This is a genomic window from Arthrobacter sp. UYP6 (genome assembly GCF_040547315.1).
Classification (GTDB): Bacteria; Actinomycetota; Actinomycetes; order Actinomycetales; family Micrococcaceae; genus Arthrobacter_B.
The window spans coordinates 1-57,039 of sequence record NZ_JBEPPM010000004.1 but is presented as its reverse complement, the minus strand read 5'-3'; the positions used below and the strand labels follow the sequence as shown (position 1 = coordinate 57,039).

The 57,039-nt window shown below is 64.7% G+C and carries 54 protein-coding genes and 1 riboswitch (1 of these 55 only partly in view); of the genes, 37 read left to right on the top strand and 17 right to left on the bottom strand.

Annotated features, from left to right (window positions below; genetic code table 11):
• The 6 genes from hrpB to ABIB35_RS04545 all read left to right on the top strand — a co-directional run.
• A protein-coding gene (gene hrpB / locus ABIB35_RS04570) for an ATP-dependent helicase HrpB (protein ID WP_354179555.1) crosses the window boundary here: on the top strand, window positions 1–1,981 show its 3' portion. It extends 728 nt beyond the left edge of the window; only the last 1,981 of its 2,709 coding nucleotides appear in the window; its start codon lies beyond the left edge, outside the window; its stop codon occupies window positions 1,979–1,981.
• Window positions 1,982–2,114: 133 nt separating this feature from the next.
• Window positions 2,115–3,209 (top strand): FUSC family protein, encoded by a 1,095-nt coding sequence (locus tag ABIB35_RS04565; protein WP_354179553.1) that lies wholly within the window; start codon window positions 2,115–2,117, stop codon window positions 3,207–3,209.
• Window positions 3,210–3,219: 10 nt separating this feature from the next.
• Window positions 3,220–3,888, top strand: coding sequence for a response regulator transcription factor (locus ABIB35_RS04560; protein WP_354179294.1), 669 nt, complete (start codon window positions 3,220–3,222; stop codon window positions 3,886–3,888).
• 57 nt (window positions 3,889–3,945) lie between these two features.
• Window positions 3,946–4,221, top strand: coding sequence for a hypothetical protein (locus ABIB35_RS04555; protein WP_354179293.1), 276 nt, complete (start codon window positions 3,946–3,948; stop codon window positions 4,219–4,221).
• Between the two features lie 14 nt (window positions 4,222–4,235).
• A complete protein-coding gene (locus ABIB35_RS04550) occupies window positions 4,236–4,547 on the top strand; it encodes a hypothetical protein (protein ID WP_354179569.1) in 312 nt (103 codons plus the stop codon).
• Window positions 4,486–4,782, top strand: a complete 297-nt coding sequence (locus tag ABIB35_RS04545; RefSeq protein WP_354179551.1) for a histidine kinase dimerization/phospho-acceptor domain-containing protein — start codon at window positions 4,486–4,488, stop codon at window positions 4,780–4,782. The genes ABIB35_RS04550 and ABIB35_RS04545 overlap by 62 nt, the downstream gene beginning before the upstream one ends.
• 174 nt (window positions 4,783–4,956) lie before the next feature.
• On the opposite strand, the gene ABIB35_RS04540 is transcribed toward ABIB35_RS04545, so the two are convergent.
• The 4 genes from ABIB35_RS04540 to ABIB35_RS04525 all read right to left on the bottom strand — a co-directional run bounded on the left by ABIB35_RS04540 (window position 4,957) and on the right by ABIB35_RS04525 (window position 9,058).
• On the bottom strand, window positions 4,957–5,889 hold the full coding sequence (locus tag ABIB35_RS04540) for a LysM peptidoglycan-binding domain-containing protein (protein ID WP_354179292.1): 933 nt from the start codon (window positions 5,887–5,889) through the stop codon (window positions 4,957–4,959).
• 3 nt (window positions 5,890–5,892) lie between these two features.
• Window positions 5,893–6,038: riboswitch (cyclic di-AMP (ydaO/yuaA leader) on the bottom strand.
• Between the two features lie 256 nt (window positions 6,039–6,294).
• Complete coding sequence (locus tag ABIB35_RS04535) at window positions 6,295–6,906, bottom strand: LbetaH domain-containing protein (RefSeq protein ID WP_354179291.1); 612 nt, start codon at window positions 6,904–6,906, stop codon at window positions 6,295–6,297.
• Window positions 6,907–7,130: 224 nt separating this feature from the next.
• Complete coding sequence (locus tag ABIB35_RS04530) at window positions 7,131–7,775, bottom strand: response regulator (protein WP_354179290.1); 645 nt, start codon at window positions 7,773–7,775, stop codon at window positions 7,131–7,133.
• Entirely contained in the window at window positions 7,763–9,058 is a 1,296-nt protein-coding gene (locus tag ABIB35_RS04525; protein ID WP_354179289.1) for a sensor histidine kinase, read from the bottom strand. The genes ABIB35_RS04530 and ABIB35_RS04525 overlap by 13 nt, the downstream gene beginning before the upstream one ends.
• A gap of 163 nt (window positions 9,059–9,221) precedes the next feature.
• On the opposite strand from ABIB35_RS04525, the gene ABIB35_RS04520 reads away from it, so the two are divergent.
• From ABIB35_RS04520 to ABIB35_RS04490, 7 genes are all read left to right on the top strand, one after another.
• Window positions 9,222–9,977, top strand: coding sequence for an ABC transporter ATP-binding protein (locus tag ABIB35_RS04520; RefSeq protein WP_354179288.1), 756 nt, complete (start codon window positions 9,222–9,224; stop codon window positions 9,975–9,977).
• A 2-nt stretch (window positions 9,978–9,979) separates the two neighbouring features.
• A complete protein-coding gene (locus ABIB35_RS04515) occupies window positions 9,980–12,487 on the top strand; it encodes an FtsX-like permease family protein (RefSeq protein WP_354179287.1) in 2,508 nt (835 codons plus the stop codon).
• Between the two features lie 371 nt (window positions 12,488–12,858).
• Complete coding sequence (locus ABIB35_RS04510; protein WP_502915729.1) at window positions 12,859–14,367, top strand: MDR family MFS transporter; 1,509 nt, start codon at window positions 12,859–12,861, stop codon at window positions 14,365–14,367.
• 273 nt (window positions 14,368–14,640) lie between these two features.
• Window positions 14,641–14,973 (top strand): histone-like nucleoid-structuring protein Lsr2, encoded by a 333-nt coding sequence (locus ABIB35_RS04505; protein ID WP_354179286.1) that lies wholly within the window; start codon window positions 14,641–14,643, stop codon window positions 14,971–14,973.
• Window positions 14,974–15,318: 345 nt separating this feature from the next.
• Complete coding sequence (locus ABIB35_RS04500) at window positions 15,319–16,557, top strand: cobalamin-independent methionine synthase II family protein (RefSeq protein ID WP_354179284.1); 1,239 nt, start codon at window positions 15,319–15,321, stop codon at window positions 16,555–16,557.
• A gap of 163 nt (window positions 16,558–16,720) precedes the next feature.
• A complete protein-coding gene (locus ABIB35_RS04495; protein WP_354179283.1) occupies window positions 16,721–18,025 on the top strand; it encodes an acyl-CoA dehydrogenase family protein in 1,305 nt (434 codons plus the stop codon).
• Between the two features lie 215 nt (window positions 18,026–18,240).
• Window positions 18,241–18,693 (top strand): hypothetical protein, encoded by a 453-nt coding sequence (locus ABIB35_RS04490; RefSeq protein ID WP_354179282.1) that lies wholly within the window; start codon window positions 18,241–18,243, stop codon window positions 18,691–18,693.
• Between the two features lie 95 nt (window positions 18,694–18,788).
• Here ABIB35_RS04490 and ABIB35_RS04485 read toward each other — a convergent pair whose 3' ends face one another.
• The 3 genes from ABIB35_RS04485 to ABIB35_RS04475 form a co-directional block, all read right to left on the bottom strand.
• Window positions 18,789–19,265 carry a hypothetical protein gene (locus ABIB35_RS04485; protein WP_354179281.1) on the bottom strand — a complete coding sequence of 159 codons (477 nt, stop codon included), beginning with the start codon at window positions 19,263–19,265 and terminating at the stop codon, window positions 18,789–18,791.
• A 223-nt stretch (window positions 19,266–19,488) separates the two neighbouring features.
• Complete coding sequence (locus ABIB35_RS04480) at window positions 19,489–20,121, bottom strand: DUF3887 domain-containing protein (RefSeq protein ID WP_354179280.1); 633 nt, start codon at window positions 20,119–20,121, stop codon at window positions 19,489–19,491.
• A 68-nt stretch (window positions 20,122–20,189) separates the two neighbouring features.
• Complete coding sequence (locus ABIB35_RS04475; protein WP_354179279.1) at window positions 20,190–20,762, bottom strand: TetR/AcrR family transcriptional regulator; 573 nt, start codon at window positions 20,760–20,762, stop codon at window positions 20,190–20,192.
• Between the two features lie 378 nt (window positions 20,763–21,140).
• On the opposite strand from ABIB35_RS04475, the gene ABIB35_RS04470 reads away from it, so the two are divergent.
• Complete coding sequence (locus ABIB35_RS04470) at window positions 21,141–21,641, top strand: carbohydrate ABC transporter permease (RefSeq protein ID WP_354179277.1); 501 nt, start codon at window positions 21,141–21,143, stop codon at window positions 21,639–21,641.
• A gap of 8 nt (window positions 21,642–21,649) precedes the next feature.
• Here ABIB35_RS04470 and ABIB35_RS04465 read toward each other — a convergent pair whose 3' ends face one another.
• The gene (locus tag ABIB35_RS04465; protein WP_354179276.1) at window positions 21,650–22,471 is read right to left on the bottom strand and encodes an SMP-30/gluconolactonase/LRE family protein; all 822 of its coding nucleotides are present in this window, start codon (window positions 22,469–22,471) and stop codon (window positions 21,650–21,652) included.
• Between the two features lie 178 nt (window positions 22,472–22,649).
• Between ABIB35_RS04465 and ABIB35_RS04460 the strand changes: the two genes are divergently transcribed.
• From ABIB35_RS04460 to ABIB35_RS04445, 4 genes are all read left to right on the top strand, one after another.
• On the top strand, window positions 22,650–24,242 hold the full coding sequence (locus ABIB35_RS04460; protein ID WP_354179275.1) for an ABC-F family ATP-binding cassette domain-containing protein: 1,593 nt from the start codon (window positions 22,650–22,652) through the stop codon (window positions 24,240–24,242).
• Between the two features lie 115 nt (window positions 24,243–24,357).
• A complete protein-coding gene (locus ABIB35_RS04455; protein WP_354179274.1) occupies window positions 24,358–25,263 on the top strand; it encodes a potassium transporter TrkG in 906 nt (301 codons plus the stop codon).
• Complete coding sequence (locus ABIB35_RS04450) at window positions 25,224–25,715, top strand: potassium transporter TrkG (protein WP_354179273.1); 492 nt, start codon at window positions 25,224–25,226, stop codon at window positions 25,713–25,715. The genes ABIB35_RS04455 and ABIB35_RS04450 overlap by 40 nt, the downstream gene beginning before the upstream one ends.
• Window positions 25,708–26,412 carry a potassium channel family protein gene (locus tag ABIB35_RS04445; protein ID WP_354179272.1) on the top strand — a complete coding sequence of 235 codons (705 nt, stop codon included), beginning with the start codon at window positions 25,708–25,710 and terminating at the stop codon, window positions 26,410–26,412. The genes ABIB35_RS04450 and ABIB35_RS04445 overlap by 8 nt, the downstream gene beginning before the upstream one ends.
• 21 nt (window positions 26,413–26,433) lie before the next feature.
• On the opposite strand, the gene ABIB35_RS04440 is transcribed toward ABIB35_RS04445, so the two are convergent.
• Window positions 26,434–27,123 (bottom strand): class I SAM-dependent methyltransferase, encoded by a 690-nt coding sequence (locus ABIB35_RS04440; protein ID WP_354179271.1) that lies wholly within the window; start codon window positions 27,121–27,123, stop codon window positions 26,434–26,436.
• A 119-nt stretch (window positions 27,124–27,242) separates the two neighbouring features.
• On the opposite strand from ABIB35_RS04440, the gene ABIB35_RS04435 reads away from it, so the two are divergent.
• From ABIB35_RS04435 to ABIB35_RS04385, 11 genes are all read left to right on the top strand, one after another.
• A complete protein-coding gene (locus ABIB35_RS04435; protein WP_354179270.1) occupies window positions 27,243–27,656 on the top strand; it encodes a helix-turn-helix domain-containing protein in 414 nt (137 codons plus the stop codon).
• Window positions 27,650–27,856 (top strand): cupin domain-containing protein, encoded by a 207-nt coding sequence (locus tag ABIB35_RS04430; RefSeq protein ID WP_354179268.1) that lies wholly within the window; start codon window positions 27,650–27,652, stop codon window positions 27,854–27,856. The genes ABIB35_RS04435 and ABIB35_RS04430 overlap by 7 nt, the downstream gene beginning before the upstream one ends.
• A 106-nt stretch (window positions 27,857–27,962) precedes the next feature.
• Entirely contained in the window at window positions 27,963–28,637 is a 675-nt protein-coding gene (locus tag ABIB35_RS04425; protein ID WP_354179267.1) for a DUF4956 domain-containing protein, read from the top strand.
• Entirely contained in the window at window positions 28,634–29,440 is an 807-nt protein-coding gene (locus ABIB35_RS04420; protein WP_354179266.1) for a polyphosphate polymerase domain-containing protein, read from the top strand. Before ABIB35_RS04425 ends, ABIB35_RS04420 begins: the two co-directional genes overlap by 4 nt.
• 43 nt (window positions 29,441–29,483) lie before the next feature.
• Complete coding sequence (locus tag ABIB35_RS04415) at window positions 29,484–31,052, top strand: CotH kinase family protein (RefSeq protein WP_354179265.1); 1,569 nt, start codon at window positions 29,484–29,486, stop codon at window positions 31,050–31,052.
• Between the two features lie 119 nt (window positions 31,053–31,171).
• Window positions 31,172–31,960 (top strand): electron transfer flavoprotein subunit beta/FixA family protein, encoded by a 789-nt coding sequence (locus tag ABIB35_RS04410; RefSeq protein WP_354179263.1) that lies wholly within the window; start codon window positions 31,172–31,174, stop codon window positions 31,958–31,960.
• Window positions 31,957–32,952, top strand: coding sequence for an electron transfer flavoprotein subunit alpha/FixB family protein (locus ABIB35_RS04405; RefSeq protein ID WP_354179262.1), 996 nt, complete (start codon window positions 31,957–31,959; stop codon window positions 32,950–32,952). Before ABIB35_RS04410 ends, ABIB35_RS04405 begins: the two co-directional genes overlap by 4 nt.
• A 560-nt stretch (window positions 32,953–33,512) precedes the next feature.
• Complete coding sequence (locus tag ABIB35_RS04400) at window positions 33,513–34,433, top strand: cytochrome b/b6 domain-containing protein (RefSeq protein WP_354179261.1); 921 nt, start codon at window positions 33,513–33,515, stop codon at window positions 34,431–34,433.
• Between the two features lie 94 nt (window positions 34,434–34,527).
• Window positions 34,528–34,707, top strand: a complete 180-nt coding sequence (locus tag ABIB35_RS04395) for a hypothetical protein (RefSeq protein WP_354179260.1) — start codon at window positions 34,528–34,530, stop codon at window positions 34,705–34,707.
• Window positions 34,708–35,049: 342 nt separating this feature from the next.
• A complete protein-coding gene (locus tag ABIB35_RS04390) occupies window positions 35,050–36,687 on the top strand; it encodes a ribonuclease J (protein WP_354179259.1) in 1,638 nt (545 codons plus the stop codon).
• Window positions 36,688–36,872: 185 nt separating this feature from the next.
• On the top strand, window positions 36,873–38,252 hold the full coding sequence (locus ABIB35_RS04385) for an alpha-amylase family protein (protein WP_354179257.1): 1,380 nt from the start codon (window positions 36,873–36,875) through the stop codon (window positions 38,250–38,252).
• Between the two features lie 78 nt (window positions 38,253–38,330).
• Here ABIB35_RS04385 and ABIB35_RS04380 read toward each other — a convergent pair whose 3' ends face one another.
• The 3 genes from ABIB35_RS04380 to ABIB35_RS04370 form a co-directional block, all read right to left on the bottom strand.
• Window positions 38,331–39,626 (bottom strand): hypothetical protein, encoded by a 1,296-nt coding sequence (locus ABIB35_RS04380; RefSeq protein ID WP_354179256.1) that lies wholly within the window; start codon window positions 39,624–39,626, stop codon window positions 38,331–38,333.
• Between the two features lie 233 nt (window positions 39,627–39,859).
• Complete coding sequence (locus ABIB35_RS04375) at window positions 39,860–40,375, bottom strand: DinB family protein (RefSeq protein ID WP_354179255.1); 516 nt, start codon at window positions 40,373–40,375, stop codon at window positions 39,860–39,862.
• A 26-nt stretch (window positions 40,376–40,401) separates the two neighbouring features.
• The gene (locus ABIB35_RS04370) at window positions 40,402–41,373 is read right to left on the bottom strand and encodes a lantibiotic dehydratase C-terminal domain-containing protein (RefSeq protein ID WP_354179549.1); all 972 of its coding nucleotides are present in this window, start codon (window positions 41,371–41,373) and stop codon (window positions 40,402–40,404) included.
• A gap of 295 nt (window positions 41,374–41,668) precedes the next feature.
• Between ABIB35_RS04370 and ABIB35_RS04365 the strand changes: the two genes are divergently transcribed.
• The 7 genes from ABIB35_RS04365 to ABIB35_RS04335 are packed head-to-tail and all read left to right on the top strand — an operon-like array spanning window position 41,669 to window position 49,738.
• Entirely contained in the window at window positions 41,669–41,815 is a 147-nt protein-coding gene (locus tag ABIB35_RS04365; RefSeq protein WP_354179253.1) for a hypothetical protein, read from the top strand.
• Entirely contained in the window at window positions 41,812–41,901 is a 90-nt protein-coding gene (gene kdpF / locus ABIB35_RS04360) for a K(+)-transporting ATPase subunit F (RefSeq protein WP_354179251.1), read from the top strand. The genes ABIB35_RS04365 and kdpF overlap by 4 nt, the downstream gene beginning before the upstream one ends.
• On the top strand, window positions 41,901–43,562 hold the full coding sequence (kdpA, locus tag ABIB35_RS04355) for a potassium-transporting ATPase subunit KdpA (RefSeq protein ID WP_354179249.1): 1,662 nt from the start codon (window positions 41,901–41,903) through the stop codon (window positions 43,560–43,562). The genes kdpF and kdpA overlap by 1 nt, the downstream gene beginning before the upstream one ends.
• Before the next feature lie 2 nt (window positions 43,563–43,564).
• On the top strand, window positions 43,565–45,805 hold the full coding sequence (gene kdpB / locus ABIB35_RS04350; protein WP_502915728.1) for a potassium-transporting ATPase subunit KdpB: 2,241 nt from the start codon (window positions 43,565–43,567) through the stop codon (window positions 45,803–45,805).
• 58 nt (window positions 45,806–45,863) lie between these two features.
• Window positions 45,864–46,472: a potassium-transporting ATPase subunit KdpC gene (kdpC, locus tag ABIB35_RS04345; RefSeq protein ID WP_354179246.1), complete on the top strand. Its 609-nt coding sequence runs from the start codon at window positions 45,864–45,866 to the stop codon at window positions 46,470–46,472.
• Window positions 46,473–46,475: 3 nt separating this feature from the next.
• A complete protein-coding gene (locus tag ABIB35_RS04340; RefSeq protein WP_354179244.1) occupies window positions 46,476–49,052 on the top strand; it encodes a DUF4118 domain-containing protein in 2,577 nt (858 codons plus the stop codon).
• Window positions 49,049–49,738, top strand: coding sequence for a response regulator transcription factor (locus ABIB35_RS04335; RefSeq protein WP_354179242.1), 690 nt, complete (start codon window positions 49,049–49,051; stop codon window positions 49,736–49,738). The genes ABIB35_RS04340 and ABIB35_RS04335 overlap by 4 nt, the downstream gene beginning before the upstream one ends.
• Here the strand turns inward: ABIB35_RS04335 and ABIB35_RS04330 are convergent.
• On the bottom strand, window positions 49,735–51,342 hold the full coding sequence (locus ABIB35_RS04330) for a bifunctional aspartate transaminase/aspartate 4-decarboxylase (RefSeq protein WP_354179240.1): 1,608 nt from the start codon (window positions 51,340–51,342) through the stop codon (window positions 49,735–49,737). The two genes, ABIB35_RS04335 and ABIB35_RS04330, sit on opposite strands and share 4 nt — an antisense overlap.
• A gap of 31 nt (window positions 51,343–51,373) precedes the next feature.
• On the bottom strand, window positions 51,374–53,743 hold the full coding sequence (locus ABIB35_RS04325) for an alkaline phosphatase (RefSeq protein WP_354179238.1): 2,370 nt from the start codon (window positions 53,741–53,743) through the stop codon (window positions 51,374–51,376).
• A gap of 251 nt (window positions 53,744–53,994) precedes the next feature.
• Between ABIB35_RS04325 and ABIB35_RS04320 the strand changes: the two genes are divergently transcribed.
• Entirely contained in the window at window positions 53,995–54,573 is a 579-nt protein-coding gene (locus ABIB35_RS04320; RefSeq protein ID WP_354179237.1) for a sugar O-acetyltransferase, read from the top strand.
• A 59-nt stretch (window positions 54,574–54,632) separates the two neighbouring features.
• Here ABIB35_RS04320 and ABIB35_RS04315 read toward each other — a convergent pair whose 3' ends face one another.
• The 3 genes from ABIB35_RS04315 to ABIB35_RS04305 all read right to left on the bottom strand — a co-directional run bounded on the left by ABIB35_RS04315 (window position 54,633) and on the right by ABIB35_RS04305 (window position 56,690).
• Window positions 54,633–54,905, bottom strand: a complete 273-nt coding sequence (locus ABIB35_RS04315; protein WP_354179235.1) for a hypothetical protein — start codon at window positions 54,903–54,905, stop codon at window positions 54,633–54,635.
• 314 nt (window positions 54,906–55,219) lie between these two features.
• Entirely contained in the window at window positions 55,220–55,954 is a 735-nt protein-coding gene (locus ABIB35_RS04310; protein ID WP_354179233.1) for a DUF72 domain-containing protein, read from the bottom strand.
• 115 nt (window positions 55,955–56,069) lie between these two features.
• Window positions 56,070–56,690: an L-threonylcarbamoyladenylate synthase gene (locus ABIB35_RS04305; RefSeq protein ID WP_354179231.1), complete on the bottom strand. Its 621-nt coding sequence runs from the start codon at window positions 56,688–56,690 to the stop codon at window positions 56,070–56,072.
• Window positions 56,691–57,039: the final 349 nt, after the last annotated feature.

The following is a 57,039-nucleotide window of genomic DNA, read 5'->3' as shown; positions in this document are numbered from 1 at the left end:
CGGCGTAACCCGCAGCTTCCTCGACCATGTTGCCGACACCGCCGCAGCAGCTCACGCAGAACTGCTGGCCGAAAATCCGCAGGCCGACGCCCTGGTCTTTGTCCCCGGCGCCTGGGAAGTCTCCAGCGTTGCATCCCGTATTCGCGGCCGCGCCGGGGCCGGAACCGAGGTGCTGGAGTTGCACGGGCAGATCGATCCGCGGGAACAGGACCGCGCTGTTTCCGGTCGCGCCCCCGGGGACAAGCCCCGCATCATCGTCTCCACGAGCCTGGCCGAATCCTCCTTGACCGTCCCGGGGGTCCGGCTGGTCATTGACTCCGGATTGGCGCGGGAACCGCGCCGGGATGCGGCACGCGGAATGTCCGGCCTGGTGACCGTCTCCTGCTCCCGGGCCTCCGCCGAACAGCGGGCCGGACGTGCCGCCAGGCAGGGGCCCGGACGCGTGGTCCGCTGCTACGACGAGCGGACGTTTGGAGCAGCTCCTGCGCACCAGACGCCGGAGATCTCGGTGGCGGACCTGACCGCCGCAGCATTGGTCCTGGCCTGCTGGGGCTCCCCGGGAGGTGAGGGGCTGGCGCTGCCCGATGCACCTCCGCAAGCAGCCATGGAAGATGCCCAGGCCGTGCTGCGGGATCTCGGTGCCGTGGATACCTCCGGGGCCGTGACCTCCACGGGCAAGACCTTGGCCCGGATCCCCGCCGATCCCCGCCTGGCCCGGGCGCTGCTGGACGGATCACGTGTTGTTGGAGCCCGTACCGCGGCAGAAGCCGTAGCACTGGTGGCGGGCGATCACCGCGCTCCCGGTGCCGACCTCATCCGGCTCCTGGCTGCCCTGAGGTCGGGACGGGATCCCGGGGAGCGGCGCTGGATCGAGGACGTGCGGCGCATGCAGGGCATCGCCCGCCGTGAAGGACCGGCAGGCCGTGAAGGACCGGCAGGCCGTGAAGGACCGGCCCGCCGTAAAGATCCAGCTGACGTTACTGGCGCTGATGCCGTCGGATTCGTGGTCGGACTGGCCTTTCCGGACCGCATTGCCCGCCGCGTATCCGGAGAGGGACCCGAACGTTATCTGCTCTCCTCCGGAACCCGTGCCGGGTTGCCATCGGGAAGCCCTCTGACCGGACATGAATGGCTAGCGGTCGCCGAAGTGACCCGCGCTCAGGGCCGTGACACCGCCGGCACCGGAGCCGTGATCCGCTCGGCGGCGCCGCTGAGCCAAGACACGGCGGAAGCGGCAGCACATCATCTGCTCATCGACACGGTTGAGGCGCGTTTTGTGTCCGGCCGTGTCACCGCCAGACGTGAGCGCCGTCTGGGCGCCATTGTGCTTTCCACCACACCGGTCCGGCCGTCGGCGGCGGATGGTCGGGCGGCGGTGGCCCGGGCCCTGATGCAGGAAGGACTCGGCATCATTGGCTTCTCTCCGGCCGCGGAGGCCCTGCGCCGCCGCATGGCCTTGATCCGCCGGGAGCTGGGGGAGCCGTGGCCGGATGTTTCCGAGCCGGCACTGCTGGCCCGGCTGGACGACTGGCTGGCACCTGAGCTTTCGTCCCTTGCAGCGGGTGCCTCGGTGAACAGCGTGGACCTCACCGAGCCGCTGCGCCGCCTGCTGCCCTGGCCGGAGGCCTCACGCCTGGCGGAACTCGCACCGGAACGCCTCACCGTTCCCAGCGGCTCCAACGTCCGGATCGCGTATCCGGAACCCGGCGACGACGGCGGCAGGCCGGTGGTGGCGGTCAAACTGCAGGAGTGTTTCGGCTGGGCGGAAACCCCGCGGGTAATCCAGGGCAGGGTCCCCGTGCTGTTCCATCTACTCTCGCCGGCCCGCCAGCCACTGGCTGTGACGGATGACCTGGCGTCCTTCTGGGCCGGACCCTACCTGCAGGTGAGGGCCCAGATGCGGGGCCGATACCCCAAACACCCCTGGCCTGAAGATCCCTGGTCGGCCAAGGCAACAGCCAAGACAAAGGCCCGGATGTAGCGGCTGCGGGCACGCGATATCCGCTGGGATACGGATCACGTGGGTGGCTGCGCTGGGATAGCAACGCGCGCTCATAGGCTGGTAGGGCGGCGATCCGTCTCTTTGGCCGCAGTGAAAGGCCGGCTAGACCGTGATGCTCCACCTCCGTGATTTTCTGTCGGTTCCGGCCGGCCGCGGCCACCGCTTTCCCGCCGTCCGGGTTGCCGCCGGCCTGCTGATTCCGCTGCTGGTCCTGATTCTGATTGGCCACACCGATCTGACCATGTGCGCCGTCTTCGGCTCCCTGACCGGAGTCTTTGGCCGCAGCGAACCGCACTGGCGCCGGCTCCGGCATCAAAGCCAGTCCGGTGCGCTGATGTGCCTGACCGTGGTTGCCGGAGTTTCCCTCTCCCTGACCGGTGGCGGCCCCTGGGAAGTCGTTGCGGCCGCCACAGTGATCGCCGGAGCCATATCCGTTGCCGCCGACTACCTGCGCGTGCGTCCCGCCGGACCGTTCACCTATATTTTCGCCTTCACAGCAACCGCCGCCGCCCCTTTCTCCGGCACCGTGGGCGAAGCCGCCCTAGTTGCAGCCGGCAGCGCACTGACTGCGGTCCTCCTCGGGATTGCCGGCCGGGCACATGCGCGGCGACACACCCCGGTGCTTCCCCGAACACCGGTGCCGGCGCCGAACTGGAGCGCCATCCTGCAGCACTCGGGCAGATACATCACCGCCGTGGCCGCGGCAGGATCCCTGGCCGTGCTGGTGGGACCCGGACACAGCTACTGGGCCATGCTGGCAGCTTGCGCTCCGATTGCCGCCGCCGATGCAGCCCGGGCACCACTGCGGGCAATCCATTTCATCCTGGGAACCTATGCGGGAGTACTGCTCTCAGGGCTGCTGCTGCAGCCGGAGTGGTCTGCGGTGCAGCTGGCCGTTCTGCTCACCGCGCTGCAGTTCGCCGGCGAGGTGTACGTGATCCGGCACTACGCGCTGGCCATGGTCTTCCTGACACCGGTGGCACTGCTGATGACCGACTTTGCGTCCCACCAGCCGGTGTGGGACCTGACTGTGGATCGGGCGGTGGAAACCACCATCGGTGCGGTGGTCGCCGTCGTCGTTGTGTTGCTCACCACGCAGCGGAAGCCGGCCGGGCCGCCTGTCCCAACCGCCGGCGCCGCGGCTATTAACGCCCGTCGAAGCCCAAACCGGCGCAAACGCCGGACCCTCCGGCAGCCCGGCGAATAGACTTTCTTCCATGACGGACCGACCCCGGATCCTCGTCGTGGAAGATGACCGCCGGCTGGCCCGGATGCTGGCGGACCTCCTGAAGTCGGAGGGATATCTGGTGACGCTGGCCTTTGACGGGCAGCGCGCACTGCACGAGGGTCTGACCCATCCCTTCGACGTGCTGCTGCTGGACCGCGGGCTGCCTGCCATCGAGGGCCTGGATGTGCTGGCCCGGCTCCGCAGCCGCGGGGTGCTGACACCGGCCCTGATCCTCTCCGCACTGGGCAATCCTGCGGACCGGGTGGAGGGGCTGAACCGCGGCGCTGAAGATTACCTGGCAAAGCCCTTTGACGTTGACGAGCTGCTGGCGCGGCTGCGGGCGCTGCAGCGCCGGAACATCACCCGGGTGCCGGTGCTGCCCGTGCCCGGCGGCACCCTGGACACCACTGGGCGAACCGTCACCACCGACAGTGGGGAAGTGGTGGTGCTCTCGGACCGGGAGGGTGCACTGCTGGAACACCTCGCGCGGCGGCCCGGCCAGGTTTTTCCCCGGGCGGACCTGCTGGACGCGGTCTTTCCCGAAGCGGACGACGACGGCGTGGTGGACACGTATGTGCATTACCTCCGGCGAAAACTGGATAGGGAAGCGGTGCTCACTGTGCGCGGCGTCGGCTACCGGCTGGGGGTGCGGACATGAGGGTGCGGATATGACGGTATGGTCATGACGTTACGGCGCATGAGGATGCGGCGGCCGATGACGCGCATGACCCGCAGTCCGGAGGAAACCGAGCTGCGGCGGGCGGCGCTGCGCCTGGCCGTACAGTTCACGGCGCTGACCGTGGTGCTGCTGGGTCTGGCCGGCATCCTTGTCTACGGATTGGTCTCCACCCAAAACCGTGAGGCGGCCGATCAGACCATGGCCGCGGAGGTGCAGATCGATTCTCCGCGGGAAGCACCCCTGGATGTTTTTCTGGCCGTGTATGACGACGGCCGGCTGGCGGTGTCGCGCAACATGCATTCCACTGGATGAGGAGGCCGCTCACAATGGTGGCCGCCAGCGGCGAATCACTCCGGACTACCGTGACGGCGGGCGACCGGCCCTACGGGGACCGGACCTACGAAGTGCTGACCGTTCGGCGCGGCGGTGACGTGGTGCAGGCAGCCGTTGACACGCATGAGGCGACCGAGCAGCTGCGCCGGCTCAGCCTCGCCTTGGTTGTCTCGGTCCTGGTCTCGGTCCTGGCGGCCGGACTGGTGGCGGGCGCGTTTTCCGCCATCGGCCGCACGGGCTGCCATGCGGCCGATGGCCGGGGCGCTGGCCCTGCAGCGACGGTTCGTGGCCGACGCCAGCCATGAACTGAGGACACCGCTGACGCTCCTAAGCGCCTGCGCACAGCTGCTCCGGCGTCGGCTGGCGTCGTCGTTGTCGTCAGCGTCACCGGTGTCGCCGGCGGATGCGGCAGAGGTGCCGCCCGAATCTTCGCCAGACAGGCACGCCGATGCGGAGGCGCTCCAAGCCGCGGTCGGGGCAGCGACGCCCAGGACACTCAGGAAGCTCCTGCAGCCTGACCTCGGGCCGGGCTGGCATTGAACCGAACGGCTGCATACCAGCCGATATCCAGAACTGTCCCAGCAACAATAAGGCAACAATAAGGCAACAAAAAGGGAACGTCCGGACCAGATGGCCGGACGTTCCCTTTTTGTGTATCCCTCTCGAAGAGCGGGTCCGTTCGCTTCCCGCGCACCGAGGTGAACTACGGCGTGGTTAGGCTACGCGGTAGTACACGGCGCCGGAACCGACGTTAGCGCTCTGCTGAACAGTCTGGTTGCCGTTCCACCCGCTGTGGATGGCCTGGCCGTCACCGACGTAGATGGCGATGTGGGCAAAGCCCATGCCGCCGTCAGCGTAGAAGGCGATGTCGCCGGGCTGGGGGTCAGAAACCGGAGTTCCGTATGCAGCAAGCTGCGCCGGTGACAGGTCGCCAACGGAGTGGCCGGCTGCCCGGAGGGCAACCTCAACCAGGACGGTGCAGTCCTGGGCGGCACCCATCTGGGCATAGGCGGAGCTCAGCATGATGGCGTTCGTGCCGGTCACAGCTGCACCGGTGGGAGCAGCCGGTGTCACAGCGGACGCCTGGGTGGTGATGCTGCTGAAGTCGGCCACAGCGGCGGTCTCTACGGCCGGAGCGGCATAGACAGCTTCGGCCGGAGCAGCGTAGTCGGCTTCGGCGGGAGCAGCATAGGCAGCTTCAGCAACTGCAGCCACGGCGCCGCCGGCGTACGTGATGACATCACCGGGGTAGATGATGGATTCCAGTGACAGGCCGTTCAGCGCCAGGACGTCGTCCAAGGTGACGCCGTACGTTGCAGCAATTTTGCTCAGCGTATCGCCGGACTGGACAACGTGGGTTGAGCCGGTGGCGGCAGCGGCGGGTGCCGCAGCCTCCACGGGAGCAGCTACAGGAGCCTCCACAGGAGCAGCTACAGCGGCAGGAGCGCTGTAGGACTCGGTTGAGTCGTTGGCGATGACGCCCGCCGAAGCGGGACCGGCCATGCTCAGCACCAGACCGGAGCCTGCTGCCATGACGGCAGCGGCGCTGCCGATGGTGCGTGCTTTACCGCTGGTTGCGGTCGCGATGGAGGCCAGCAGTCCGGCGTTGTTGGCACGGTGGCGTCCACGAGTGTTGTTAAAAGACAATGAGTTACCTCTCCCGATACCTGCGAGGTGAGCTGTCGGATGCGGATGGGAGTCATCCGGTCCGCCGAAGAAACCTCGGCTGACTTAACCCCAAGGATTCAAAGGAACCCGTAGATGGTTCCCCCGCCTCTGCCGAAGTGTTTATATCTGTGGACCTTGACCAGCGGCAGAGTTAGGTAACAAGCCAAGGGAGCCGCTTCAGATAACGGCATGGGTTCTACTGTAGGAGAAGATTACGGGGAGATAACTATTTAGTAACGGAACTCGCAGGAGGGTGTGAGTGGCGCCTCTTTGTGCTACAAGTGGCCGGTGGCACACTGTGGACGTTCCACCCCGGAACGGCAGGCCCGCGACGGGGGCAGAGGTGGCCTGGGCTCACCACCGCGCACTCCGCGTCCCTCCCGGCTACGCCGGCAAGTCAGCCTGTCGTTGGGCGGATGCGGAAGTGAAGTTCCCGAATCCCAGCATCAGATCACCGGGGGCAAGCCTTAGTCCGCGGACAAGACCGGAGCCCTTAAGCACGGACCCGCGCTGCTCCGGCGGGAACGATTCGTGGTCCCCGCCGTCAGCAAGCACCACGGATTCTGCCTGCACGGCTCCAAGGATCTGGGAGCCGGAACCGAGGACCGAACGTCCGGAGACAACTGCGCCGTGGGCCAGCCGGGCGCGGTCGCCCACCGCCACGGCATCCGCCCGGCCGGCGGTGAGCTGGACTCCGCCGGGTCCCAGCGTGATTTCGGATCCGAGGAGGAGCATTCCGCCGTGCTCGGCGGACAGGAACGCGCCGGGATAAAAGACATTCCGGTGCCCGATGACGCATGAACTCTGCTCATCCACTGAAATAACGGTGCCGGGATAAAACACATTTCCCTCGCCCAGCTGAACTCTGCGGGAAATTAGTGTGGAGGAAGGATCGAGGATCTGCTGGGTGGCACAGAGCTGAAGAATTTCCGCGACGGTGAGGTAACCGAATTCTTGGCGAACGCTGTCGGGGTCATTTCGCTGGAGCTCTGGCATATTCTTCTCTTCCTCCGTCATCTTGCCGGACCGGGCACGCAACCACCGGAACCGGGAGCCCTCCTAGCCTACCCGTCCATTGCGCTCCGCAGCGGCGGGCTGAATACGGGAATTAGCGCTACATGAGCGCCGGTAGGTTTGTCCAGAGTGCCGGTCCGAGTCCAGATGCAGGTGATCTGAAGAAACAAAGGCATCTCCCTCATCCCGGGAAGCCTCCCGGCAGGTTAGGAGCGCAGATATGCCAAGGTAGCCAGCACCCGGCGGTGGCCGCTGTCCGACGGAGAGAGGCCGAGTTTCGCGAAAATGTTGCCGATATGTTTGCTGACTGCGGTTTCGGAAACGGAAATAGCCTGTGCAATGGCGGTGTTTCCAAGACCCTCCGCCACTAGTCCCAGCACCTCGAATTCACGCGGGGTCAGCGACCTCACCGGGTCCCGGGTGCTGCGGCGGCTGAACAACTGGGCAATGACCTCCGGATCCATCACGGTGCCACCGGCCAGCACCCGTCTGAGGCCGTCCACAAAATCACCGACCTTTCCCACGCGTTCCTTCAGCAGGTAGCCCACACCCTGCGCGCCTGAGGCCAACAGACGGCTGGCGTACCGGTCCTCCACATAGGCGGAGAGGACAAGGACCGGAAAATCCGGTACCCGTGAACGAAGTTCCAGCGCCGCGCGCAGTCCCTCATTGGTGTACGACGGCGGCATCCGCACATCAAGGACCGCGCCGTCCGCGCTCCCGGGTTCAAACGCAGCGAGCAGGTCCTCGGCATTATCGGCGGACCCGACCACCTCAAACCCCTCGCCCTGGAGCAGCAGTTCCAGGCCCGCACGCAGCAGGGCGTCGTCTTCGGCGATCAGAAGGCGCATGGCAGTTCCACCCTTAATTCGGTTGGTCCGCCCTGCGGACTGGTGAGGATTAGTTTGCCTCCAAAGGCCGAGGCCCGGCGTGCAATTCCGGCGAGACCGGTCCCGGCAGCGAGTCCGGTGCCCGTGCCGGTCCCGCCGCCGTGAGGCGGTACAGCGGCACCGCCGCGTCCGTCGTCGTTCACCCGGACCACCAACACATCTTCGCGCGGGACGGCTTCGGTCCGGAGGATCACTTCAATCCGCGACGCATCCGAGTGCTTCGCGGCGTTGGTCAGGGCCTCGGCCAGGATGAAGTAAGCGGCCGCTTCCACAGCCGCCGGAGCCCGGAGCAGACCGTGCACGTCCAGGGAACACGGAATAGGGGACCGGCTGGTCAGCGCGGACGCGGCGCCGCCCAGACCCAATTCATCAAGAATGGGCGGATAAATGTCATGCACGGCCTCGCGCAGCCCGGCCAGGGCTTCCGTGGCGGCATCCTGGGCGCGGCCGATGAACGGCACCGCTGCCGCCGGATCGGTTTCCGCAGCACGCTGGGCCAGCCCGAGCATCATGACCACGCCCACCAGCCGGTTCTGGGCGCCGTCGTGCAGTTCCCGTTCGATCCGGCGCAGTTCCGCGGCGTGCGCGGTGAGGGCGCTGGCCCGGGCAGCGGAAAGATCCTGGATCCGGCGGGAGAGCTCGTCGTAGCGGCGGGGCGAGAGAATCGCCAGCGTTCCGCCGCTGAGCCGCCGCGCCATCCACGGCGGCAACAGCCAGGCAGCAAGTGCGTAGGCCAGCCCCAGCAACACGGTGACTGCCGCGGCGGGCCAGCTGGTCACCGGAAAGGCCAGCTCCAGCGGCGTCGCCTGCGGAAACAGCATCCACCACGGCGCAGCGAGTACATAGAGCACGGCGGCCAGGGGCAGCGCCACGGCGAGGCATCCGGCCAGCAGGGCAAAAGCGCCGTGGAACAACAGCCAGGACACATCGCGCTTTGTTTCCGGGGCACTCACCAGCGCTGCCAGCTCGCCGAAGCTCTGCCGGCCATCCAGCCGGCGGCGGTCAAAGGGTACGACGGCGGAGCTATAGGCGCCGGCGCGGGCCTGCGCCCGGGACGCCAGCAGATTCAGGGCCGCCAACAGGCGCGGAACCGGATACAGTCCAACACCCAGCGGCAGGAAGGGAAGCAGTACGACGCCGGCTATGAGGAGTCCCAGCGACGCCGGCCAGGACAAACCCTCGCGCAGCAGGAAGCGGACATCCCGCAGGCGGGTCTCCAGGCTGGCACGGGCGGGAAGTATCACCTGCCCGATTATGCCCTGCCGCACACACGGTGTCGGTATAGCCAGCTATACCCCGGATTGGGTTGCTGGCCGTATCGGTTCGGGGATTGCTGCTCCGTAGCGTCGAAGACAGCGAAAGTGCGGCGGCAACCGGCCGCCGCGGCCCGACACAAAGGACGTCTCCATGTACACCGACGGCACTGAACTCCCCGGACCGGCTGCCCTGCAGCTGGAGGGAGTGTCCAAGAGCTACCGCTCCGGCACCGGAAGCGTACCGGCCCTGCGCGGGGTGTCCCTTGCCGTGCCGGCAGGGACCTTTACGGCCGTGATGGGGCCATCCGGTTCCGGCAAGAGCACCCTGCTGCAGTGCGCCGCCGGGCTTGACACCCCGGACAGCGGACGGGTGCTGCTGGGATCCACCGATATCTCGGCCCTGCGCAGGAGGGCCCTGACCGTGTTCCGCCGGGACCACGTGGGGTTTGTGTTCCAGTCCTACAACCTGCTGCCCCAGCTTTCCGTTGCCCGCAACGTCACGCTGCCGCTGCTGCTGGGCGGCCGCAGCGTGGACCGGGAATGGCTTGACTATGTCCTGGAAGCCGTGGGGCTGAGCGGCCTGAATGAACGGAAGCCACAGGAACTCTCCGGCGGGCAGCAGCAGCGGGCCGCAATCGCCCGTGCCCTGATCACCCGCCCCGATGCTGTCTTCGCCGATGAGCCCACCGGAGCCCTGGACTCGGCCACCGCCCGGCAGGTCCTTGATCTGCTGCGGCACACGGTGACCGATCTGGGACAGACGGTGGTGATGGTGACCCACGATCCGGTGGCCGCCTGCTCCGCGGACAACGTCATCTTCCTCGCTGACGGGCATCTGGACGGCAGTATGGCCAACGCCAGCGTCCGGGACGTCACCGAGCGCGTGGCCTACCTGGGGGAGCGGTAACGATGTTTGCACTGGCTACAGCATCTATCCGGCACAACCGAGGCGGTTTCGCCGGCGTCTTTTTTGCCGTCTTCCTGTGCGCCGCGCTGATCTCGGCCATGGGAATCCTCATCGAATCGGGGCTGCGCGGAGGTACGGCCCCGCAGCACCTCGCCGGCGCCGACGTAGTTGTGGCGGCTCCGCAGTCGATGCCCGTACCGGAGGACATTGCGGCGCCTTTTGCCGAACGCGTCCTTCTTCCCGCCGGCAAGGTGAACGACGTGGCCGCCGTGCCGGGTGTGGAGCGGGCGGTCGGGAATCTCAGCATTCCCCTGGTCGGCGGGGAGGGGGAGAGCATCGAGGCGGCCGCGTGGGAATCAGCGGCGCTGGCACCCTATGCGCTGACCTCCGGCCGGGCACCGCAGGGAACGCAGGAGATTGTTCTGGACGACTCCTTCGGGGCCGCTGAGGGTTCCCGCATTGTGCTGTTCCATGGGGGAGAACCCGCTGAGTACACGGTGGCCGGCACCGTCACAGCGCAGGGGAGTGCCGCACGCGGTGATACCGATACCAGCACCGGCTCCGCGGTACCGGCTGCTTTCCTTAGTTCCTCCGGCGCTGCAGCCCTGTGGCCGCACGCGGGAATGCTCACCTCTGTGGGGGTAATAGCGGAACCCGGTGCCGATCCCGGAAAGCTGGCGGCTGCCATCGAGACTGAAGTGGCCGGCGTCGTGGGCTATACCGGAGACCGCCGCGGCGACGTGGAGACGCCGGGCGGCGCCGCCGGCCGCACGATGCTGTTGGTACTGAGTGCCTCCCTGGCCGGGACGGCCGTGATGACAGCGGTCTTTGTGACGGCGGGAACCCTGTCCCTGTCGATCATGTCGCGGCGGCGTGAGTTCGCCCTCCTGCGCGCCGTCGGAGCCGGCGCCGGCCAAACCCTCGCACTGATTGTGCGCGAGGTGGTGCTGGTAGCGGGGGCTGCCGCGGTCCTGGGGTCGCTGCCCGGGTTCTGGCTTGCCCAGCTCCTGGCGCGCCAGTTCACAGCCGGCGGGATCATCCCCGCGGACTTTGCCCTGGCCTACAGCCCGCTCCCGGCGCTCGCGGCTGTGCTGCTGAGCTCTGCGGCCGCAGCCGGAGCTTCTCTGGTTGCCGCCCGCGGAGCCGTGCGGGCAACACCTACAACGGCACTGCGGGAAGCTGTCACGGAAAACCCTGCCCTTGGCCGGCGTCGGGCTGTCACGGGCCTGGTCCTGCTGGGCAGCGGACTGCTTGCCGCGCTCACACCGCTGGCCGTGCCCGGCCTGGCTGGCCTGACGGCGGCTGCGGGAAGCGTGCTGCTGCTGGTCATCGGTGCCGCAGTGCTCGGGCCGTGGATCGTGACGGGCGTCCTCAACGGAGTGCGGCCGCTGCTGCGCCGCAGCCCGTCTGCGTCCCTGGTCCTGGCGGAAGCCAATGCGGCTGCCTTTCCCCGCCGGCTCGCGGCCGGAATAGTTCCGCTGGCTTTGGCTATGGCCCTGGGGTCGGTGCAGCTGTTTATCGCGCCGACAGTGGAGACCGAGGCGGCGCAACAGTCCCGGGACTCAGTGGTGGCCGACTATCTGGTTTCGGCACCGGGTTCCGGTATCTCCGCTGATCTTGCCGACCGGGTTGCGCAGGTGCCCGGTGTGCAGGCGGCAACCCCGGTGGCCCGTTCCGCCGTTCTGGTCCAGGCCGCCTTCCTGGGCGTGGAGGAGACCGTAGAGGCCTACACTATTTCCGGGCTGGGCGGACAGGACCCGGAGAAGTCGCTGGATCTTGGGCTCAGCGAGGGTTCGCTGGGGCGGCTGGCCGAGCCCGGAACCGTGGCGCTCAGCGACGATCTGGCCCGGGCCTCCGGCACTGCAGTGGGCGCAGACTTCGCCTTCCACTACGGCGACGGAACCGAGGCGACCGCCGTCGTCGTCGCAACCTACGAGCGTGGGCTGGGCTTTGGTGACCTTGCCGTGGACAACGAAACCCTGCGGCAACACACCACCGCCGGGCTGAACGACTACATACTGGTCACCGCGGTTCCCGGGGCGGACGCAGTTCAGCTGCGGGCCGCCGTCGGCGCCCTGGGGCTAACGATGCTGGACCGTGACGAACTGGGTGCGGCCGGGGCTGACGAGCGCAGCGCCGAGTCCTGGATCTCAGTGGTTGGGCTGCTGGTCCTGCTGGGCTACGTTGGCCTGTCCGTGGTCAACGCCCTGGTGATGGCCACCGCGCGGCGGCGGCCGGAGTTTATGCTGCTGCGCGCTCTCGGCGCCTCGGACCGGCAGCTGCGGCGGATGACCGGTATGGAAGCGGTGGTGGTGGTGCTGGCCGCCGTGGTGCTGGGAAGCGTGCTAGCACTGCCGCCGCTGATGGGCATTGCCTTCAACGTTTCCGGGCAGCCGCTTCCCACGATTGTTCCGGCAGTCTTCCTGGCACTTGCCGGAACAACGGCGGTAATTGGCCTGGGTTCCATCGCGGTGGCCACGCGTGCCGCGCTGCGGCCGGTCCGTGGCTAGGGTCGGGATGTGACGCGGTACGGTGCCGCCGTCGTCGAGGGTGTCCCTCCGGCCCGCCGAGTGTAGGGACGATACCGCTCCGGCCCGCCGAGTGTAGGGACGATACCGCTCCGGCTGCGTGAAAGCGGCACGATTGCGACTTTCGATGGTCCGGAACGCCACGACCCCTACACTCGACGGCGCTCGAGGGCGCTCGACGGCGGCCTATCCACACGAGTGTGAAGCCGGCACCTCGGGTGCTTTAAAAGAGGGCAGCCCAGCGTATCCGATTGCGGCTCCCGCTCCGGGGCCGCATAGGATTGCATCCCGGGCCAGGACCGTAGTGACGGCCCGATGTGAACGTCCACAACCCTGAACAGGATTCCTCCCTTTTGAGTATTGACTCGTCTTCCGTCGCCACTTCCGCGCCGTCGTCGTCCGGAACCTCGAACCGCCGCAAGGCAGCCGCGCCTGACTCCCTGGACCCGCGCACCAAGACTGTGATCGGCCTGCTGCTCGTCTCGTCCTTTGTGGTGATCCTGAACGAGACCATCATGAGCGTGGCCCTGCCGCGCCTGATGGCGGATCTGAACATTACCGCCGCAACTGCGCAGTGGCTGACCACCGGATTCATGCTGACCATGGCAGTGGTCATTCCCGCCACCGGATTCCTGCTGCAGCGTTTTTCCATGCGCGGCCTGTTCGTCACCGCCATGTCGCTGTTCAGCGCGGGCACGCTGCTGGCGGCGCTGGCCCCGGGGTTCGGCACGCTGCTGGGCGGCCGCATCATCCAGGCCGGCGGCACGGCGATCATGCTGCCGCTGCTGATGACCACCGTTCTGAACGCCGTGCCTGCACACCGCCGCGGCCGCATGATGGGCACCATCTCGATTGTCATCGCCGTGGCTCCCGCTATTGGGCCGACCGTCTCGGGGATTATCCTCAACGCCCTGGACTGGCGCTGGATGTTCTGGCTCGTCCTGCCGATCGCATTGCTCTCACTGGCGGTGGGCGCCTGGAAGGTCCAAAACCTCACCGAGCCCAAACGCGTGCCTTTTGACGTGCTTTCGATCGTACTGTCCACCTTCGCCTTCGGCGGCCTGATCTTCGGCCTGAGCAGCATCGGCGATGCCGCCCGGGGTGAGGCCCTGATGCCTCTGTGGATTCCCCTGACCGCCGGGGCCCTGGCCATGGCCGGGTTTATCCTGCGCCAGCTGGTGCTCCAACGCTCAGACCGGGCCCTGATGGACCTGCGCACCTTCGCGAGCAAGCCCTTTGTCATCGCCGTCGTCATGGTCCTGGTCAGCATGATGGCGCTGTTTGGCTGTTTGATTGTCCTTCCGCTCTACCTGCAGAACGTCCTGGGCCTCAGCACACTGGATACCGGGCTGATGCTCCTCCCCGGCGGCGCCGTGATGGCGATCCTTTCCCCCATTGTGGGAGGACTCTTCGATCGGTTCGGACCCCGCCCCCTGGTCATTCCGGGAGCACTGGTGCTCAGTGCCGCACTGTGGGGCATGACAACGCTGGACGAGGCCAGCCCGGTCCCCGTCGTCATTGTGCTGCACTGCCTGCTGAACACCGGTCTGGGATTCATTTTCACGCCGCTCTTCACCTCAGCCCTTGGCTCGCTGCACAAATCCCTCTATTCCCACGGCAGCGCGATTATTAATACGCTCCAGCAGCTGGCCGGTGCTGCAGGCACGGCTGTATTCATCACCCTGATGACCGCCGGCACCACAGCAGCAGTCGCCGGAGGGGCTGCGGGTATCCCGGCTGCCGCCGCCGGAGTGCACACGGCATTCTTCTGGGGAGCTGTGATCTCACTGGTGGCCGTGGCGGCGTCGTTCTTCGTGCGACGGCCCACTAATGAAATGCCCGACGGCGTGGCCGTCCACTAAGTTCCGCGTGGGGAAACCAGAGGAGCCGGCGGCGCGGCCCGGAGGTATTGCCGTCTTTGGGATGGCCTGACTTTGGGAGAAGACTATTTTGAGTGCATTCGCGCTGGTATGCAGGGCCGCTGCAGTTTCATCTGCTCCGCGGCGTGTGACAGTCACCGGATTAACTGGTGTCCGCTAAAGCGGAATGTGGTGCGTAGTCTATTCGATGGCCGCTGCCCGGCTAAACTGATTGGCAGGGGTGGTTCAGAATAATCAGAAAAGGGACAAGATCACGTGGCCCAGAGAAGACAAGTTCTGTTGATTGATGACCTTACGGGCGATGACGCACAGGAAACTGTGAAGATCGCCTTGGACGGTGCACAATACGAAATTGACCTGACGTCGGAGCATGCCGCTGAACTTCGTGAGAAGCTCGGGCCGTATATCTCCGCTGGACGCCGCCTGCGCGGCGGATCAACCGGACGCGGCGCACGGCGCGAAGCCGCGCCCCGCAGTGATGACAGCCGAAAGATCCGTGAATGGGCCATTGCAAACGGCTATAAGCCAAGTGCTCGCGGACGTATCAGCCAGGAAATTCGAGAGGCGTACAGCGCAGCTGCGCACTGATCGGTTGCGGTGCATTTCTCCTGATGCGTCGTCCCGCCGCCCTTACGGGGCGGGACGACGCATCAGGAGACCTGTACCGAGCAACAATCCGCCATATTTCGGTGCATCAGCGTCATATAACGGACCACTGGGATTTCGTCGTCAGGCCGGGCAAGCTGGGGAGTGCCCCTCCGCACGGCACCCGGCGCACAGCCGGGGAGGGGGCGCACCCGCGATGCCAGTGGATCAGAGTTTTATCCACACCATCCAGAGCAGCTGAGAGACCTGCCTCCGTGACGCTGCAGCTTCCCCCGGGCTATTCCCCCGGAAAGGTGCTAATGGCAGGAACGATGGAAGGAATACGCCATGACGCACGATCACATTCCCACGAGCCACGCCGGTTCGCTGCCCCGGACCCCGGAGCTCATTGCTGCCAATGCCGCACGCACCTATGCCGACGACGGTTTCACCCTGGAGCGTTCGCCGGAGTTTGAAACATTGTTGACTGATGCCGTTGTTGACCTCGTCCAGCGCCAGAAAGACCTGGGGATTACGATCCCCGGCGACGGAGAATACGGCAAGGCCATGTCCAATGCCGTGGACTACGGTGCCTGGTGGACGTACAGCTTCCAACGCACAGCCGGGCTGGAACTTACCGAATTCAATCCCATCACGGCCGGCGCAGTCCGCAGCGAGCCCGGGAACATTCGACTAACGTCCTTTGCCGACAGGAGGGACTGGACCCGATTCTCCGCCGCCTACTCCGATCCGGAAAGTGGAATTCAGCTCGGCAGGAATGCCACCGCTTTTCCGACAGCCACCGGGCCCATCAGCTACACCGGCCAGCAGGCACTGACGGCTGATATCTCCAACCTCAAGGCGGGTCTGGAAGCAGCAGGTCTTTCCACCGGGTTCATTACCGCACTGTCGCCGGGCTCCGCCAGCCGGATTGGCAATGAGCACTACAAGAGCGAGGAAGAATTCATCTACGCGTGGGCGGATGTCCTTCGCGAGGAATACACGGCAATTATTGCCGCCGGGCTGACCGTTCAGATTGATGATCCCTCGATCGCTGAAAACTGGGACCAGATCAATCCGGAGCCCAGCGTGGAGGATTATCTGCGCTTTACCCGGATTCGTGTTGAAGCGCTGAATTACGCGCTGCGCGGCTTGCCCGAGGAACAGATCCGCTTTCACGTCTGTTGGGGATCATGGCACGGTCCGCACACCAATGACATCGGGTTTGGCGAGATTGTGGACCTGGTGCTGGGCATCAACGCCGGCTCCTACGCCTTTGAGGCAGCCAACGTACGGCACGAACATGAGTGGACCATCTGGCGTGACACGCATTTACCCGAAGGCAAGGTCCTGGTTCCGGGCGTGGTATCCCATGCCACCAATGTGGTGGAACATCCGGAGCTGGTGGCGCAGCGGATTGAACGTTTTGCCGGGCTCGTTGGTCGGGAAAACGTCATTGCCGGAACCGATTGCGGCCTGGGCGGGCGTCTTCATCCCGACATTGCCGTTGCCAAGCTCGAATCGTTGGGCAGGGGCGCGCAGATCGCGGGTAACCGGCTGTTTGCCGGAGCGTCCTCGGTTCGGTAGGGGTCGATGGGACGGGCGGCCCCCGGACCACAATTTCCGGTGCGGCCCGTGCCCTCCGTCCTTCCGGACACCCACTTACCGCATACCCTTGACGGTTTGCTGAAGCGCACCCATACTCGGTTACTAAACGATCAGTTACCGCCCACGATGCGCTGGAGCCGACATGAGGACCGCAAAGAGCACCGAGACCATGGCGACCACCGAAGAAGCCGGGGGTCCAGAGACTGAAGAGCAGGGTGTCTTTCCGGAGAGCTCCGCTTTCAGCTTTGACCCTACGGCCGTGCTGGATGTGGACAGTGATCTGTACCTGCTGGACAACCTCCTGGATGAACAGGCCAAGGATGTCCAGCGCCGGGTGCGGGCCTTTGTGGACAACGACCTGCTGCCCGTCATCAACGAGTATTGGGAGCGCGCCGAGGTTCCGTATGAGCTGATTCCCAAGCTTGCGGCCCTGAATATTGCCGGCGGAACCATCAAGGGTTACGGCTGCCCCGGCATGACGCGGCTGGCAGCCTCCACCGCTGCTGCGGAGCTGGCGCGCGGTGACGGGTCGATTAACACGTTCTTTGGCGTGCACTCCGGTTTGGCCATGGGCAGCATCGACATGCTCGGCAGCGAAGAGCAGAAGCAGCGCTGGCTCCCGCCCATGGCCCGGTTTGAGAAGATCGGGGCGTTTGCTCTGACCGAACCCCGGCACGGTTCGGACTCGGTCTCGTTGGAAACGTCCGCTCGGCGGGAGGGGGACGTATATGTCCTCAACGGCAGCAAACGCTGGATCGGCAACGCCAGTTTCGCCGACGTCGTCATCATTTATGCCCGGGATGAAGCCGACGGTGCGGTGAAGGGGTTTGTGATGGAAAAGGACGGCGAGGGGAACCACCCGGCCGGTTACCACGCCGAAGTCATCACCGGGAAAATTGGCAAGCGGGCTGTCCTGCAGCCGAACATTGTCATCAAGGACCTGCGGATTGCGGCGGAGAACCGCCTGGCAAACTGCAACTCCTTCAAGGATGTCAACAAGGTGCTGGCGGCCACGCGCGGGGGAGTGGCATGGGAGGCGCTGGGACATGCCGTTGCTTCCTACGAGATCGCGGTGGCCTACGCCAAGACGCGCGTTCAGTTCGGCAGGGAAATAGGCCGCTTCCAATTGGTACAGAACAAGCTGGCCAACATGCTTGCGCAGCTGACCGCCATCAAGCTGACCTGTTTCCGGCTCAACGAGCTTGCCGATCAAGGCGAGATGACCAGCCCCATGGCGTCGATGGCCAAGATGTTCGCCGCCCGCCAGGGTCGCTGGATCTGCTCCGAAGCGCGGGACATTATGGGCGGCAACGGACTCCTTCTGGAGAACCATGTGGCCCGGCATCTGACGGACATGGAGGTGGTGTTCACCTACGAGGGCACGGATTCCATGCAGTCTCTGATCCTGGGCCGGCACATTACGGGGTTCTCGGCGTTCGCCCAGTAGACGGGGTGCCTGTCAGCTAAGGCAGCGCATGTATATCAATTGCCATCCAACTATATCCGGATTCTTGGATATACGGCCTCATCCGCAGCACAGACAGCATGAGTACGCATCGCGTTGCACCGACACCCATAAAAAACTTCCACCTACGGTAGGCCGCTGCATAGGATGGCACAAAGTGGCAGGGGTGCTGCCGCTGCGCTCAACGAGGGGGACGCGTGGCTGATTGGAGTGACGTGCTGGCATCGGTTGCCGCCGCACTCGGCGGGGATAAGGCGGAAGGTAAACGCCTGCTGTCGGCTTGCTGGGAGAACACAGCGGACGTAGACCATGCCCAGCGATGTGTGCTGGCGCATTACCTGGCGGATGTCCAGGACGGCATCGATGACGAAATCACCTGGGATGAAAGAGCCCTGACGGAGCACGGTTTTCTTTGTGAGACCGACCTGGCGCCGGTCGGTATTCCTTCGGTGCAGGGGCTGCTTCCCTCGCTGCACCTGAACCTGGGTGACGGCTACCTGCGCCGGGGCCGGATTGGCCTGGCGCAAAAGCACCGGCATGCTGGCCAGGTTCACAGCTCCCACCTAACCCACGACGGTTACGGTGCCATGATTCGGAGCGGGCTGAAAAACCTGGGGGACCGTATCACAGCGGTAGGGACAAGGGAGTGATCGGGACACGGGGCGTCGCCAATTGGTAGCTGACCCCCGGAGCGCTTTTCCAGACCGTGTGGAACGTCTTGGAGCGCAGGCATCCGCGTGCCGCCTTAGCGGATGGGGCGGCTCCCCGCGAAAAAGAAAACGCCTGCAGCTACTCCGCCGCAGAGCGCGGCGGGCCACGGGATAAGGCCTGCGGCACCGAGCAGCAGCAAAGCCGCTCCCGCTGCACCAAGAACAAGGGCTACCCAGCTTGGAGCTCGCCACAGGGACGGGAGCTTCATATCACCGCTGACCATTCCGGCCACGGTCCCCAAGATCACCGCGGCAACTGCGGCCACAGCTAAGCCCGGCACACCGGGGTCCGGGGCTAGCCAGGGATCGGCGATCCCCAGAGAAGGGGCCAGCATGAGGGGCAGCGAAAAGCTGAGAATCAGGGTAAGGGCTACGATTACCCCCACTGTGGACCGCCGACCGCGATCCTTGGAGGTGCTGCTCATCCGAGCAAGAGCCAGACAGGCGAGGGTGGCCGCTGCGGGCCCAAGGGTGGATAGTACGGCGATCCACAGCGGGGCAACAGTTGCCACTGCGCCTTGGGACCATTGAATGGCGACGTCGGACGGAAGCCTGAAGGAGTACCCCGCTGCCAAAACGAGACTTGAGACAATAACTGCAGACACAGGGACGGCTACCGGCCGTCGGAACCGAAAATCAGCGGTTCTTGGTGTGGTGGTCTGAGTGCGCGGACCCATCATGGCCACCGTCCCCGGTTGATTGGTCAGTTCAAAGTTTCACGGTGGTGATGTCCTGTCAAGGTTTACTTTCGTCCCCGATGTCCGCGTTGAGAATGTATAAACCTGCAATCTTGCTGTCCCCGGCGAAGGACACCCTGCCAATCATGGTTCCCGCTTCAAAGTGCAGAGGCACGTCCACGACGGTCAGCTCTCCAATCCTCCGAGCTGCTGGATGTCCGCTGTACCCGAACGAGCCCACCGTAGCCAGGATGTTCGCCCACACATCGCCCAGTTGTTCGTGGGTCAGAGCCTGCTGCATCGCCTCGTTGAAGTCCGAGTAAATGTCGCCGCCCCTGCCCGCGCGCAGCAAGTCAAAAACACGCGTCGCCCGTGCACACTCGACCTCAAAAGCGCTCGTCGCCAGCGGGCTGCCGGTCCGGGGATCGACGGCGTGGCCAAACCGCTGGTACGCGGCCTGCCGTGAAATCCCCAGCGTGGTCCCCACTTCCTGCCAGGTGGCTCCCCGGTGCCGGGCATCCTCGACAAGCGCGGACAGCAGCGCTTCAGCACCACTTCGCAAAGCAGCTGCAGTGCGAACCTTGAGCAGGGTCGACTCGTGATCTTTGCCGTCGTTCAGCCCGGCTGCCAGTGCCTGGGTACGGACAAGCAGGGCGCTGATCAGGGAGGCAGCACTTTGGTCCTCAGCCATGCCTCCAAGTCTCCCTTTACAGCCCGAAGGCGTCAAGGAAACATTTACAGGAGCAGGGACCGGAGGAGTCAGCCGGCCGCGCCTAGCAGCCGCAGCGCCATGAGGCTGTGATGCTCGCCGATGTCCGCGGCGCTTAGCCGCCCGCCGGGCCGGTACCACCGGGCGACGTCGATGCACAGGGAAAGGAGGGTGACCACCGCCATGCTGGCATCCGGAACGTCGAAGACCCCCTGCTGCAGGCCATCGTCAACGATGCGGCGGAATTCGTCTTCCACCTGGCCGCGCAAGCGGAGCACATCAGACCGGTGCTCTTCGCTCAGGGCCGGAAGTTCAAAGTTCACCACATGTGAGCTGGTGTAATTGGCCGCCTGCCACTCCACCAGGTTCCGCACCAGGGTAGCCATCCGGCCTAACGGGCCGCCGTCGCCTGCGGCGCTTTCCCGGACCAGCTCAAGGGTCCTCTCATGACCCACCTTGGAAATGCAGTAGAGCAGATCTTCCTTGGATTTGTGGTGCACGTACACAGCTCCGGGAGTGACTCCGGCGCCGGTGGCAATATCTCGGGTGGTGGTGCCGTGAAATCCCTTGGCGGCAAAGGCAGCCGTGGCGGATGAAAGCAGCCGTTGTGCGGTGTCAGTCATGCCCTTGGTCTCCGTTTTCTCAGTCTCAGCGATCTCCGCTCCCCGGCCCGGTCGCCCGCGCCGGGGCGCTAACTGAGCGATCAGCAACCAGCGTAGCAGTGGCAGCCCTGCAGGGTGCCGACCCTCGGATTTACCGGTTGCCGGCGTTCTGGAACGGATACACCTTGTGGTTCCGGCCCGGAGGACTAAAGTTCTCCGATATTACGCAGGAAGGATGCACCGAACCCCGCGTGAACAGCCTCATTGTCTCCGGCGCAGCAACCATCCTGAGCCTGGTGATAGCGATCTTTCCCGCCTACGCCATTTCCCGCCTACGCCATTTCGCGGTACCGCTTCCGGGGCCGGACGGTCTTCTCCACCACGGTGCTGTCCACTCAAATGTTTCCCGGAGTGCTGTTCCTGCTGCCGCTGTTCCTGATTTTCGTAAACATCAACTCTGCCCTGGGCATCCAGCTGGTGGGTACGCGGCTGGGGCTGGTCATCACGTACCTAACCTTCTCCCTGCCCTTTGCCATTTGGATGCTGGCCGGCTACTTTGACGGCATTCCGCGTGACTTGGATGAGGCAGCGAAGGTGGACGGGTGCGGGCCAATGGGTGCCCTGCTGCGGGTTGTCCTTCCGGCCGCCCGTCCCGGACTGATTGCGGTGGCCATCTATGCCTTTATGACAGCCTGGGGGGAGGTGCTGTTTGCCTCGGTCATGACCACTGACGCGAACCGGACCCTTGCGGTGGGGCTCCAGCTGTATTCAACCCAGACCAACGTTTACTGGAACCAGATCATGGCAGCATCCCTGGTGGTCAGCATTCCGGTGGTGGTGGGGTTCCTCCTGCTGCAGCGCAGCTTCGTGGCCGGCCTGACTGCCGGAGCCGTCAAGTAGGGGAGCAGCTACTTCACGCGAAGCCCCATGATGTTGCCAGTGTTGCCAGCGGCCGGGTCCATGACCTGGGGCCACTGCGCCGTCATCATGAACAGGAGGCCGCCGTCGTCGCCCCCTGCCGCGCAGGAGAAGCAGCCCTGTTCCAACTGAACCGTGTCCAGCACCGTTCCGCCCTGCTCAACGCGGACACAGCGTTCACCGGGCACCTCTGCGAACCAGATCCCGCCGGTACCGTCCCAGCAAATGCCGTCCGGGGCGCCTCCAGCCAGGTCCGCCCACAGGGTCCCCGGGCCCAGGCTGCCGTCCGCCCGGATATCAAAGGACGTGAGGCGCCCGGCGTTGGATTCCGCCACCACCAGCGTGCGGCCGTCCGCGGAGACCAGCATGCCGTTGGGGAAGGCCAGCCCATCGGCAACTGAAGCGGCGGAGCCATCAGGGCGAATGACGGCAATGACTCCGCTCTCCTGTGCCTGCCCACCGTAGTCGTAGCCGATGCCGTTGACGTAGATGTTGCCGGCCGGGTGCACGGCCAGCTCGTTCCACGGATATTCGGAAATCCCGCGCAGGTCCGCCAGGGGAACCAGACCGGCTTGGGGGACCTCCAGCAGGACGGAGGCATCGCTGCCGGAGACCACCGCCAGACGTCCGTCCGGCAGCCAATCGAAGCTGATGGGGGAGGACGGCACCGCAGTGACCCGGCGGACGTTCCCTGCAGCATCCAGGGCTGAGATGGTTCCGGCCAGCCAATCGGCGAACCACAACTCGTGGCCGTGCCAGCGGGCCGATTCGCCCATTCCCAGCTCTGATACCAGGGTTTTTGCGTCGGACATCACGCACCTCTTTCCTTAGTGAAGGCGGACCCGTGGTGAAGTCTCCAGTATGCGACGGCGGCCGCGCCCGGAACAGGGCGGGAGGGAGCCGGGCTTTGCCGTAAACCGGCGGCGCTCCTGCAGCGGATAAGATGAGTGGCTGGCTTACCAGCTTCCACCCCCGAGAGGACACCCCCGTATGAGCCTGATCCGGCTGCAGGACGTCAACGTTGGCTTCGACAAGACGCAGATCCTGCGTGAGGCCTTCTTCCGCCTGGAACCGAAGGACCGGGTAGGCCTGATCGGCAAGAACGGGTCCGGCAAGTCCACGCTGCTGAAGCTGATTCTGGAACAGGTCCAGCCGGACTCCGGCACGGTCAGCCTGGAACCGGGCCTGAAAATTGGCTATTTCTCTCAGTTCTCCGAGCTCAACGGGGAATCCACCATCACCGAGGTGCTCGATGCCCTGTTCGTGGAGATCAAGGCCACCGAAGCCGAGCTGGCTTCCATTGACGAGAGTATTGCGGCGGACCCCGAGCCCAAGGCGCTGGATAGGCTGATCCGCCGGCAGGCCGAGCTGTTCGAAACCATGGACCGGCTGGACGGCTGGGACTACCCCCGCCGGATTGACGCCGCCCTGACCACGCTTGGTTTCAGCGAGGCGCACCGCACCTGCCCCATCGATGCCCTCTCCGGCGGCTGGCGCAACCGTGCCGCCCTGGCCAAGATTCTGCTCGAAGCACCGGATGTGCTGCTGCTGGACGAGCCCACCAACTACCTGGACGTTGCCGGCGTCGAGTGGCTGGAAGGATGGTTCCGCGACTTCCGCGGCGCCGCCGTCGTCGTCTCCCACGACCGGAAGTTCCTGGACGCGGTGGTGACCCGCATCATTGAGGTGGAGAACTTCCACCTGCACGAATACCCCGGAAACTTTGGCGAGTACGTCATTCAAAAGCAGTTCCGGCTCAAGGCGCTGGCCTCCCAGTTTGTGCACGAGTCCGAGCTGTTGGCGTTCGAAGCCGAAGGTATTTCGGATCGGCGCGAAGCCGCCAAGTCCGGCGGTGGCGGGCTGGACAGCAAGCTCGCGAAGATCAAAAAGGCCCGTGCTCCGCGGCCGGTGGATCAGATCATCACCGAGATCTACGGCGGTCTGCACGTCAAGGACAACCTGTGCCGGGTGGAATCCGTGGCCAAGTCCTACGGCGACAGGACCCTGTTTCAGGATCTGAGCTTCGAAATCCGGCGTGGTGACCGCCTGGTGGTCCTCGGCTCCAACGGCAGCGGTAAAACCACGCTGCTGCGCGTGCTGACGGGCGAGGAAAAGCCCGACGCCGGCAAGGTTGCCTGGGCGAACGGGGCGAGGATGGTCTCCTACAACCAGGTGCTGGCGGAGCTCGACGACGACGACACCGTCACCCATTCGGTGAACGCCATGCCGGACAGCCTGGCCCTGACCGCCACCAAAAAGTCCGTGAACCGGTTCCTGACCATGTTCCAGTTTTCCGAAGCGGATTTGAAGCAGAAGATCGGCAACCTGTCCGGCGGGCAGAAGGCCCGGGTGGCGATGGCCCAGTGCCTGCTGTCCGGGGCCTCGGTACTGCTGCTGGATGAGCCCACGAACCACCTTGACCTCTCCAGTACCCAGGTCATGGAACGGGCGCTGCTGCACTTCCCAGGAGCTGTGGTGGTGGTCAGCCACGACCGGTTCTTCACCGACAAGATCGCCAACCGGCACCTGATCTTCGGCGCCGAGGGCGCCGCCCCCGGGGAAATCGACCTGCGGGTCGCCTAACCTCCGACCGGCCCCGGATCCCCGCGGCTGGCTCCTTAGCCTGTTTGTCTGTTGCGGGGGCCGGGAACAGGCCCGCATCTGGCAGTGCGGAAGCGGAGCGGCGTACCGTCAGGACGTGGCAAACCGCGCACACCTGCTGCCGCACCGCAGGAAGCCCCTTCGACCGGCCCGCACCGTGGTCTTGGGGTTCGTGGTGGCCAACGCTGCCGGAACAGGATTGCTTGCCCTGCCGGCGTCCAGCCATGACCCCGGTGGCGCCCCGTTCATGACGGCCTTCTTCACAGCAACCTCCTCACTGTGCGTGACGGGCCTGGCTGTGGTGGACACTCCGGTGTACTGGACGCGTTTTGGGCAGGTGGTCATGCTGGCCCTCATCCAGCTTGGCGGTTTCGGGGTCATGAGTTTCGCGTCCGCAGTGTCGATGGCAGTGATCCACCGGCTGTCGCTGCGAAGCAAAGTTACCGCCGCCCTGGAGGCGAACAAACCGACCTTGGAACATCTTCCGGCGGTAATCCTGGGCATCGTCAAGATTTCCCTGCTGATTGAAGCGGTGGTGGCGGCGCTGCTGGCTTCCAGGTTCTGGCTCAGCTACGGCCGGGACCCCGGGGAAGCGCTGTGGCTGGGGGTCTTCCATGCCGTGTCCGCCTTTAACAACGCCGGCTTTGCCCTGTTTTCCGACAACCTGGTGCAGTTCGCCGCGGACCCCGCCATCTGCCTGCCCATCTCCGCTGCCGTCATCCTGGGCGGTTTGGGGTTTCCCGTGCTGGTGCAGCTGCGCCGGACCCTGCGGGTTCCGCGGCTCTGGTCCCTCAACACGCGGCTGGTACTGGCCGGAACCGGCATCCTTCTGCTGGTCGGGACGGCTCTGATCACTGCCCTTGAATGGTCCAATCCGCGCACCCTTGGCCCGATGGCCTGGCCTGCCAAGCTCCTGGCCGGATTTTTTCTTCCGTCCAGACCCGTACCTCCGGCTTTAACAGCGTGCACATCGGAGACCTGGACGGTGCCACGCTGGTGGTGATGGACGGACTGATGTTCATCGGTGGTGGGCCGGCCGGAACCGCCGGTGGTGTCAAGATCACCACGGCGGCAGTGATTTTTGCCGTCATCGCCGCGGAGATCCGTGGACGGGTCCATGTGAGTATCCTCGGGAAGACCGTGGCACCTGAGGTATATCGCCAAGCGATTGCTGTAGTGGTGCTTTCGGCAATCTTCGTAGGGGCCGCCACAGGCATCCTCATGATCCTGACGGACTTTTCCCTTGAGCCGCTTCTGTTTGAATCCATCTCAGCGTTCGCCACGGCGGGCCTGTCCACCGGGATCACGGCGAAGATGACAGTGGCGGGCCAGCTGATCCTGATCGTCCTGATGTTCGTGGGCCGGCTGGGCCCCATCCTGTTTGCTTCGGCGCTTGCACTGCGTGAACGGCCCCTGCTTTACGAACTCCCAGCGGAAAGGCCCATCATTGGCTAGATTCAGCTTTCTTCCCCGGGTACCGGCACACTTTGCCCAGGCCGGCGCCGTCGCTGTGCTGGGCCTGGGACGGTTCGGCGAAGCCGTGGCCCTGGAACTCATGGCCGAGGACGTTGAAGTCCTGGGCGTGGACCAGAACGGGGCCGTGGTCCAGCGTTTGGACGGAGAGCTTACCTACGTGGTGTCAGCAGATGCCACCGACGCCGAGGTGCTGAAGCAGCTCTCAGTCCCGGAGTTTGACCGCGCGGTGGTGGGAATCACCGAAGACATTGCGGCCAGCATCCTGGTGGCCTCACAGCTCATCGGCTTTGGCGTAACCCAGGTGTGGGCCGCTGCCGTGAGCAGCCAGCACGGACTGATCCTGGACCAGATCGGCGTGCATCATGTGGTGTATCCGGAACAGGACATGGGAACGCGCGTGGCGCATCTGGTACGTGGCGGGCAGCCAAAGTTCACCCGGGTGGGGGACAACTATGCCGTGGCGGAAACGGTGCCGCCCGCCGCCCTCGTTGGAGTGCCGCTGGACCCTTTGGAGATCCAGGTCCGCTACGGGATCTCCGTCATCGGTAAGCGGAAGGCCGGCAGGGCCTGGGAATTCACCGGAACCGGCACAGTACTTTCCAGCGCAGACCGGATTCTCGTGGCCGGGACACCGGAGAAGACCGGTGCCTTTGGCCAGCTCAGTGCCCGCGGATAGGTTACGTCCACGAGCGCCCGGTCAGCTGATCCGGGTTGCCCGCACGACGACGTCGTTCAGTGCGTGGGCGGTTCCGTCCGGTCCCAGCACGGTGCGCATCTGTTCCTCCGCGGTGTCGATCCGCCACCTTGCAGGATCCAGGACGGATGCGACATCTGCGACGGTGACCGTTGCCTCCGCCGGCGGATGTTCGCCGTGTCCGGCGGAGCCGCCGTCGTGCCGGTGCCCGACAACCAGCAGTGTGCCGCCGGGAGCAACCCACTGCGCCACGCGCCGGTAGAACGCCAGCTGCGGGATGGCCGGGTGCGCGTAGTGGGTGGTGACCAGGTCGAACTGATGCCCCGGTTGCCAGGAAACCAGGTCCGCCTCCACCCAGGTGACCTGCCCGTCCAGCTCCTGTGCTGCAGCGCGCGCGGCAGCCTGATCAAGGGCAGTCTGCGAGATATCGGCCCCGGTAACCTGCCAGCCGTGAGCGGCCAGCCAGAGCGCCTCCGCTCCGGTTCCGCAGCCGGCGTCCAGCGCCGTGCCCGGGGTGAGCCCGGCCGTTTCACGGGACAGGTACGGATTGGGCTGCTCCGGCCCGACCTGTCCGCCCGGCCCCGGTTTCCCCTCCATTCCCGGCTGCACCGGCTGTCCCGGCGTTTTGGGCTGGGCTTCACGGCCCTCTTTCCAATGGTGTTCCCAGTAGTCCTTGTCGAACTCGTGCTTCATGGCTGGTCCAGCTCCTTTCGGTCCACTCGACGCGGCGCGCCGGTAAACACTGCGGCTCTGATCGTCCCGAACAACGTGCCGGCGCCGCAAGCCATGATGCCAAATGGCAAAATGTCTCCATGGCTGATTCCGTAGACCAAACTCTGAACGCTGTGGGCCCGCGCCTGAAGCGCCTGCGCCTGCGCCTACGCCGCAGCGTCACGCTCAACGAGCTGTCGGAGGAGACAGGCATCTCCGCCAGCACCCTTTCCAGGCTTGAATCGGGGCTGCGCCGGCCCACGCTGGAGCAGCTCCTGCCCCTGGCCCGGGTGTACGGGCTGAGCCTGGACGAGCTTGTTGATGCTCCGCCCACCGGCGATCCCCGCGTCAATCTGCGGTCCATCACCTACGGGGACGGTTCCACCATCCTGCCGCTGACCCGCCGGCCGGGCAGAATCCAGGCCTACAAATTTATCCTTCCCGCAGGCAGGGACGGGCAGGAGCCGGAGCTGCGGACCCACGAAGGCCATGACTGGGCTGGGCCTATGTGCTGAACGGGACGCTGCGCCTGGTGCTCGGTGAGCACGATCTACTGCTGCATCCGGGCGAAGTGGCAGACTTCGACACCCGCACCCCGCACTGGTTTGGCGCCACCAGCGCAGGACCCGTGGAATTCCTCAGCCTCATCGGCAGGCAGGGCCAGCGGGCGCATGTCCGCGAACTTCCTGCGGTGCGGCGCACCAACACGCCATGACGCCTTGGGTGTCCGCATATCTTGGGCGCAGGGCCTCCACAGCTCTGTCATAGGTCTCTGGGAAAGGATGGTTCCGCACCCAGTTGATCTTTTGAAAGAGCTATTAATGAATATCCTGACCATGGCTGCGGCTGATTTAGCCGCTATTTTTTTGCTGACCTTCGGCCTGTTCCTCCGCCGGCAACGCCGCCGGGATTTGGCCGTCTCCTATTTGGGTATCAACATTGGCGTGTTTGCAGTGGCCGCTTCGCTCAGCGGATCGACGGCGAGCGCCGGTCTGGGGCTGGGGCTGTTTGGGGTGCTCTCCATCATCCGGCTACGTTCCACTGAACTGGAACAGCATGAGGTGGCGTATTACTTTTCCGCGCTGGCCCTGGGCCTGATTTCCGGTATTGGCAGCACCCCCCTATGGCTGGCCCCGTCCCTGATTGCGCTGATCCTGGTTGTCATGTTTGTAGGTGACCATCCCCGGGTTCTCCCGGCCTACCGGCACCAGACCGTCATCCTGGACCGCGCCATATCCGCCGAAGATGAGCTGCATGCCCGTCTCGCCGAGGTGCTGGGCGGAAAAATCCACGCCGCAACCGTGACCGAACTGGACCTGGTCAACGACCGGACTTTCGTCAACGTGAAGTTCTCCGTCCCCTCCGATACTTCCGGCACGCCCCGTGCCCTTCCCTCCACACCGGCCGCCGCGGCGTCCCCGTTGCCCCACGACAATTACGACGACGACACTGCCGGGCAGGGCTCGGATCCCGCCTTCCCCGCCCGGATCTCATGAGCGGGGCGCCTGCATCCGGTCCGCATTTCCGCCTAACCTTCGCCGATGCCCTGCCCGCCGTCGGCCTGGAGGAACTCAACAGTGCCGCGGCGCTGCAGACCCGGGTGGACCGCAAGTACCTGGTGGACGCCGCTCTTGCCGAGCGGATCCTGGCAACGCTGCCCGTCCAGGCGCTGGTCCTGGACATGGAGGGGCAGCGCTCCTTCACCTACGACTCCGTGTACTTCGACACCCCGGGCCTGGACAGCTATCTGCTGGCAGCGCACGGCCGGCGGCGCCGCTACAAGATCCGCACCCGCACCTATGTGGACAGCGCCCTGAGTTTCCTCGAGGTCAAAACTGAGGGTGCCCGCGCCGCCACGGTCAAGGAACGCATTCCCTACGGGTTGGAAGACCGCACCCGGATCACGGCTGACGGCAGGGACTACATAGCGCAGACCCTTGCCGCCGTGGGTTCCCTGCCCGATCTTGACGCCTTGGATCCGGTGCTGGAAACCGGATATGCCCGCACCACCCTGTACCTTCCCGGGTCGGGGAGCCGGGCCACGATCGACTCCGATGTCACCTTCTCCCTGCCGGGAAACTCCGGTTGGACGCTGGACCGGAAGGTCGTTGTGGAAACCAAATCCGGTTCCACCGCCGGTGCCCTTGACCGCCACCTCTGGGAGCACGGCGTCCGGCCGTCCCGCATTTCTAAATTTGCCACGGGGCTGGCAGCCCTGCGCCCCGGGCTTCCCGCCAACCGGTGGCACCGCACCCTGATGCGCGATTTCACGCTGCGTCCGGCAGCTGCTGCTGCCTAGCCACCCTCCGGACATCCCCTTTCCCCCTCCAAGGAGCAACACCGTGACTTCACCTCTCCCAACGATTTCCACCTCCGCCCGTTCCCGATGGCCGCGCACAGCGTTGACGGCCACGGCCCTTGCCGTTGCGCTGGGACTGGCCGCCTGCTCGACGCCGGCCACTGACGGTGCGGCCGCATCATCATCGGAAGCGGTGCAGTTCTTTGATGACGGCCTGGTCCACGATGTCAGCGTCCACTTCAGCGACGACGACTACCAGGCCATGCTTGCAAGCTACTCGGACTCGGGAGACAAGGACTGGATCTCCGCCTCGGTAACCATCGACGGCACCACGCTGGAAGATGTAGGGCTCCGGCTCAAGGGCAACTCCAGCCTGAGGGGCCACTCCGGCGGCGGCGGTCCGAACGGAGCGCCTGCTGCCGCCCCGGCGGACGGCGAGGGCGCAGCCGCCCCGGCGGACGCAACTGACGCCACGGCGCCCGCGGACGGCGCCGACGATGGTCAGGCGACCGGCGATGGCAACGGCACCTCTGATTCCCCTGAATCGCTGCCCTGGCTGATCCGGACGGACAAGTTCGTGGACGGGCAGGAGTATCAGGGGCGGACGGATCTGGTGGTCCGCGGCAACAACAGCGAATCCTCGCTGAACGAGGCCCTTGCCCTGGAACTGACAGGCGCGGCGAAGCTGGCAACATTGGAGGCCTCCGCGGCCCGGTTCAGTGTCAATGACAGTGCCGCGCAGCTACGGCTCATTATTGAGAGTCCGGACGATGAACTGTGGAACGAGGACACCTTCGGCGACGATGGCAGCATCTACAAGGCCGAAAGCGAGGGCGATTACAGCTACCGCGGAGACAACGCCGACGACTATGAGGATGTCTTCGAGCAGAAGACTGGTGAGGATGATCTGGCGCCCGTCATGAAGTTCCTCGACTTCATCAACAACTCGTCTGACGAAGACTTTAACGCCAAGCTTGGCGACTACCTGGACGTCGACGCGTTCGCCACCTATCTGGCAGCCCAGGACCTCATGGGAAACATGGATGACATCGACGGTCCGGGAAATAACTCCTACCTGCGCTATGACTCCACAACGGGTCTTATGACGGTTGTCACCTGGGACCTGAATCTGACCTTTGCATCTATGGGCGGGGGAGGCATGCCGGGCGGCGGGCAGATGCCGGACGGCGGCGAGCTGCCGGACGGCGGCGAGCTGCCGGACGGCGGCGAGCTGCCGGACGGAACGCAGATCCCGGACGGGATGCAGGCTCCCAACGGGGCACAACGGCCGGAAGGAATGCAGCCACCGGAAGGAATGCAGCTTCCTGACGGTATGGCCCGCCCTGACGGTGCCGGCGGAACCGGGATGAGCAAGGACAACGCCCTGTCCAGCCGTTTTATGGCCGACACCGAGTTTAAGGCCCTATATGAGGACACGCTGGCAAGCCTGCGGGCTGAGCTCTACGATTCCGGTGAAGCACAGGGCATCCTCGACAAATGGACCAGCCTGCTGACTACCCAGGCCACGGATCTGGTGCCGGCGGAGACTGTGCAGGCCGAAGCGGACAGCATCGCAACCTTCTTCACCGAGTCGGCCCAGGCCGGCATATGATCCTGATCACAAAAATGCGGCCGGTCTGGGATAGGATCGCGGCGACGTCTGCCTGACGGCGATTGGGGTCGCGGAGACCCTCAACGAGGAGTCGTTGACGACGATGCGAGAGGGAAAAGATGAGAATCATCGTTCTGATGAAAGAGGTTCCGGATACCTGGGGGGAGCGCACCCTGAATGTGGAGACCGGCCTCCTTGACCGGGCGGCCGGTGACCTGGTGCTGGATGAGATTAATGAGCGTGCCCTCGAAGTTGCGCTCACGCACCGCGACAGCCATCCGGACACCGAAGTGGTTCTGCTCGCAGCCGGTCCGGCAACGGTGCCGGTAAGCCTGCGCAAGGGTTTGGCGATGGGCGCTGACCGTGCCGTACATGTGCACGACGACGCCCTGCTGGGCGCCGATATGACGCTGACCGCCGAAGTGCTGGCTGCAGCGGTCCGGCACATCGGGTTTGATCTGGTGATCGCGGGCAACCTTTCCACAGACGGGGGAGGAGGAGCTCTCCCGTCCATGCTTGCAGAACTGCTGGGGGTCGCGGGTGCAACGTCCCTGAGCACCGTTAAGGCCACGGAATCCTCCGTCGCCGGGCGCAGGAACCTTGAATCGGGCCGCTTCGAGGTGAGCGCTGCCCTACCGGCCGTCATCTCAATTACCGAAGCCCTGCCCGACGCGCGGTTCTCGAACTTCAAGGGCATCATGGCCGCCAAAAAGAAGCCGTTCGACACCCTCACCCTGGCTGACCTAGGCATCAGCGTGGACGAGGCCGCGAGCCGGTCCATCATCATTTCCGCTGCAAAGCGCCCGCCGCGCACCGCCGGCATCCGGATTGAGGATGGCGGCGACGCCGGCCGGCAGATCGCTGACTTCCTGACCAAAAACCAGCTCATCAAAGGACGCGCAGAATGACCAGCTACCCTACGGACTCCGTTCTTGTACTTGTTGATGTCTCGCCGTCGGGCCAGCTCCGCTCAAGCGCGGCAGAGGTTATCGGTGCCGCATCGGTGCTGGGCACTCCTGTTGCCCTGGCCGTGGCAGCGCCGGGCAACGCGGACCGTCTCGGTGCGGAGCTTGCCGCCCTGGGCGCAGGGCACGTGCTGGCCGCAGAATCGCCGGATCTGGGTCGGGCAGTCATCTCACCGCTAGTTGACGCGCTCAGCGCCGCCGCAGCCATGGTGAGGCCCGAGGCCGTGCTGGTCTCGAACTCAATAACGGGCCGGGATGCCGCTGCGCGTTTTGCGGCCCGCTCCGGTTCAGCGCTGGCCGCCGACGTTGTTGGGGTTTCCCGCGACGAAGAGGGCGTCGTTGCCCACCATTCCGTTTACGGTGGCGCCTACTCCGTGGACTCAGCCGTGACAACCGGGACACTTGTGGTGACGCTGCGCCAGGGCTCATCCAGTGTCCGGGCAGAAGCGCGGAACGCCGACGTCGAGCTGCTCCCCGTTCCGGCATCCGCGGTCCCCGATGCCGTTATCTCCAGCTACGAGGAGACAACCGTTGTTTCGGCGCGACCGGAACTGCGCGGCGCCGAAGTGGTTGTTTCCGGCGGCCGCGGGCTGGGCTCGGTGGAGAACTTTGCTTTGGTGGAGACCCTTGCCGATGCACTCGGCGGAGCAATCGGAGCATCGCGCGCAGCGGTCGACGCAGGCTACGTTCCGCAGGCGCAGCAGGTGGGCCAGACGGGTGTGACCGTTGCGCCCCAGCTGTATATCGCACTGGGCATCTCCGGGGCCATCCAGCACCGCGCCGGCATGCAGACCGCCAAGACCATCATTGCCATCAACAAGGACGCAGACGCGCCCATCTTTGAAATTGCGGACTTTGGCGTGGTGGGTGACTTGTTCACGGTTGTGCCCCAGCTGGTTGAGGCCATCGAAGCGCAACGGGCAGTTACTCGGTGAGGCAGGGCCTTCCCCGGGTTCCCGGCGGCGACCGGCCGGCGGGCGAACAGACCCCGGGCGAACAGACCCCGGGGGAACAGGTTCCTGCCCCGCCGGCTCCCGCGGCAGCTTCAACGGAGGGCAAAGCCGTACCACCGGCGCCAGCGGCACCGGCAGCGAAAGGCAGGCGCCAGGGGCTTCCGCGCACCCCAAAAAGTGAGGCCGGAACGGCGGACGCCACTGTGGTGCCCACCGATACGGCTGCGAATCCGCCGGCAGCGGATCCGGCGTCTCCTGCTCCGTCCGGTTCAAGCAACCAGCCCGCACCAGCTGCACCGGCCGCACCGGGGCGACGCCAGGGATTGCCCCGACCGGCTCCTTCCTCGGCTGCCTCCTCCGCAGCGCCTTCACCCGCAGCGCCTTCACCCGCAGCTCCCTCATCCCCAGCTCCGCCTGCCGCAGCCCCGCCTGCCGATGTTCCCGTAGATGCACCCGGGGCCGCAGGCGCCGCCGCGGCAGCTCCGGTCAGGCCTGTTGGCCCAACCGCTGTGCCGGGCACCGCAGGACCGGCGAGGCCTGCGGTGAGCCAGCCCCCGAAGCAGACACCGCCGTCGTCCGGTTCCCGTCAGCTGCTGCGCGCCGGGCTAGCGGCTGCCGCGCTGCTGCTGGCGCTGGCCGCCGTCGTACTGCTGGCCCGATGGCTTGTTGCGCAGGAACCCGTTCAGGATTTCCTCGTCCGGTACCCGGGCGAAAGCGAACTTCCCGAGGGCGCGCCCACGGGGCTGCCTGCGTGGCTGGGGTGGCAGCACTTTTTCAACGTCTTCCTCATGGTCCTGATCATCCGGTCGGGCTGGCAGGTCCGCACGCAGCGCCGCCCGCCGGCGTCGTGGACCCCGCGGTGGGGCAGGAACCCGAAGAAGATCAGCATCACCCTCTGGCTGCATCAGTCACTGGATATCCTGTGGCTGGTCAACGGCGTAGTGTTCGCTGTTCTGCTGGCCGCGACCGGACAGTGGATGCGGGTGGTCCCGACAAGCTGGGATGTCTTCCCCAACGCGATCTCCGCTGCGCTGCAGTATGTTTCGCTGGACTGGCCCACGGAGAACGGCTGGGTGAACTACAACAGCCTGCAGGTACTGGCCTATTTCGTCACCCTTTTCATTGCGGCCCCGCTTGCTGCCGTCACCGGATACCGGATGTCGGATTTCTGGCCGTCGAAGGCCAAACGGCTCAGCACCGCGTATCCGATTGAGCTGGCCCGGGCCCTTCACTTTCCCGTGATGCTCTACTTTGTCGCGTTTATCATCGTGCACGTCGCACTGGTGTTCTCAACGGGAGCGCTGCGCAACCTGAACCATATGTACGGCGGGCAGGACGCAGTGAACTGGTTTGGTTTCTGGGTCTTTTTTGTCTCGCTGCTGGTGATTGTTGGGGGATGGTTTGCGGCCCGACCGCTTGTCCTGGCCCCCATCGCGTCGCGGTTCGGCAAGGTGGGCCGCTAGCGCGGGGAAAGACCTCCGGCCGTGGGCCTCGGTGCCCCCGGCCGGAGGTCTTTTTCTGCCCTTCCCTGCGCAGGGGCCGGTTTTAGGCCTGCTGATGTTCACTGACCCGCCGCTGGGGCTGGCGCTCGTTCGGCGCCTTATGGCAGCGCGGCCGGAGCTGGGCTCCGACGTCCTTACCCGGCTGCCGCTGGAAGACCTGCGGGCACTGGAGCAGGGCATGCGTGCTGTCCAGCGGTATACCGCCCAGGAACCCCCGTCGGGGCAGATGCAGTAACCGCCGCAGGTGCCCTGCGCCGCACGGAACCCGGGGTGTGATGAGGCCAATGCGGTAATGACGCAAGAAAATGAGATGATAAGAGATGTCCATAGGTTTTGGACGACTCCGCCCGTATGGGCCCCTGCCCGCTCAGCCTGAAATTGGCGGCGGCCTGCGGCCAGGGATGCGCATGGTTGCGCGGGCCCGGTGGAGTCGGCCCCGGAACGGACCCTTGACCTTTTGGTGACGCAGCACGGTGTTGCATCACCCCAGTAATACCCGTACCCGACGAAAGAAATACCATCCGTGAATAGAACAACTGCCGCATTGAAAGCCCCCCGGGAACTCGCTAAAGGAACCATGCGCATTGTTGCGCTGGGCGGCATCGGCGAAATCGGCAGAAACATGACTGTCTTCGAATACGAAGGCAAGCTGCTGATCGTTGACTGTGGCGTGCTTTTCCCCGAGGAAATCCACCCCGGCGTCAACCTGATCCTGCCCGACTTCTCCTACATCCGGGATCGCCTGGATGACATCGTGGGCGTTGTCCTGACCCACGGCCATGAAGACCACATTGGCGGCATTCCCTACCTGCTGCGCGAGCGTGCGGATATTCCCCTGCTCGGCTCCAAGCTGACCCTGGCTTTTGTTGAAGCCAAGCTCAAGGAACACCGCATCACCCCGAAGCTGGTTCAGGTCAAGGAAGGCGACCGCCGCACCATGGGCGGCTTCGACCTGGAATTCCTGGCCGTCAACCACTCCATCCCGGACAGCCTGGCCGTTGCCATCCGTACTCCGGCCGGCATGGTCCTGCACACCGGTGACTTCAAGATGGACCAGTTCCCGCTGGACCGCCGCATCACCGATCTGACCGGTTTCGCCCGCCTCGGCGTGGAAGGCGTGGACCTTTTCCTCACCGACTCCACCAACGCCGATGTTCCCGGCTTCATGGCCTCGGAAAAGGAACTGGCTCCCGCCATCGACACGGTGTTCCGCACCGCGCCGCGCCGGATCATCGTGTCCAGCTTCGCCAGCCACATCCACCGCATCCAGCAGGTCATTGACGCTGCCGACCGTTACAAGCGCAAGGTTGCGTTTGTGGGCCGTTCCATGGTTCGGAACATGACCATCGCCGAGGAACTGGGCTACCTGAACATCCCCAAGGGCCTCCTGGTGGACTTCAAGGCGCTGCAGCGTTCCGATGACCACAAGGTTGTCCTGATCTGCACCGGTTCACAGGGCGAGCCGCTGGCCGCGCTGTCCCGCATGGCCAACAAGGACCACGCGATCCGCATCCACGAAGGCGACACTGTGCTGCTGGCCAGCTCGCTGATTCCGGGCAACGAGAACGCCATTTACGGCGTCATCAACTCCCTGACTCAGCTCGGCGCCAACGTAGTGCACAAGGGCAACGCGAAGGTCCACGTCTCGGGCCACGCCAGCGCCGGTGAACTGGCGTACTGCTACAACATCGTCAAGCCGCGCAACGTTATGCCGGTGCACGGGGAATGGCGCCACCTCAAGGCCAACGCGGCCATCGCCGTCGCCACCGGCATGGACCCGCGTGACGTGGTCATTGCCGAAGACGGCGTGACCGTTGACCTCCGCCGCGGCCGCGCCTCCATCTCCGGCAAGATTCCCGTGGGCCTGGTCTTCGTGGACGGCGACACCGTGGGCCACACCACCGAAGACGATCTCAAGGAGCGCATGCAGCTCTCCGAGCAGGGTTCCGTGACTGTCCTGGCACTCATCGATCCGGACACCGGCACGGTTGCCGAGCCGCCTGAGTTCTTCATTAAGGGCTTCGCCTGCAGCCCGGGCGACGTCAAGAAGGCAGAAGCCGCAGTAGAGAAGGCCATCAACGATGCCGCCACCGGCCGCGGCCGCGGTGCACGCAATGAAGACCCCGAGGTCATCATTGAGCGCTCCACCGCAAACTGGATGCGCCGCTTCTACAACCGCACACCGGCCATCACGGCCATTGTTGTGGATGCCTAAAGCGGCAGCTGTTTCGGAACAATAGTTCCGTGCGGCGGGGGAGGGGCCGGTGTCGGAAGTACGACGCCGGCCCCTCCTTTTGTGTGCCCGCCCCGGTCGCCCTGATCCCCGGGATGCCCGTTGATAAGGCTGCTGATGACACACTGGTTCCAGGGAAGTCACTGCTGACGGAAGGGCAACGCGTTATGGCAACACCGGATTGGGTGCAGCATGCAGTGTGGTGGCAGGTTTATCCCCTGGGGTTTACCGGTGCTGAAAAGACGGCGCCCGCAGCCGGTGCATCAGCGGAGCCTCAACCTGCGATGCACCGGCTGCCGCACCTGATTGCCTGGCTCGATTACGCGGTGGAACTGGGCGTCTCCGGGATTGCCCTGGGGCCGGTGTTCGCCTCCGAAACCCATGGCTACGACACCACCGACTACTTCCGGATTGATCCGCGCCTCGGTGATGACGGTGACTTTGACGATTTGATCCGCGAGGCGCGTTCCCGCGGAATCAGGGTCCTCCTGGACGGGGTCTTCAATCACACCGGCCGGTCCTTCGCTCCCTTCCGTGAAGCACTGGAACAGGGCCCCACGGCACCCGCCGCGGACTGGTTCCGTTTCACCTGGCCGGAGGGGTGGGCGCCGGGGACCGAACCCGAGTATCAGGACTTTGAGGGGCATCACCAGCTGGTGGCCCTGAACCATGACGAGCCGGCCGTGGCCGATTTTGTGGCCGATGTCATGAAGCACTGGCTGCGCCGCGGGGTCGACGGCTGGCGGTTGGATGCCGCTTACGCGGTGCCGTCGTCGTTCTGGGCCCGAGTCCTGAGCACTGTCCGCGCGGAGTTCCCGAATGCCTACTTTGTGGGCGAGTACATCCACGGCGACTATCCGGCCGAGGTCCGCGACGGCCGGCTGGACTCGGTCACTCAATACGAACTCTGGAAAGCGATTTGGAGCTCGCTTTCCGAAGGCAACTTCTACGAGCTGGAGTGGGCCCTGCAGCGCCACAACACCTTCCTGGACACTTTTGTGCCGCTGACTTTCGTGGGCAACCACGATGTCACCAGGATCGCGAGCCTGCTGGAACCGGCCCCGGGGCAAAACGCCTTCCGGCTGGTACACGCGCTGGTGCTCCTGTTCACCCTGCCGGGAACCCCCACGGTGTACTACGGGGATGAGCAGGGCTACCGGGGCATTAAGGAGGACCGCGCCGGGGGAGATGACGACATCCGCCCGGTTTTCCCGGACAGCCCCGCTCAGCTTTCGGAGGTTGGCTGGCCCCTCTACCACCTGCATGCCGAGCTCATTGGGCTGCGTCGGCGCCATGCCTGGGTGCACGCGGCCCGGACCCGCGTGCATTCGCTCAGCAATTTACAGCTCGTCTACGAGGTGTACGACGCCGGCAATTCCCTTTTCGCGGCCCTCAATACTGCTGATGCGGCGGCCACGCTCAGGGTACCGGAGGCGGCCAGCGAGGTGCTGGCCGGCGACGGCGGACCGGACCTTCAACCCGGGCTTCTGACACTTCAAGCCGGAGGTTGGGTTGTGCTGGCCGGCAGAAGGACCTCGGGTTCCTAACCGGGTTGTGCGGTTCCTCGGCTGTGGTGAACTCGAGGGGGTGGAGACTGATCTCCACCCCCTCGAGGGACCACGTCCCTATCCGTTTCCAGGCAGGGGCGCGAACTCGAGGTTTACGTCCCGGATTTGGTAGATGTGTTCCACGGACGCCGGCGCGTTTTTCGCATTGCTCGAACCGGGTTTGAGGGCTCCGGCCATCTTCACGTCAGCGGAGAACGTGGCCTGGGGAGAGGCTGCCGGCACTTGATACCAAATCTCCTGGCCTGCGCCGAAGAGGCCGTCATTGAGGTCACCGACTTCCCCGGTGATGCTCTTACCGTCAACCTGCAGTGTTGGCGCTTCGATTGTCTTGGTAAGGCCGTACACGCCGATCCGGTAGCTCTCTCCGTCCCATCGCGGTCCGCGTGCGTACGTATCAAGGGTGACTTTGAGCCAGGACATACCCGCCGCGGGCCACTTTCGTTCCTGGTCGTAGGCCAGACGTTCCGCTTTCACGCTATAGCTGAGGCTCCCGGAGAACGAGTTAGCTGCCATAGCTGCGTTCATCTCCATTTCACCGCTGCGGCTCTCGGACTCCTTCGGCTCAGTCTCCAAGCCGCTGTACAGGCCCGCCGCCACAGCATCATCCGTGCGGGCAAGGTCGGACAGGGGCAGGTCTTGGTCCAGCCCGTCATAGGTCAGCCGGAGCAGCGCGGTGTCCAGATCCCCGGCCACCGGAATGACCATTGATTGACCGTCCGCTGTTTCAATGGGGTACGTCTTGTCCTCAACGACTACAGCCATGGCCGACACGTCTGAAGAAGGCTTGAAGCCCGTCAGCTCAGAGAAGTTGATCGTGAGGAACTGGGTATCCTCGGGGGCCTGTTGCCGATTGCCGGCGCCCCCTACTCGGTCAGATATTTCCACGCTGATAACTCCCACAGTTCCCACCGGGCTTTTCAGGATTGCGGGTTCCCCGGGCCTCATGGTCGTTGACCCCGGACCAACGGGCGCCTGCGCGACGGGCAGCCAGAATGGCTGATCCTTCTCCGCTACCGGTGCCTCCGGCTCGTTAAGGGTCAGATCAACCGGGGGCTCTTTATTGTCCGGCCTGTACAGCTCAGTGTTCGCCTGCAGCTCCTGGCCGGGGGTGAAGGTGCTCAGGTGTTTAAGGGTGTATTTGTCCTTGCCGTCAGCGGCTGACTCCCACTGTGCCCCGTCCCACGTTGTGTCATCGTCCCCGAGATAGTGCACCGGACCGCAGACTGCAGTCTCAGCAACGGTCTCCCCACTCACCTGGAGGTAACAGCGAGAGTCATCGGCGACGTTCGCTTTCACACCGTTAGTGAGGGCTTGCTTCCACGCGGCGTCGATTTCCTCCAACGACGCCCCCACTTCGGAAAGTTCTTGGCCGTTATAGACCAGCTGGGGACCGCCGCAGCCAGCCAAGCTAAGTACGGCTGCAAAACCCCGGCGGCAGCGGCTGACAGTTTCTTCTTCATGTATGTTTCCCCCGGTTGAAATGATGCACTTCTGCTTCACGCTGGAACCCTACCTGTCGCGGACATTTTTGGGTGCGCTTGTGGATAACATCGGCATGTTGCCGGGGCGGCGGCGGGTTAGGCGGGTTAGGCGGCGCCGCCGCTGCTGCGCTGAGCGATGAGTTGCTCACGCAGAATATCTGCGTGACCGCAGTGCTGTGCCAGTTCACGGATCATGTGGAGATAGACCCAGCGCATGGGCAGCGGCCCCCTGCGGTTGCCGTACACCACGTGGTCAGGCCCCAGTCCGGCCGTTGCTTCCCTGGACTCAGCGCAGATCCGGCGATAGGAAAACTGCACGGAGTCGATCGTGTCTTCGGGACTGAGCACGAAGGACTCCTCCGGACCGGCGGCGCAACCAATGTCCGCCCTGGAGCGGCCGGTGATCGCCTCGTTGAACCACACCTGTTCCACAAAGGCTGCATGTTTGACCAGTCCCAGCAGCGTTGTTGTGGAGGGGACCAGGGAACGGCGTACTTCGCTCTCCGTCATGCCCTCCAGGCACTGGTCCAGGGCACTGCGGTGTTCATCAACGAACACTTCAAACTGGACGGCCAACGGTGCCGCGAAAGCCGTTGACGCAGCGTCTGATGTTGTACTCACGCCTGTACCCTATCCTGCTCCCATGCTCAGGGGCGCGTGCGGACCAGTTCCTCTTCCCGCTCCTTGCTCCACGCCCTGGCGTACAAGCCGAGTGCGGCCTCATCGCGCAGGGGGATACCCAACCGGTTGAGCAGCTGGTGGCTCTGATACATGGTTAACTGCTGGGCGCTGCGACTAATCCGGGATTTGTCCGCCCGATACATATATGTGTCGATGGCCCGGACCCAGCGCTTGCGCCAGTTTTCGGCCGAGAGCTCCGAAGCAACTGCTCCCATGGAGCGGTGCGCAGGCACAATCCGCGGTGCCAACGCCGTTGTCAGCGTGCTGCGGACCTGTGCGGCCCGGGGCCCATAGGACGCAGTGCTGCTGCGCAGATGACTGTCCCAGTAATAGTCCCAGCTCAGGGACCTGCGGTCCGCCCATAAGGCGGAGCGCGGCCCGCGCATCATTGCGTGGCAGGCGTCGAAGAGCAGCAGGGCGGCAAGCGCCGAGCGGGGGTTGGTGGTCGGGAACCGGCCGATTGCCCACGCTGCAAGGTCCGAGGACACCTCGGCGATTTCCGCTGTCAGTGCAATGCCTTCAACCCCGCCATACTTCGACAGCGCCGCTTCAATTTGCGGGGAAGCCACTTCGCCGTGAGGCGGCGGATAGGCCGCGCTCTTGACGTGCGCAAGGTCCATGGCACCCAGATGAGGAGCGTGTTGTGCCACCAACGCGTGGGCGAAGAGCCACAGACGATCAGCAGCATTAGCGGTAGTGAGAAGGTGCAGCTCGACGTGCGGTTTATCTTTATCCAAAAACCTCCCAAAACTGCTCCGCTCCACCCCCCAGGACCGGGCCTGAGCCGTCAGAGGAGTGATAATATTCCCCACTATCGCGTCACTGCAGTCCTTCTCCAGGGGCCGGATGGTCAACACCCACCACAGGAGACTTTTCGTCTTCTGAGGATGGGCTGATCCGCTGATTTTGCGTCGCTCTACAGCGGGTTTGGCAGGCATTAACTGGCTCATTCAGATTCCCCTTTGACACGTTATGGCAGTCCCCTTAGATGCCACGTATGCCCAGACCATGTCATAGCTTTCCCGGCACGGACCGGGTGAGCGCCAAACTCATCGGGTGAGGCACAAAGTGCTTGCAAAACGCTGAAATTCGTGGTCAAGGACGGTCATCTCAACTGCAGACGGCAACCTCCTGTGAACCTGGTCTTGATGAGTTTCCGTTATGGTCCGGCCAGGGGGCGTGAGGAAACCGTGAGGATTCGGAAAACCTGCTCTGACAAGGGCTCTAATCGGAATGGCGCACATTGCGTCCATGCCGCCTGTCCGGCGGCATGCGATCAAACCCCGGGAGTTTCCCTTGCTTGACGTAGTTATTGTGCTCGGCACGGCGGCTTTCTTTGCCGCTCTGGCCGTGGGCATCCGGGCGGTGGAAAAGCTGTGATCTTTTTCGACTTCCTGGCACTCGCACTGGCAGTTGCCGCAGCCGTATATCTGGTAGCCGCACTAATCCGCCCGGAGCGGTTCTGATGGGCGTTTGGCCGGCCGTGGCCTCTTTCCTGCTGGTGGCGCTTCTGTTGGCAGCGCTTCACCGGCCGCTGGGCGACTACATGGCCCGGTTTTATACCTCTTCAAAGAACCTGGCAGTAGAGCGGGGGTTCTACCGGCTCGTCGGCGTGGCTCCCGATTCACGGCAGTCCTGGCAGTCGTACGCCCGCAGCGTGCTGGCCTTCTCCGCTGTAGGCATGCTGTTCGTCTACATGCTTCAGCGCCTGCAGCACTTACTGCCGGGATCACTGGGCCTGCCGACTGTACCCGAAGGCCTGGCGTTCAACACCGCAGCATCCTTTGTGGCTAACACCAACTGGCAGTCCTATTCACCGGAAGTGACTGTGGGCTACGCAGTCCAGATGGCAGGACTGGCCGTGCAGAACTTCCTGTCGGCAGCCGTTGGCCTGGCCGTAGCCGTGGCCCTGGTTCGGGCTTTCGCTTCCCGGAAGGAAGCAACCATCGGGAACTTCTGGGCGGACATGACGCGTTCAGTGGTGCGGCTGCTTCTTCCCGTCGCCTTTGTGAGTGCGCTGCTGCTGCTTCTGGGCGGCGTCATCCAGAACTTCAACGGCTTCACCCAGATAACCGGCCTCGCCGGCGGCACCTCTACGATTCCGGGCGGTCCGGTAGCCTCCCAGGAAGCCATCAAGCTCCTGGGCACCAACGGCGGCGGATTCTTCAATGCGAACTCCTCGCACCCGTTCGAGAACCCGTCCGCCTGGACCAACCTGCTGCAGGTGGTGCTGATGCTGGTCATTCCGTTCAGTCTGCCGCGCACCTTCGGAACCATGATCGGAGACCGGAAGCAGGGATACGCGATCCTGGCGGCCATGGCCACCATCTTCACCGTTTCCCTCGCGGCCATGACAGCCCTTGAATTCTCTGCTTCATCGGCCCTGGCCGGCTCCATGGAAGGCAAGGAGCAGCGGTTCGGCATAGCCGGATCCACCCTGTTCGGCACCACCAGCACCGCCACCTCCACCGGTGCCGTGAACTCCATGCATGACAGCTTCAGCCCACTCGGCGGAATGATGGCCATGCTGAACATGATGCTCGGCGAAGTGGCCCCCGGCGGCGTAGGATCCGGCCTGTACGGCATGCTGATTCTCGCCCTGGTCGCCTCCTTCATCGCAGGACTCCTGGTGGGGCGCACACCTGAATACCTGGGCAAGAAGATCGGCCCCCGCGAGATCAAGCTGGCCAGCCTGTATCTGCTGACCATGCCCACCCTCGTCCTGGCCGGTACGGCGCTGAGCTTCGCCCTACCGGGCATCCGCGAGGACGTGCAGGACACATCCATCTATAACCCCGGGCTGCACGGTTTCAGCGAGGTGCTCTACGCCTTCACCTCGGCCGCCAACAACAACGGATCGGCGTTTGCCGGCTTGACGGCGAACACCCCCTGGCTGAACACCGCGCTGGGCCTGGCCATGCTGCTGGGTCGGTTCCTGCCCATAGTTTTCGTGCTGGCCCTGGCCGGTTCGCTGGCTGCACAGGACCGTGTCCCGGTGACGGCGGGAACACTTCCCACCCACCGCCCCCAGGCAGTGCTCATGCTGTGCGGCGTCACCGTCATTGTGACTGCCCTGACCTTCTTTCCCGTACTCGCGCTGGGTCCCCTGGCGGAAGGGTTGCTCTGACCATGTCCACAGTGACAAGCAAAACCGACAAAAATCCCCGGCATTCCCCAAACCAATCACAGTCCGTGGACGCCGCCGGAAATCCGCAGCCCGCACCGGAGGACCAGGCACCGGCCCGCGGCGGATTCTCTCCCGCCCAGCTGGCCGCAGCCTTCCCCGGAGCCCTGCGCAAACTCGATCCGCGGATCATGTGGCACACGCCGGTCATGTTCATTGTGGAGGTGGGCGCCGCGCTGATTACCGTCATTGCAGTGGCGGAGTCCATCACCGGCGGCGCGGGCACCTCCGGCGGCAGCACCGTGCCCGGTGCTTTCACCTGGCTGATTGCGGCGTGGCTCTGGCTGACTGTCATCTTCGCCAACCTGGCCGAATCCGTTGCCGAAGGCCGCGGCAAGGCCCAGGCCGCCTCACTGCGGGCAACCCGGACCACCACTCCGGCGCAGCGGGTGACCGGCTACGACGCAGCCGGCGACCCCTCCGCGTCCCGCGCCACGGTGGAAGAAGTTGCGTCCGCTGATTTGGTGCTCGACGACGTCGTGGTGGTCACCGCCGGCGGGATCATCCCCGGCGACGGCGACATCATCGACGGCATTGCCTCCGTGGACGAATCGGCGATTACCGGCGAATCCGCCCCCGTGGTCCGCGAATCCGGCGGGGACCGATCTGCAGTGACCGGCGGAACCCGGGTGCTCTCGGACCGCATTGTAGTGCGCATTACCAGCAAGCCCGGAGAAACGTTCGTGGACCGGATGATCCGTCTGGTGGAAGGGGCAGCCCGGCAGAAAACGCCGAACGAGATCGCCCTGGACATCCTGCTGGCCACCCTGTCCCTGATCTTCCTGGTGGTGGTGGTGACGCTGAATCCGCTGGCCGGATACGCCGGCGCAGCGGTCAGTATTCCGGTGCTGGTGGCACTGCTGGTCTGCCTCATCCCCACGACGATCGGTGCGCTGCTCTCGGCCATCGGCATTGCCGGCATGGACCGGCTGGTCCAGCACAACGTGCTGGCCATGTCGGGCCGCGCCGTTGAAGCCGCCGGTGACGTCACCACCCTGCTGCTGGATAAGACCGGCACCATCACCTACGGCAACCGGCAGGCTGCCGCGTTCATCCCGGTGGCAGGAGCGGACCGCAACAAGCTGATCCTCGCCGCAGTACTGTCCTCTGCGGAGGACCCCACTCCCGAGGGCAAATCGATTGTGGACCTTGCCGCAGGCATGGGCGTCACACCGGTCAAGGACATAGACGCCGTCAGCGTTCCGTTTACCGCCCAGACCCGGATGAGCGGGCTGGACTATGCCAACGGTCCGGACGGAACCACCGGAACGCAGATCCGGAAGGGCGCCGGTTCGGCCGTCATGGACTGGGTGTCGGAATCCGGCGGGATCGACGTCGATGTACTGGCCGACCTGACCTATCAGGTGGACAAGATCTCCGCCGGCGGCGGCACGCCGCTGGTGGTGGCCATCCGGGAGGCCGACGGCGGCCCAACAGGGCGCAGCGCCCGGATTCTCGGCGTTGTGCACCTGAAGGACGTGGTCAAGGACGGGCTGAAGGACCGCTTCGCCGAGCTGCGGCGGATGGGTATCCGGACCGTGATGATCACGGGAGACAATCCGCGCACCGCCAAGGCGATTGCCGCGGAAGCCGGGGTGGATGACTTCTTGGCCGAAGCCACTCCGGAGGACAAGATGGCGCTGATCCGCAGGGAACAGGCCAGCGGCCAGCTGGTGGCAATGACCGGGGACGGCACCAACGATGCCCCCGCTCTGGCCCAGGCCGATGTGGGCGTGGCCATGAACACCGGAACGTCGGCAGCGAAGGAAGCCGGCAACATGGTGGACCTGGACTCGGACCCCACCAAGCTGATCGACATTGTCCGGATCGGCAAGCAGTTGCTGATCACCCGCGGGGCACTGACCACGTTCTCGATCGCCAATGACGTGGCCAAGTACTTCGCGATTATTCCCGCCATGTTCATGGGAGTTTTCCCGGGACTGGCCGTCCTGAACGTCATGGGTCTGCACTCTCCGGCGTCGGCGATCCTCTCCGCGGTCATCTTCAACGCCCTGGTGATCATTGCCCTGATTCCGCTGGCGCTGCGCGGCGTGAAGTACCGGGCAGCCGGTGCATCCGGGGTGCTGACCCGGAACCTCCTGGTCTTCGGTGTGGGCGGGGTGGTGGCGCCGTTCATCGGCATCAAGCTCATTGACCTGGCCGTGGCCCTGATCCCGGGGTTCTGATGACGGATACCAACACCGCCGGAAGCTTTATTCTCCAGCACAACGAACAGGAAGCATCATGAGTACTGCACGAACATCGGCCCGCCAGCTGGGTGTGGCCGTCAGGGCCGTCGGGGTCCTGACTCTGGCTCTGGGACTGGCTTATCCGCTGGCGGTGACCGGTGTTGGCCAAGTGGTGGCGAACACCCAGGCGAACGGCTCGGTCGTGTCCGTGAACGGGGAGCCCGCAGGGTCCGCCCTGATCGGCCAGTCGTTTACCGATGCGGACGGCGCCGCCCTGCCTGAGTGGTTCCAATCCCGCCCCTCTGCCGCCGGTGACGGATACGACGGCGGTGCCTCCAGCGGCTCCAACCTTGGTCCGACTAACCCTGATTTGGCTGCGGCCGTCGATGAGCGGCGCGCCGCGGTTGCCGAGCTGGAAGAGGTGGCCCCGGAGCAGGTGCCCGCGGACGCGCTGACGGCGTCGTCATCGGGCCTGGATCCGCACATCAGCCCGGATTATGCCCTGCTCCAGGTGAATCGGGTGGCTGCGGAACGCGGCCTGGATCCGGCCGATGTGCGGGCACTCGTGGACTCCGCGGTCCAGGAACGGGGCGCCGGCGTGCTCGGAGAACCGGTGGTCAACGTGTTGAAGCTGAACATCGCCCTTGCGGAGTTGGACACTTAGAACATGACACGAGGACAACTTCGGGTATTCCTAGGCGCTGCGCCCGGAGTCGGCAAGACGTACACCATGCTCGAAGAAGGCAGGCGGCTGCGCAGCGAGGGCAGAGACGTGGCGGTGGCGGTGGTGGAAACCCACGGCCGCGCCGCCACGGCTGCCATGGCCGAAGGCCTGGAAGTGGTGGCCCCGGTGCAGGTGAACCACCGCGGGCTGCTGCTTTCGGAACTGGACCTGGACGGAGTGCTTGCCCGCCGGCCGGACTACGCACTAGTGGACGAGCTTGCCCATACCAACGCTCCGGGACTGGCCCATGGCAAGCGATGGCAGGACGTCCGGGACCTGCTGGACGCGGGTATCAACGTCCTGTCCACCGTGAACATCCAGCACATCGAGTCCCTGAACGACGTCATCGAACAGATCACCGGCACGGTGCAGCGGGAGACGGTGCCGGATTCGGTCCTGCGGGCGGCTGACCAGGTGGAATTGGTGGATATTGCTCCGCAGCTGCTGCGCGGCCGGCTCTCCCAGGGCATCATCTATCCCTCCGGCCGGGTGGATGCGGCGCTGTCCAACTATTTCCGCCTGGGCAACCTCACCGCGCTGCGTGAACTGGCGCTGCTGTGGCTGGCGGATGAGGTGGACAGCGCCCTGAACCGGTACCGGGCCGAAAACGGCATCCGGAACAAGTGGGAGGCCAGGGAACGGGTGGTTGTTGCCTTGACCGGGGGGCCGGAGGGACAGACCCTGCTGCGCCGGGGTGCCCGCATCGCCGCCCGGTCCGCGGGAGGCGAACTCCTGGCGGTGCATGTGAGCAGCCCGGACGGATTGCGCGAAGCCCATCCCGGTGAACTGGCAGCCCAGCGCACGCTGGTGGAAAAGCTGGGCGGCACCTACCACCAAGTGGTAGGCAGCGATATTCCGCACGCACTGGTGGACTTTGCCCGCGGCGTTAACGCCACCCAGCTGGTCATTGGAGTCAGCCGGCGGCCGCGGATCCAGGCGCTGCTGACCGGTCCTGGCATCGGCGCCACAGTAGTGCGTGAGTCCGGAGACATCGATGTGCACATCGTCAACCATGCCTCGGCCGGAGGACTGCCGGTGCTGCCACGGCTTGGCGGTGCCCTCACGATGCGCCGCCGGCTGTGGGGGCTGGCGCTGGCATTGGCCGGTGGTCCGCTCCTGACCTGGGCACTGGTGTCCATGAGCACCCCGGCGTCCATTACCGGCGATGTGCTCAGTTATCAGCTTCTGGTGATCCTTGTGGCCCTGGCCGGCGGAATCTGGCCGGCGCTGTTCGCCGCGCTGCTCTCCGGAATTACGCTGGACTTTTTCTTCATCCAGCCCCTATACACCGTCTCCGTGGCCACTCCCACGCACATCCTGGCACTGGTCCTTTACCTCGTGAACGCCACGCTGGTGAGCTTTGTGGTGGACCGTGCCGCCCGGCGCTTCAGGGCTGCCCGCCGTTCGGCGGCGGAGTCCGAGCTCCTGGCCTCCGTGGCCGGAAACGTCCTGCGCGGGGAAGATGCCCTGGCTGCGCTGGTGGGCCGCACCCGGGAGGCCTTCAGCCTGAAGTCGGTGCGTTTGGTGGCCGACGGCGTGGAACTCGCCGCTGCGGGGACGGCGCCGGGCACCGATCACGTGCCGTCCGGCGGCGCCCCCGTATCCGGTGCGCCCCTGCTCCTGCCGGTCGGTGAGCGGGCTGTGCTGGAACTTAGCGGCCGGGACCTGGAAGCTGCGGACCGGCGGCTGTTGGCGGTGATCACGGCCCAGCTCGAGGCCGCACTGGACTTCGGTGACCTCACCGAGACGGCCGAGGGGCTGGGCTCGCTGGCCGCCGCAGACAAGGTCCGGACCGCGCTGCTCGCCGCCGTCGGGCATGATCTTCGCCGTCCGCTCACGGCCGCCACCGCTGCGGTGACCGGGCTGCGTGCCCCCGATGTGCAGTGGAGCGAAGTGGACCGTGCCGAACTGCTGGCAACCGCCGAGGAATCGCTGGCAACCCTTTCGGAACTGGTGACGTCCCTGCTCGATGTCAGCCGTCTGCAGGCCGGGGTGCTGGGCGTCAGCCTGGGATCATTGGACGCCGCGGATGTGGTGTTGCCGGCGCTGGAAGAGCTCAACCTTGGTCCTGCCGAAGTGGAGCTGGAGATCCCGCCGGGCCTGCCTTCGGTGATGGCCGATGCGGTGCTGTTGCAGCGGGTGCTGGTCAATCTGCTGGCGAACGCCGTCCGGTTCTCTCCGGCGGGTGCCAAAGTGGTCCTGGCTGCAAGCGCATTTGCCGGCCGGGTGGAGGTCCGCGTCATAGACTGTGGGCCGGGAATCTCTCCGGAGCGCCTGGAAGATGTCTTTGTACCCTTTCAGCGGCTGGGGGATACCGACAACCAGACCGGTCTTGGACTGGGCCTGGCCCTGGCCAAGGGCTTTATGGAAGGAATGATGGGAACCCTGGAAACCGAGGACACCCCCGGAGGCGGTCTGACCATGGTGCTCTCCCTTCCCGCGGCAGAACCGGCGGCGGCCCCTGATCTGTTATCTGCTGACGGCACCGCCGGTGCCGGAGCTGCTGGTGGTACGCCGTGAAAATCCTGGTGGCAGATGATGACGTGCAGATCCTGCGCGCCCTGCGCATTACTCTCTCCGCCTACGGATATGAAGTGGTTACCGCGGCCGACGGCGCAGCGGCTGTCCGCAAAGCGGTGGAGGCACATCCGGACCTGATAGTCCTGGACCTGGGGATGCCCCGCCTCAGCGGCATGGAAGTCATTGAAGCGGTACGCGGATGGAGCCGGGCACCGATCCTGGTGATCTCGGGCCGGACGGATTCCGCCGACAAGGTCCGCGCCCTTGACCTGGGCGCCGACGACTACGTCACCAAGCCCTTCTCCACCGAGGAATTGATGGCCCGCATCCGAGCCCTGACCCGCCGTACCCCCGCTGCCCCGGAGCAGTCCGAAGTGATGTTCGGCGACGTCCGGGTGGATCTGGCGGCCAAGGCAGTGGCCCGGATTTCCGACGGATCCGCCATCCGCCTGACCCCCACCGAGTGGCGTCTCCTCGAAGCCCTGCTGCAGCACCCCGGCCGGCTGATCAGCCAACCCGCCCTACTGGCCGACGTCTGGGGCCCCGGAATCACTGACACCGGCTATCTCCGCCTGTACATGGGTCAGCTCCGGCGCAAATTGGAAGCCAACCCGGCGGCTCCGGTGCATCTGATGACCGAACACGGACTGGGCTGCCGTTTTGTTCCCTACCCCTCTACGACCTAGCCCTCCTCCGTGAACATCCGGTGATAGTCCCCCAGGATGCGGCGCGTAGCGGCGCCGATCGCACGGTATTCAAAATCGGTGAGGTTCGCCAGGGACACCCGGACGGAGGGAACGACGGCGTCGAACCCCTTTCCCGAGAGCAGTACCACGCCCGTTTCCGCGGCCAGCCGCAGCAGGAACCGAAGCCCGAGCTCCCCGCGGGAGACCAGCCAGGAGGCAAAGTCATCCCCGTAGAGGCGCGACCCCAGTTTCTGCAGGTCGATCAGGCTGTAGTACTCCACGTCATCGGGGGCCGGAGTGGGAACCACTCCCATGCTCCGGAACAGTGTGGCGTAGCGTCCGCGGATGAGGGATTTTGCGGCGTCCTGGTAGCGGTCCAGCCGATCCATGAGTCCGTGCAGAGCAAAGAGGACCATGTGCAGCTGCTGCGGACCGGAAAGCCCGGCCGTGTGGTTCAGGGCCACTGATCTGCTGTCGGCCACGAGCCGGTCGATGAACGTCAATCCGCGGACGTCCGTGGTCAGTGATGAGTACCGGGCATTCAACCGCTGCTCTTCGTTGACCGGCAGGGCACACAGCAGCTCATCGATGACGTTCTCCTGGTGCAGGGCGATGGTGCCCAGCCGCCAACCCGTGGCCCCAAAGTACTTGGAGAAGGAATACACGCAGAGCGTGTTCCGCGGGCAGGCGGCAAAGACGGAGACAAAGTTATCGGCGAATGTGGCATAGACGTCATCGGTAATGATGATCAGGTCCGGGCGCTCCTTCGCCACCAGCCGCGCGAGCCAGTCCAGGACTGACTGCGGCTGCTTGGAGGAGGGAGGATTGCTGGGATTGACCAGGCAGAACACCTTGACGGCCGGATCCAGCAGTTTCTCCAGCTCAGCTTCCGGCAGCTGCCAGTCCGCTGACTCGTCCATGACCAGCTGCACCACGTCCAGTCCGTAGTCAGGCAGCAGCGGGATTTCCAGATACGGCGAAAAAATGGGGGTGGCCAGGGCGATCCTGTCGCCGAGCACCAGGAGTCCGTTGACGGCGAGTGAAGAGAAGATATAGGTCATGGCCGCTGTTCCGCCTTCGGTGGGAAAGACGTCAAAGCCCCCCGCCGGAACACCGCCTGGGAACAGTTCCTGTCCCAAATAGGCGCGCAGCACCTCCTGCGTCTGGGGCAGCACCCGCGGCGGCGTCGGATAGATGCAGCCCAGAAATGCAGTGACCATTTCCGCAAGGAACACTTCCCGGTCCAGGCCCAGCCGGTCGTACACATAGCTCACCGCCGAGCGCAGGAACTGCAGCCCCTCACGCTGCGGATCACGCACCACAAATGCGTTGAACCTCCCCAGCATCCCTTCCTGCTCCGGCAACCCGCCGAATCCGCTGTCCAGATACGAATAGGAACGTTCGGACTCGGATACGGCAAACTCTCCGAGCGCCAGGAAAGCCCGGCGCGGCAGGGTGGCCAGGAAATTGGGGTTGCCCCGGCCCGCGTTCAACATCAGCCGTTCGGTGTCCGAAGACGCTTCGGCCATCAGCCGGTCCTTGAGCTCGAACGGGCTCAGGGCTGCCAGCGCGGCCAGATCCTCATTGGCTGGGTTCCTGTCCATCGTGCTCCTGGTGTTCGCTGAGCGGTACGGGTCAAGAGAGGCTGTAGGCCCGAGGCAGTTTCATGCCTTGCTCTTCCATGACCGACCGCAGCAGGGTGGGGTAGTCGGTAATGATGCCGTCTACGCCTACATCAATCAGGGCATTCATCTCCTGTGCAGTGTTCACGGTCCAGGGGATGACCTTGAGCCCGGAATCATGAGCATCCCGGATCATCTCCGCGGTGACCGTGCTGTAGATGGGGGAGAGCACGTCATAGCCGACGTCAGCGGCGGCCCGGGCAACCGAACCGTCGTAGTCGTCAATGTCGATGCCGCCCAGCTGGGGCGCAGCTCCGGGTTGGCCCACCCCGAGTTCGGTGTTGTCTCCTGCCAGGGCCACCAGGGTGAGTTCCGGTGCAATCTGCTTCACCAGATTCAGGGAGGACCAATCAAAGGACTGGATGGTGGAGTGCCGTTCCCGGCCGGAGGCCTTCACCTCGGCCACCACAGCCCGGGTCAGAGCTGCCATACCCGGTCCGCCTGCCTGGTCGTCTTCAACTTTCGTTTCAATATTGAACCGGATCTTCCTGGCGTTGTAGGAGTCAGCCAAAGCGAAGACATCACGGAGCTCGGCAATCCGGTTGCCCTGGACCGCTTCCTGCTCGGGATAGCCCGGGAGCTGCTGGAAACCGCAGTCCAGGGTCTTCAGCTGCGCCAGAGTCAGGTCCGCCACCCGGGCGCCCACATACGGGAACTGTGGATCGCCCTCCTGCGCCGGCGCCGTGTCCCGGCATTTCTCGGCCACAATGGTGTCATCGTGCCAGACCACCACCTTGCCGTCTTTACTCAGATGGAGGTCCAGTTCCAGCGTGCTGACACCCAGCTCCAGGGCATGTGCAAAGCCGGTCAGAGATTCCTCGGTGTATTCGCCGCGGCCGCCGCGGTGTGCCTGGAGGTCAAAGCGGGTCTTGCCGTTGTGCCAGCCAGGCCCGTCGCCACCGTGACCGCCGTCGTCATCTCCGGGTTCATCCCCTGCACGCATCATCTGGACCATGATGTCAAAGATGTGCGTGTTCTCATAGACTCCGGTCAGCAGCTCGGACCCCGGCCCCATAGCGGTGAGCGGAACATCCAGGGCCGTGTGACCGCCGGTGCTCCAATCCACCATGAACTGCTGTTCCGCGTTAGCAACGGGCAGTGGGCCGTCCTCAGCGGAGGGACCGTCTCCGGACTCGTCGGGCTCCACACCGGGCTCCGGGACATCCACGGCCTCGCTGGTCATTCCGCCGGTCTGATGATCACCGACCACGATCAGAAGCGTGTCGCCGTCCTGCTCCGCGAAGTCTTTGGCGAGGGCCACCGAACGGTCAAACTCGATGCCGGATTCGATGGTGAGGTCGGCGTTATTGATGTGGCTGAAAGCGTCGATGCCTTCTTCTTCGACCATGAGGAAGAATCCCTTGTCTGCGGGGGCAAGAACTTCCAGGGCCTTGGCAGTCATGTCCGTCAGGGGAACGCTGGGCTGGTACCGGGGTTCAACGTCGTCGCCGTACTGAAACATCTCCTCATTGGCGAACAGGCCCAGCAGCATGGTGGATTCCGCTGCCTGTAAACCGGCCAGATCCCAGACATATTCGTAGCCCAGCGACTGCGCCTGCTCCACCAGGTTTCCCTCCGCTCCGGCGCTTTCCTCGGAGGGGTCCTCCGCAGGGTTGTCCGGGTGCCGGCCGGGATCACCAGCGGGATACCAGTAGTCTTCGCCGCCGCCCAGGATCACCTCCGGCCGGCTGCTCTCCAGGAACTGCCGCGCAATGGAGCTTTGTTCATCCCGGTCCAGCACATGGGAGCCAAACGCAGCCGGCGTCGCGTCGGTGACGTTGCTGGTGGTGACAAGCCCCGTTGATTTGCCCAGTTGTTCGGCCACCTCAAGGGCCGTGGTGGCGGGCTCCTGATCGAGGTCGACGCCGATGGCCCCGTTATAGGTCTTCACGCCCGTGGACATGGCGGTGGCGGCCGCCGCTGAATCCGTGACGAAGGTTTCCGGGTCCGCGGAGTTCGTGTGCACCCGGCCGACGGACGGCATGGAATCCATCTCAAGTTCTCCGGTCAGGCCCACCAGAGAAAGCCGGATGGCTTCGCGCTGCCCAGGCCCCATCCCGTCGCCCACCATCAGGATGACATTCTGGGCCGAGGGGAAGTCCTCGGCTCCTCCGTGCCCGTGCCCGTGCCCGTGCCCGTGCCCGTTGCCGCTTCCGCCGTGGCCGCCGCCTCCATGTCCGCTGCCGGATACAGCGCTCGTTCCCGGGACCTCACCCGGCAGCTGGAGCCCCGTTAACGGAGCCGTTCCGGACAAAACGACGGCTGCCAGCGCCGCCGTCGTCACCGCTCTCAACGAAATTTTTCCCGTGTTTGTGTACTTCACAGCGACGTCCTCCCAGAATGCGATGGCGGTCAGCAATGTCCTGACTGTTTGGGCGTCCCCGGTGCCCTGTGGCGTCAACAGTCTGTATGTGGCAGGGAAGTGTCAAGGGAAAGCGTGCAGATTGACAAGCCCAATGCCGAGAACGCCTGCCCGGCCGCCGTCGCTGTGGCCTGGGCCGCCCTCGCGGGAGGCAGCTCTTGTACGGTTGGACCGTGTAGCGGAATGCTGCATGCCTACGAGGAAGGACCGCAATGAGCGACTACTTTGCCGGAGACGACCGCTCGATGCGCGAACGGATGCTGGCAGGCGACCTCTATATTGCCGATGACCCTGAGCTGGCAGCAGACAGCGCACGGGCGCTGGAACTTGCCGACCGCTACAACCGCATCTGGGCGCAGGACAGGGCTGGGGCGGCCGATATTCTCGGCGAGCTGCTGGGCGGTTTGGGGGCGGGCACCGAGATCAGGCCGCCCCTCTACGTGGACTACGGCAAATACCTGATGATCGGTGAGCGTACCTTCATCAATTACAGCTTCACGGCGCTGGATGTTGCCCCGATCACAATCGGTGATGACGTCCAGATCGGGCCGAACGTCCAGTTACTGACGCCCACGCACCCGGTAGAGCCCGAGCCCCGGCGGGACAAGCTGGAAGCCGCCAAACCCATCACCGTTGGAAACAACGTATGGATCGGCGGCGGCGCCATAATCCTTCCAGGCGTCACAGTAGGGGAGAATTCCGTGATCGGCGCGGGAGCAGTGGTCACAAAGGACGTGCCAGCCAATGTTGTAGTGGTGGGCAACCCGGCGCGCGTGGTGAAACAGTTGTAACCGGAACCGGCCGGGTCGGTGGTCAGCGGGCTGCTGGGTCCTACCCGCGCATAGATTCCCTACGCGTGCGTCAGATGTGCCGGTACCGGAGCTTGTGCTGCCTGCTGTGCGGCGACGTGTGCGGCAGCCGGCACGTTCTCTCGGCGGTCAAGTTCTTCTGCTAGGAATTCGAGACGGAACCGGGTTTCCAGTTCGGACTCTCCGTCCTGCCGGTACTCGAGCTCCGCCTGCCGGTGAATTTTGCTGTTGAGTATTTCCAAAGCATCCGTGGTCAGGATTTCAAGGTGCTCGGGAAACGGATCCTGCGGGGTGATTCTGCTGGAGAAAGTCATGGCACCAATCAAGGTTGGACGCGCCGGGTATCACGGCAGACGTCGAAGAAGAGGAATCCGGAGTTTACTTCCGGGCTGCCGGGGCAGCGTCAGGCCGTTAGGCCTGGACAGGGAGAGTTGCGGTCCGCAGTGTTCTCAACGGTTACTCTTCGCTTTTGAGGGTACCCGGAGTTGGCACCGCAGCCAAAGACTTCAGGGAGATTTCTTTTTGTCCCGTGCCGACGCTTTCGGCAGGGTGCTGCTGCGGGGGAGGCTGCGCCTAGCCAGGCACAAATAAGCCGCCCATGACTGCGCCCGTAGTAGCCCCTTCCGGTTCAGCTGCCGGAGGGCATCAGGGAGCGCAGCGTACGCGCGTTGCGGACGGCGTGACCATCGCCGTCGTTGTTGAAATACACGTACACATCCTTGCCCAGTAACTGCCATTCGCGGATCCGCTCTGCCCACCACCACAGGTCCGTATCCCGGTAGGAACCGGCGTAGAGATGCTCATGATCAGGCCCGTGCATTCGGAGATAGACGAATGGCGCCGTGACCCGCAGGTTACAGGGCAGATGCGCTCCGCTCATAACTGTGTAGGCTGCGTCGTGCCGTTCCAGAAGGAGGTAAACCTCCTCCGTTTCCCAGCTGGGATGCCGGAACTCAACGGCTGTTCTCATCCCTTCTGGCAGTGCGGAAAGGAAAGAGTCCAGCCGGACGTCGTCGCGCTCGAAATCCGGCGGAAGCTGGACGATCAGCACACCGGCCTTATCGGCCAGCTCATACCAGCACCGAGCGATCCTGGCGATCCACTCTTCGGGCTCGCGCAGTTTGCGCCCATGCGTTAGACCCCGCGGGGCCTTCACCGAAAATCTGAACCCCTCGGGCAGCCTCTCCCGGTACGCGGCGAAAGACTGTTCGCGCGGCCACCGGTAGAAACTGCCGTTGTATTCCACGGTGTCGAATTCAGCCGCATACGTTTCCAGCCAGAGCCGGCTCTGCAATCCCGGCGGATACAGCACGTTGCGCCAGTGGTTGTAGCTCCAGCCGGATGTCCCGATGTGTGGTGCCATGTCCCTAGCCTGCCACGGGAAGCTAGGGAGATAGGCGCCGACAGACAGCAGCTTAGCCTGCGGCAGCTAACGAAGTGGGCGGCTTACTTGAACGTGGGCTTATTCGAATCTGGGCTTATTCGAATCTGGCCGGGTCTCCGGTGCCACGGCGGACCACTTCGGGTTCACCACTGGAGAAGTCGACGACGGTGGTGAGGTCCGGCGGACAGAATCCTGCATCCAGGACAGCTTCCACCTGGTGGTCCAGCCGCTCCTTAATTTCCCACCCTTCGGTCAGGGGATCCTCCTCGCCGGGCAGCAGCAGAGTACTGGAGATCAATGGTTCACCCAGTTCTTCCAACAGTGCCTGGACCACCTTGTTGTCAGGAATGCGCACGCCAACAGTCTTCTTCTTGGGCTGTGACAGCCAGCGCGGTACCTCCTTCACCGCGGGAAGGATGAAGGTGTAGCTACCCGGGGTGACCGCCTTGATGCTGCGAAAAACATCGTTGTCCATTTTCACGAACTGTCCTAGCTGCGCGAAATCCCGGCACATCAGCGTGAAGTGGTGCTTGTCATTCAGCTGGCGGATGGAGCGGATCCGGTCCAAGGCATCCTTGTTGCTCATCTGGGCACCCAGCGCATAGCAGGAATCTGTAGGGTAGGCGATCAGCCCGCCGGATCGCAGGATCGCGGCGACCTGCCCAATGGTGCGTTGCTGCGGGTTTTCAGGATGAATGTCAAAATATCGTGCCATGTCATGAGTTTACCGCTGGCTAGTTGAAGGTTTCAGCCCGCTTTAGGGAGCGATGGCCGCAGCAATGGCTTTGGTGGGTCCAGCACCGGGAGGCGAGGGCTGTGAGAGGGGCAACGAATTGCCGGTTCGATTAGAAGGGCGGTGGATCATCGCCGTAATCGTCAGGGTCTGAGTCCCGGGTGCCTGCGGCAGGCACTTCTCCGGACTCCCGGTTTCGCGGTGCCTGGCCCGGAGCAAGGCTGAGGTGGGGTTCAGTACGGTAGATCCTCCCGCCCGGCGAGGTCCACTCAATCACCCCGGGCCTGCTCTGCCGTGCTTTCCAAAACCCCCGCGTCTTGAACATGTGATG

Bases quoted from the DNA above. Each gene is read 5' to 3' on its own strand.
- ABIB35_RS04565 (WP_354179553.1), top strand. From the start codon at position 2,115: ATGCTCCACCTCCGTGATTTTCTGTCGGTTCCGGCCGGCCGCGGCCAC.
- ABIB35_RS04560 (WP_354179294.1), top strand. From the start codon at position 3,220: ATGACGGACCGACCCCGGATCCTCGTCGTGGAAGATGACCGCCGGCTG.
- ABIB35_RS04555 (WP_354179293.1), top strand. From the start codon at position 3,946: ATGACGCGCATGACCCGCAGTCCGGAGGAAACCGAGCTGCGGCGGGCG.
- ABIB35_RS04550 (WP_354179569.1), top strand. From the start codon at position 4,236: ATGGTGGCCGCCAGCGGCGAATCACTCCGGACTACCGTGACGGCGGGC.
- ABIB35_RS04545 (WP_354179551.1), top strand. From the start codon at position 4,486: ATGCGGCCGATGGCCGGGGCGCTGGCCCTGCAGCGACGGTTCGTGGCC.
- ABIB35_RS04535 (WP_354179291.1), bottom strand. From the start codon at position 6,906: ATGCCAGAGCTCCAGCGAAATGACCCCGACAGCGTTCGCCAAGAATTC.
- ABIB35_RS04530 (WP_354179290.1), bottom strand. From the start codon at position 7,775: ATGCGCCTTCTGATCGCCGAAGACGACGCCCTGCTGCGTGCGGGCCTG.
- ABIB35_RS04520 (WP_354179288.1), top strand. From the start codon at position 9,222: ATGTACACCGACGGCACTGAACTCCCCGGACCGGCTGCCCTGCAGCTG.
- ABIB35_RS04515 (WP_354179287.1), top strand. From the start codon at position 9,980: ATGTTTGCACTGGCTACAGCATCTATCCGGCACAACCGAGGCGGTTTC.
- ABIB35_RS04500 (WP_354179284.1), top strand. From the start codon at position 15,319: ATGACGCACGATCACATTCCCACGAGCCACGCCGGTTCGCTGCCCCGG.
- ABIB35_RS04495 (WP_354179283.1), top strand. From the start codon at position 16,721: ATGAGGACCGCAAAGAGCACCGAGACCATGGCGACCACCGAAGAAGCC.
- ABIB35_RS04480 (WP_354179280.1), bottom strand. From the start codon at position 20,121: ATGGCTGAGGACCAAAGTGCTGCCTCCCTGATCAGCGCCCTGCTTGTC.
- ABIB35_RS04475 (WP_354179279.1), bottom strand. From the start codon at position 20,762: ATGACTGACACCGCACAACGGCTGCTTTCATCCGCCACGGCTGCCTTT.
- ABIB35_RS04470 (WP_354179277.1), top strand. From the start codon at position 21,141: ATGTTTCCCGGAGTGCTGTTCCTGCTGCCGCTGTTCCTGATTTTCGTA.
- ABIB35_RS04465 (WP_354179276.1), bottom strand. From the start codon at position 22,471: ATGTCCGACGCAAAAACCCTGGTATCAGAGCTGGGAATGGGCGAATCG.
- ABIB35_RS04460 (WP_354179275.1), top strand. From the start codon at position 22,650: ATGAGCCTGATCCGGCTGCAGGACGTCAACGTTGGCTTCGACAAGACG.
- ABIB35_RS04440 (WP_354179271.1), bottom strand. From the start codon at position 27,123: ATGAAGCACGAGTTCGACAAGGACTACTGGGAACACCATTGGAAAGAG.
- ABIB35_RS04435 (WP_354179270.1), top strand. From the start codon at position 27,243: ATGGCTGATTCCGTAGACCAAACTCTGAACGCTGTGGGCCCGCGCCTG.
- ABIB35_RS04425 (WP_354179267.1), top strand. From the start codon at position 27,963: ATGAATATCCTGACCATGGCTGCGGCTGATTTAGCCGCTATTTTTTTG.
- ABIB35_RS04420 (WP_354179266.1), top strand. From the start codon at position 28,634: ATGAGCGGGGCGCCTGCATCCGGTCCGCATTTCCGCCTAACCTTCGCC.
- ABIB35_RS04410 (WP_354179263.1), top strand. From the start codon at position 31,172: ATGAGAATCATCGTTCTGATGAAAGAGGTTCCGGATACCTGGGGGGAG.
- ABIB35_RS04405 (WP_354179262.1), top strand. From the start codon at position 31,957: ATGACCAGCTACCCTACGGACTCCGTTCTTGTACTTGTTGATGTCTCG.
- ABIB35_RS04395 (WP_354179260.1), top strand. From the start codon at position 34,528: ATGTTCACTGACCCGCCGCTGGGGCTGGCGCTCGTTCGGCGCCTTATG.
- ABIB35_RS04390 (WP_354179259.1), top strand. From the start codon at position 35,050: ATGCGCATTGTTGCGCTGGGCGGCATCGGCGAAATCGGCAGAAACATG.
- ABIB35_RS04385 (WP_354179257.1), top strand. From the start codon at position 36,873: ATGGCAACACCGGATTGGGTGCAGCATGCAGTGTGGTGGCAGGTTTAT.
- ABIB35_RS04370 (WP_354179549.1), bottom strand. From the start codon at position 41,373: ATGCCTGCCAAACCCGCTGTAGAGCGACGCAAAATCAGCGGATCAGCC.
- ABIB35_RS04365 (WP_354179253.1), top strand. From the start codon at position 41,669: ATGGCGCACATTGCGTCCATGCCGCCTGTCCGGCGGCATGCGATCAAA.
- kdpA (WP_354179249.1), top strand. From the start codon at position 41,901: ATGGGCGTTTGGCCGGCCGTGGCCTCTTTCCTGCTGGTGGCGCTTCTG.
- kdpB (WP_502915728.1), top strand. From the start codon at position 43,565: ATGTCCACAGTGACAAGCAAAACCGACAAAAATCCCCGGCATTCCCCA.
- kdpC (WP_354179246.1), top strand. From the start codon at position 45,864: ATGAGTACTGCACGAACATCGGCCCGCCAGCTGGGTGTGGCCGTCAGG.
- ABIB35_RS04340 (WP_354179244.1), top strand. From the start codon at position 46,476: ATGACACGAGGACAACTTCGGGTATTCCTAGGCGCTGCGCCCGGAGTC.
- ABIB35_RS04330 (WP_354179240.1), bottom strand. From the start codon at position 51,342: ATGGACAGGAACCCAGCCAATGAGGATCTGGCCGCGCTGGCAGCCCTG.
- ABIB35_RS04320 (WP_354179237.1), top strand. From the start codon at position 53,995: ATGAGCGACTACTTTGCCGGAGACGACCGCTCGATGCGCGAACGGATG.
- ABIB35_RS04315 (WP_354179235.1), bottom strand. From the start codon at position 54,905: ATGACTTTCTCCAGCAGAATCACCCCGCAGGATCCGTTTCCCGAGCAC.
- ABIB35_RS04310 (WP_354179233.1), bottom strand. From the start codon at position 55,954: ATGGCACCACACATCGGGACATCCGGCTGGAGCTACAACCACTGGCGC.
- ABIB35_RS04305 (WP_354179231.1), bottom strand. From the start codon at position 56,690: ATGGCACGATATTTTGACATTCATCCTGAAAACCCGCAGCAACGCACC.